The sequence below is a fragment of the Chryseobacterium sp. 27AL genome, from assembly GCF_057815395.1.
Genome location: NZ_JBYRIW010000015.1, coordinates 1 through 57,671 on the forward strand (window position 1 = coordinate 1; position 57,671 = coordinate 57,671).

50 protein-coding genes, 3 tRNA genes and 3 pseudogenes (1 of these 56 running past the window's edge) are annotated in these 57,671 nt (G+C 35.5%); 12 read left to right on the forward strand and 44 right to left on the reverse strand.

Annotated elements, in window-relative coordinates; genetic code table 11:
* Positions 1-79 precede the first annotated feature (79 nt).
* Positions 80-153, reverse strand: a tRNA-Asp gene (locus AC3WV0_RS15860).
* 293 nt (positions 154-446) lie between these two features.
* Positions 447-572, reverse strand: a pseudogene (locus tag AC3WV0_RS15865) (helix-turn-helix domain-containing protein); the annotation flags it as partial.
* 304 nt (positions 573-876) lie between these two features.
* Here AC3WV0_RS15865 and AC3WV0_RS15870 point away from each other — a divergent pair.
* A complete protein-coding gene (locus AC3WV0_RS15870; RefSeq protein WP_488847064.1) occupies positions 877-1,518 on the forward strand; it encodes an alanyl-tRNA editing protein in 642 nt (213 codons plus the stop codon).
* Between the two features lie 263 nt (positions 1,519-1,781).
* On the opposite strand, the gene AC3WV0_RS15875 is transcribed toward AC3WV0_RS15870, so the two are convergent.
* Entirely contained in the window at positions 1,782-3,518 is a 1,737-nt protein-coding gene (locus tag AC3WV0_RS15875; RefSeq protein ID WP_488847065.1) for an APC family permease, read from the reverse strand.
* Between the two features lie 230 nt (positions 3,519-3,748).
* On the opposite strand from AC3WV0_RS15875, the gene nhaA reads away from it, so the two are divergent.
* Positions 3,749-5,074, forward strand: a complete 1,326-nt coding sequence (gene nhaA / locus AC3WV0_RS15880) for a Na+/H+ antiporter NhaA (RefSeq protein WP_488847066.1) — start codon at positions 3,749-3,751, stop codon at positions 5,072-5,074.
* 6 nt (positions 5,075-5,080) lie between these two features.
* Positions 5,081-6,370, forward strand: a complete 1,290-nt coding sequence (locus AC3WV0_RS15885) for a DUF389 domain-containing protein (protein ID WP_488847067.1) — start codon at positions 5,081-5,083, stop codon at positions 6,368-6,370.
* Between the two features lie 72 nt (positions 6,371-6,442).
* On the opposite strand, the gene AC3WV0_RS15890 is transcribed toward AC3WV0_RS15885, so the two are convergent.
* Positions 6,443-8,464 (reverse strand): BCCT family transporter, encoded by a 2,022-nt coding sequence (locus AC3WV0_RS15890; RefSeq protein ID WP_488847068.1) that lies wholly within the window; start codon positions 8,462-8,464, stop codon positions 6,443-6,445.
* A 374-nt stretch (positions 8,465-8,838) separates the two neighbouring features.
* A complete protein-coding gene (locus tag AC3WV0_RS15895) occupies positions 8,839-9,225 on the reverse strand; it encodes a Fur family transcriptional regulator (protein ID WP_488847069.1) in 387 nt (128 codons plus the stop codon).
* A 70-nt stretch (positions 9,226-9,295) separates the two neighbouring features.
* Here AC3WV0_RS15895 and AC3WV0_RS15900 point away from each other — a divergent pair, with 70 nt between their 5' ends.
* The 7 genes and pseudogenes from AC3WV0_RS15900 to AC3WV0_RS15930 all read left to right on the forward strand — a co-directional run bounded on the left by AC3WV0_RS15900 (position 9,296) and on the right by AC3WV0_RS15930 (position 18,915).
* Positions 9,296-9,634: a MerC domain-containing protein gene (locus tag AC3WV0_RS15900; protein ID WP_488847070.1), complete on the forward strand. Its 339-nt coding sequence runs from the start codon at positions 9,296-9,298 to the stop codon at positions 9,632-9,634.
* A gap of 100 nt (positions 9,635-9,734) precedes the next feature.
* A complete protein-coding gene (locus AC3WV0_RS15905; RefSeq protein WP_488847071.1) occupies positions 9,735-10,937 on the forward strand; it encodes a GTP-binding protein in 1,203 nt (400 codons plus the stop codon).
* 83 nt (positions 10,938-11,020) lie between these two features.
* Positions 11,021-12,431 (forward strand): annotated as a pseudogene (locus tag AC3WV0_RS15910) (alkaline phosphatase).
* A gap of 681 nt (positions 12,432-13,112) precedes the next feature.
* On the forward strand, positions 13,113-15,431 hold the full coding sequence (locus tag AC3WV0_RS15915; protein WP_488847072.1) for a TonB-dependent siderophore receptor: 2,319 nt from the start codon (positions 13,113-13,115) through the stop codon (positions 15,429-15,431).
* Between the two features lie 3 nt (positions 15,432-15,434).
* Complete coding sequence (locus tag AC3WV0_RS15920) at positions 15,435-16,883, forward strand: ABC transporter permease (protein ID WP_488847073.1); 1,449 nt, start codon at positions 15,435-15,437, stop codon at positions 16,881-16,883.
* Entirely contained in the window at positions 16,880-18,226 is a 1,347-nt protein-coding gene (locus AC3WV0_RS15925; RefSeq protein ID WP_488847074.1) for a DUF3526 domain-containing protein, read from the forward strand. Before AC3WV0_RS15920 ends, AC3WV0_RS15925 begins: the two co-directional genes overlap by 4 nt.
* Entirely contained in the window at positions 18,220-18,915 is a 696-nt protein-coding gene (locus AC3WV0_RS15930; protein ID WP_488847075.1) for an ABC transporter ATP-binding protein, read from the forward strand. Before AC3WV0_RS15925 ends, AC3WV0_RS15930 begins: the two co-directional genes overlap by 7 nt.
* A gap of 350 nt (positions 18,916-19,265) precedes the next feature.
* On the opposite strand, the gene AC3WV0_RS15935 is transcribed toward AC3WV0_RS15930, so the two are convergent.
* The 10 genes and pseudogenes from AC3WV0_RS15935 to AC3WV0_RS15980 form a co-directional block, all read right to left on the reverse strand.
* Positions 19,266-19,339 (reverse strand) — tRNA-Asp (locus tag AC3WV0_RS15935).
* A gap of 293 nt (positions 19,340-19,632) precedes the next feature.
* Positions 19,633-20,820: a glycosyltransferase family 4 protein gene (locus AC3WV0_RS15940; protein WP_488847076.1), complete on the reverse strand. Its 1,188-nt coding sequence runs from the start codon at positions 20,818-20,820 to the stop codon at positions 19,633-19,635.
* Positions 20,821-20,825: 5 nt separating this feature from the next.
* Positions 20,826-21,362, reverse strand: a complete 537-nt coding sequence (locus AC3WV0_RS15945) for a CatB-related O-acetyltransferase (RefSeq protein WP_052198471.1) — start codon at positions 21,360-21,362, stop codon at positions 20,826-20,828.
* Entirely contained in the window at positions 21,359-22,468 is a 1,110-nt protein-coding gene (locus AC3WV0_RS15950; RefSeq protein ID WP_488847077.1) for a glycosyltransferase family 4 protein, read from the reverse strand. Before AC3WV0_RS15950 ends, AC3WV0_RS15945 begins: the two co-directional genes overlap by 4 nt.
* Positions 22,469-22,609: 141 nt before the next feature.
* A complete protein-coding gene (locus AC3WV0_RS15955; RefSeq protein ID WP_488847078.1) occupies positions 22,610-23,485 on the reverse strand; it encodes a hypothetical protein in 876 nt (291 codons plus the stop codon).
* Positions 23,439-24,686 (reverse strand): O-antigen ligase family protein, encoded by a 1,248-nt coding sequence (locus AC3WV0_RS15960; protein ID WP_488847079.1) that lies wholly within the window; start codon positions 24,684-24,686, stop codon positions 23,439-23,441. Before AC3WV0_RS15960 ends, AC3WV0_RS15955 begins: the two co-directional genes overlap by 47 nt.
* The gene (locus AC3WV0_RS15965; RefSeq protein WP_488847080.1) at positions 24,664-25,809 is read right to left on the reverse strand and encodes a glycosyltransferase family 4 protein; all 1,146 of its coding nucleotides are present in this window, start codon (positions 25,807-25,809) and stop codon (positions 24,664-24,666) included. The genes AC3WV0_RS15960 and AC3WV0_RS15965 overlap by 23 nt, the downstream gene beginning before the upstream one ends.
* On the reverse strand, positions 25,806-27,251 hold the full coding sequence (locus tag AC3WV0_RS15970; protein WP_488847081.1) for a lipopolysaccharide biosynthesis protein: 1,446 nt from the start codon (positions 27,249-27,251) through the stop codon (positions 25,806-25,808). The genes AC3WV0_RS15965 and AC3WV0_RS15970 overlap by 4 nt, the downstream gene beginning before the upstream one ends.
* Before the next feature lie 91 nt (positions 27,252-27,342).
* Complete coding sequence (locus AC3WV0_RS15975) at positions 27,343-28,509, reverse strand: nucleotide sugar dehydrogenase (protein ID WP_488847082.1); 1,167 nt, start codon at positions 28,507-28,509, stop codon at positions 27,343-27,345.
* Between the two features lie 238 nt (positions 28,510-28,747).
* Positions 28,748-29,100: pseudogene (locus AC3WV0_RS15980) on the reverse strand (polysaccharide biosynthesis protein); the annotation flags it as partial.
* Between the two features lie 451 nt (positions 29,101-29,551).
* On the opposite strand from AC3WV0_RS15980, the gene AC3WV0_RS15985 reads away from it, so the two are divergent.
* Positions 29,552-29,719 carry a hypothetical protein gene (locus tag AC3WV0_RS15985; RefSeq protein WP_488847083.1) on the forward strand — a complete coding sequence of 56 codons (168 nt, stop codon included), beginning with the start codon at positions 29,552-29,554 and terminating at the stop codon, positions 29,717-29,719.
* Between the two features lie 441 nt (positions 29,720-30,160).
* Here the strand turns inward: AC3WV0_RS15985 and AC3WV0_RS15990 are convergent.
* From AC3WV0_RS15990 to AC3WV0_RS16130, 29 genes are all read right to left on the reverse strand, one after another.
* Positions 30,161-30,234, reverse strand: a tRNA-Asp gene (locus tag AC3WV0_RS15990).
* A gap of 128 nt (positions 30,235-30,362) precedes the next feature.
* Positions 30,363-30,680, reverse strand: a complete 318-nt coding sequence (gene trxA, locus AC3WV0_RS15995; protein ID WP_089999586.1) for a thioredoxin — start codon at positions 30,678-30,680, stop codon at positions 30,363-30,365.
* Positions 30,681-30,765: 85 nt separating this feature from the next.
* Entirely contained in the window at positions 30,766-31,941 is a 1,176-nt protein-coding gene (locus AC3WV0_RS16000) for a cysteine desulfurase family protein (protein WP_488847084.1), read from the reverse strand.
* A 109-nt stretch (positions 31,942-32,050) separates the two neighbouring features.
* Positions 32,051-32,638, reverse strand: a complete 588-nt coding sequence (locus AC3WV0_RS16005; RefSeq protein ID WP_488847085.1) for an HAD family hydrolase — start codon at positions 32,636-32,638, stop codon at positions 32,051-32,053.
* Between the two features lie 81 nt (positions 32,639-32,719).
* Positions 32,720-33,445, reverse strand: a complete 726-nt coding sequence (locus AC3WV0_RS16010; RefSeq protein ID WP_488847086.1) for an SDR family NAD(P)-dependent oxidoreductase — start codon at positions 33,443-33,445, stop codon at positions 32,720-32,722.
* A 3-nt stretch (positions 33,446-33,448) separates the two neighbouring features.
* The gene (locus AC3WV0_RS16015) at positions 33,449-34,765 is read right to left on the reverse strand and encodes an FAD-binding oxidoreductase (RefSeq protein WP_488847087.1); all 1,317 of its coding nucleotides are present in this window, start codon (positions 34,763-34,765) and stop codon (positions 33,449-33,451) included.
* Positions 34,762-35,649, reverse strand: a complete 888-nt coding sequence (locus tag AC3WV0_RS16020; protein WP_488847088.1) for a decaprenyl-phosphate phosphoribosyltransferase — start codon at positions 35,647-35,649, stop codon at positions 34,762-34,764. Before AC3WV0_RS16020 ends, AC3WV0_RS16015 begins: the two co-directional genes overlap by 4 nt.
* Before the next feature lie 104 nt (positions 35,650-35,753).
* Entirely contained in the window at positions 35,754-36,443 is a 690-nt protein-coding gene (locus AC3WV0_RS16025; RefSeq protein ID WP_089999592.1) for a YiaD family glycine zipper/OmpA-like lipoprotein, read from the reverse strand.
* A 20-nt stretch (positions 36,444-36,463) separates the two neighbouring features.
* Positions 36,464-36,958, reverse strand: coding sequence for a hypothetical protein (locus AC3WV0_RS16030; protein ID WP_488847089.1), 495 nt, complete (start codon positions 36,956-36,958; stop codon positions 36,464-36,466).
* Positions 36,959-37,070: 112 nt separating this feature from the next.
* Positions 37,071-37,277 carry a hypothetical protein gene (locus AC3WV0_RS16035; protein ID WP_488847090.1) on the reverse strand — a complete coding sequence of 69 codons (207 nt, stop codon included), beginning with the start codon at positions 37,275-37,277 and terminating at the stop codon, positions 37,071-37,073.
* 69 nt (positions 37,278-37,346) lie between these two features.
* A complete protein-coding gene (locus AC3WV0_RS16040; protein WP_488847091.1) occupies positions 37,347-39,020 on the reverse strand; it encodes a S8 family serine peptidase in 1,674 nt (557 codons plus the stop codon).
* A 1-nt stretch (position 39,021) separates the two neighbouring features.
* Positions 39,022-39,639 (reverse strand): WbqC family protein, encoded by a 618-nt coding sequence (locus tag AC3WV0_RS16045; protein ID WP_488847092.1) that lies wholly within the window; start codon positions 39,637-39,639, stop codon positions 39,022-39,024.
* Between the two features lie 108 nt (positions 39,640-39,747).
* Positions 39,748-41,430, reverse strand: a complete 1,683-nt coding sequence (gene lepB / locus AC3WV0_RS16050; protein WP_488847093.1) for a signal peptidase I — start codon at positions 41,428-41,430, stop codon at positions 39,748-39,750.
* A gap of 109 nt (positions 41,431-41,539) precedes the next feature.
* Positions 41,540-42,241, reverse strand: a complete 702-nt coding sequence (gene dapB, locus AC3WV0_RS16055; protein WP_488847094.1) for a 4-hydroxy-tetrahydrodipicolinate reductase — start codon at positions 42,239-42,241, stop codon at positions 41,540-41,542.
* A gap of 129 nt (positions 42,242-42,370) precedes the next feature.
* The gene (locus AC3WV0_RS16060; protein ID WP_488847095.1) at positions 42,371-43,012 is read right to left on the reverse strand and encodes a DUF5683 domain-containing protein; all 642 of its coding nucleotides are present in this window, start codon (positions 43,010-43,012) and stop codon (positions 42,371-42,373) included.
* The gene (locus tag AC3WV0_RS16065) at positions 43,013-43,903 is read right to left on the reverse strand and encodes a ParB/RepB/Spo0J family partition protein (RefSeq protein WP_488847096.1); all 891 of its coding nucleotides are present in this window, start codon (positions 43,901-43,903) and stop codon (positions 43,013-43,015) included.
* A 33-nt stretch (positions 43,904-43,936) separates the two neighbouring features.
* Positions 43,937-44,710: a ParA family protein gene (locus tag AC3WV0_RS16070; protein ID WP_089999600.1), complete on the reverse strand. Its 774-nt coding sequence runs from the start codon at positions 44,708-44,710 to the stop codon at positions 43,937-43,939.
* Between the two features lie 163 nt (positions 44,711-44,873).
* Positions 44,874-45,722 carry an energy transducer TonB gene (locus AC3WV0_RS16075; RefSeq protein ID WP_488847097.1) on the reverse strand — a complete coding sequence of 283 codons (849 nt, stop codon included), beginning with the start codon at positions 45,720-45,722 and terminating at the stop codon, positions 44,874-44,876.
* 265 nt (positions 45,723-45,987) lie between these two features.
* Positions 45,988-47,274 (reverse strand): adenylosuccinate synthase, encoded by a 1,287-nt coding sequence (locus AC3WV0_RS16080; protein WP_089999603.1) that lies wholly within the window; start codon positions 47,272-47,274, stop codon positions 45,988-45,990.
* 118 nt (positions 47,275-47,392) lie between these two features.
* Positions 47,393-47,629: a hypothetical protein gene (locus AC3WV0_RS16085; protein WP_488847098.1), complete on the reverse strand. Its 237-nt coding sequence runs from the start codon at positions 47,627-47,629 to the stop codon at positions 47,393-47,395.
* Between the two features lie 248 nt (positions 47,630-47,877).
* Entirely contained in the window at positions 47,878-48,168 is a 291-nt protein-coding gene (locus AC3WV0_RS16090; protein WP_449386733.1) for a hypothetical protein, read from the reverse strand.
* Positions 48,169-48,753: a zincin-like metallopeptidase toxin domain-containing protein gene (locus AC3WV0_RS16095; RefSeq protein ID WP_488847099.1), complete on the reverse strand. Its 585-nt coding sequence runs from the start codon at positions 48,751-48,753 to the stop codon at positions 48,169-48,171.
* A 93-nt stretch (positions 48,754-48,846) separates the two neighbouring features.
* On the reverse strand, positions 48,847-49,200 hold the full coding sequence (locus tag AC3WV0_RS16100) for a hypothetical protein (RefSeq protein ID WP_488847100.1): 354 nt from the start codon (positions 49,198-49,200) through the stop codon (positions 48,847-48,849).
* An 8-nt stretch (positions 49,201-49,208) separates the two neighbouring features.
* The gene (locus AC3WV0_RS16105; protein ID WP_488847101.1) at positions 49,209-50,882 is read right to left on the reverse strand and encodes a hypothetical protein; all 1,674 of its coding nucleotides are present in this window, start codon (positions 50,880-50,882) and stop codon (positions 49,209-49,211) included.
* Positions 50,883-50,885: 3 nt separating this feature from the next.
* Positions 50,886-51,143: a hypothetical protein gene (locus AC3WV0_RS16110; protein WP_488847102.1), complete on the reverse strand. Its 258-nt coding sequence runs from the start codon at positions 51,141-51,143 to the stop codon at positions 50,886-50,888.
* A 105-nt stretch (positions 51,144-51,248) separates the two neighbouring features.
* Positions 51,249-52,820: a hypothetical protein gene (locus AC3WV0_RS16115; RefSeq protein ID WP_488847103.1), complete on the reverse strand. Its 1,572-nt coding sequence runs from the start codon at positions 52,818-52,820 to the stop codon at positions 51,249-51,251.
* Positions 52,821-52,847: 27 nt separating this feature from the next.
* Positions 52,848-54,287, reverse strand: coding sequence for a hypothetical protein (locus AC3WV0_RS16120; protein WP_488847104.1), 1,440 nt, complete (start codon positions 54,285-54,287; stop codon positions 52,848-52,850).
* A gap of 56 nt (positions 54,288-54,343) precedes the next feature.
* Positions 54,344-56,203: a hypothetical protein gene (locus AC3WV0_RS16125; protein WP_488847105.1), complete on the reverse strand. Its 1,860-nt coding sequence runs from the start codon at positions 56,201-56,203 to the stop codon at positions 54,344-54,346.
* Positions 56,204-56,235: 32 nt separating this feature from the next.
* Positions 56,236-56,493 (reverse strand): hypothetical protein, encoded by a 258-nt coding sequence (locus AC3WV0_RS16130; protein WP_488847106.1) that lies wholly within the window; start codon positions 56,491-56,493, stop codon positions 56,236-56,238.
* 1,070 nt (positions 56,494-57,563) lie between these two features.
* Here AC3WV0_RS16130 and AC3WV0_RS16135 point away from each other — a divergent pair.
* Positions 57,564-57,671, forward strand: partial view of a phosphoribosyltransferase gene (locus tag AC3WV0_RS16135; protein WP_089999623.1) — the 5' portion only. The gene runs 447 nt beyond the window's last position; 108 of the gene's 555 nt are visible here — the first part of the coding sequence; the start codon lies at positions 57,564-57,566; the stop codon falls past the right edge of the window.

The window sequence follows — 57,671 nt, forward strand, 5'->3', positions numbered from 1 at the left end:
TTTTGTTTAAATCTAGTGGAGCGAAATTTTATTACAAAATAAAAAAACCTGCATTATTACAATACAGGTTTGATATTTGCGATCCGGACGGGACTCGAACCCGCGACCTCCGCCGTGACAGGGCGGCATTCTAACCAGCTGAACTACCGGATCAATTTTTTTTAAAGAATTGAGAAACTTCAGCGATCCGGACGGGATATATCTTTATGAAAAAACTTCCTATCCATAAGCTTTACACTATTCTCTTGTTATTGCGTAACTGAATGGGTTACTTTATAGAACAAGATTTAAATAGTGTTTGTTTTTACCTGTGCAAATATAGGGCTTTTTTTAGTTTTTGCAAAAAAAATACGTTTTATTAAATAAAAACTCCTGTAATAGTCACATTATCAAGAAAAAAAATTAGAGTGCTTTGCAGGCATAAATATTCACATAAGTGATAACCTTTAATTTTTTTTTAATACCCTGTTCAGGCTTCTAACGGTAACACCAAGATAAGAAGCCATATCTTCTTTTGAAATAACAATTTCCTGTTTAGATTGCAGTTCCAAGAGCTTACCCAAACTATGCTCATAGTAAATACCTGACATAAGAAATAAATCAGGCCATACAGAATGTTGTATTAATGCGAAAGATTTTCAGTTCAGTCCAACATCATCCATAGATATTGATCAATCGCTTTCCCGTCTAATTCGACAGTATCAAATTCATTCAGGGAAAACCTTTAACTGTACTCCTTTAAATTAACAAAAATTGTATCTGTACTTATATGTCTATTTTACATTACTTTGTGTTATAATTTGTTCTTGCTACGGCAAATTAAATTCCACTATCAGTATACGATAATTATTAAGAATAGAATAATAAATGATCACTATGGCAGTAAGAAAAATTTTTTGGGAGGATCCTTACCGAACTGAGTTGACAACGAGTGTTACCGGCATATCCGGCAACGTGATAACATTAAAGGAAACAATTGCATATGCATTTTCTGGCGGCCAACAGTCGGACGAAGGCACCATCAACGGATTTAAAATCGTTAAGGCACAAAAACTGGGTAAAGAAATATTCTACACGATTGACGAAGGACACAACCTAAAACCTAATGACATCGTACACTTAAAAATTGATTGGGATAAGCGCTATAAAATTATGAAGCTTCACTTTGCAGCAGAAATAGTCTTAGAACTTGTCAATCAGCACTTCGGCAGACCACAAAAAATCGGCGCAAACATAACATCTGAAAAATCAAGAATCGACTTTATATGGCCAAATGATATTTCGGAAATATTTCCTGTTCTGGAGCAAAAGCTTAATGATCTCATCCAGTCTGATAAAGTTATTATAAGTGCATTCAGTGACGAAGCGGAAGAAATACGATATTGGAGAATTGACGGTTTTGGACAAGTCGCCTGTGGTGGAACGCATATATTAAAGACGGGTGAAATAGGTTCTTTACGACTCCAAAGGCGCGGACAGGGAAAAAACAAGGAACGAATAGAAATTTATTTGGCTTAAATAAATAAGGTGCAAATAGTTTTCATAACCTCACAATTTCAAAAATATAGCTAATTCACTACTTCGCATTACATAAAATAATCAAAATAGATCATCCCAAATCTTCAATGTTATAAAGAATAAGAGCAGGTCTATCGAGAACCTTATCGAAAAAAATGGAAGAATTGTCGGCATGAGAGCGGCAATGGCATATGGTATCATAATCCGGTTTGTTGTTGATTACAATATAAAAAGAATTAAGCATTGATGTGCCCGGGATTAACTTACAGTATAAGCCTTACGCCTCCTAACTCGTCAACCCTGTAACTGAACCTCTCCCCGGGACTGCTGATAAACATAAAGTTTTTGGGAACTTGCCATTTCTCACTCAGTTCATCTACAAGTTCAGGCGTAAATTTACCAACCAAAGTAATATATTCCATGTCAACGTCCGGATATGCCCTGTCTAAAACTTCAAAATCGGCAAGAAACTTAGGATCAGGAGTTTGCTCCTTTTCGAGAACGGTAACGATTTTCATTCTATTTGTTACTTCATTTTCGTGAAGATACATCATTACCTTATTTAAAGTTGCTATATCATCTCCTTTAGAAAAGAATACGAAATTCTGCTCATAAAGTTTTTTAAGTTTCCGGTTCAGGAACCGCTGTCTGGTGACGGTATATTTTTTATATCCCCGGGATACAGACTCCAGCATATTGACTACAAAATGCATGATATCTTTCCTCATCAACATCGCTAGAATAATAAGGACCGAAGGAATAAAATACTGGAGAAAGGTGACCAGATACTGAGGCTTGGTCTTGATATTGCCATAGAGTGCAATAATGATGGCAAATAATGCGATCACCACAGCACCGGGCCGTGCGTTTTCAGGCCGTGGAAGACGTGAGCGCCTGAGTTTCAAAAGAATATTACCCAAAGCAAATGAGGCCATCACAGTTAAGAAAGACAACGCATATACGGCTGCCAAAGGCCCCAACTGCCCACGCGTTACTAACAGCACTGAGCAGCAGAGAAGAAAAAATAAAATCAGAATCCTGTATGTGCTTCCCCTTTTATTTTCTTTCAGAAAGTAATTGGGAAGTATCCTGTCCAGAGTCATTCTTTTGATCAATCCGTTTACTCCGACAAAAGAGGTAAGAACAGCACCGCTCAAAACAGACACGGCATTGATTGAAATAATAGTAGCCAGCCATTTACCACCTGTCAGTGTTCCCACATAGCTCAGAAAAGAATTCTGATGAGATTCCACTTCAGCAACCGGAATGATGCATATTGCAAGAAAGGCGAGCAGGGGATTCAGGATAGAAACAGCTATCCACATATTTCTCAAAGTCTTGGAAAACACTCCTCTTTTTTGTTCTTCGACGAAATTTGAAGAGCTTTCAAAACCTGAAATACCTAGCATTGCTGCTGAAAAACCAAAAAAGATAGCCGTCATAATGCTTCCATTTCTTACCGGCAGATGAAAGTTATCTGCCAAGATTGCAAAGCCGTTTTCAAAAACAAAATACACACACGAGCCAATGAGAAGAGCCATGGTCGCAAGGTGAAATATAAAGATGACTAATGCCACAACCGCACTTTCGGAGATCCCCAGAATAGTAAGTCCTAAAAATACAAGCAGCAGAACGAACGTAGCAATATTAACATTAAAAAACGGTAAGATATGATGGAGATAATGCATCGCTTCACTAGAAGAAATAACTGCAGTTGCCATATATGATAATATGGTTAGACAGGCTGCGACGGACGCATTGCTTTTGGAAGTGGTGTTCAGCAATACGTTGTAAGCACCACCATTTAGAGGAAGTGCCCCTACAACCTCTCCATAGATTTTTCTGAACAGATATAATACTGCCGCAACGAGCAAAAGAGCGATCCAGGCATATTGGCCTGCTGCAACGATTGCCAAAGCAGAAACATATAAACAGGAAGAAGTGATATCGTTTCCGCAAATTGCGGTGGCATACCATTCGCCAAGTTTTTTTGTAGACATGATCCTTAATTTGTTGTTTTGGAATTGTAATATTATAAATTAATTTATTGCTGTTGTTATTTTTTATTACAAAATTTTTTTTTAAATTTTAATTTTGCAACAATTTCAAAATCATGACTTTCCCGGCATTCCCGAGATCCGATAACCTTTGATATACCAATATGACATTGCAATAACCATGAAATCATCTGCGAATATTGTAAATTTACATCTTACAAAATAAATAAACAATGAGTAATGGCTATAATCAAAAACCGATAGACAGGATCGTGCAGCCTATGCAGAGATTCATCCAGCAGGAGCGATCCGGAGGTCTATTGCTGGGGATCAGTGTTATTTTGGCCCTTTTACTGGCCAATACACCTCTGTCTTCTGGTTATCATGAAGTTCTCCAACAGTCTTTGGGATTCCGGTGGAACGACGAAACCTATTTTGACTACACCATTCACCACTGGATTAATGACGGTCTCATGTCTATTTTTTTCTTCGTGGTGGGATTAGAACTGAAAAGGGAAATCATCGGGGGAGAGCTTTCGAATGTCAGAAAAGCTCTTTTGCCCATTGTGGCCGCAGTAGGCGGTATGGTCATGCCTGCCATCATCTATCTTCTTTTTAATCCTTCAGGTGAACCCCACAAAGGCTGGGGAATACCAATGGCCACCGATATTGCTTTTGCATTAGGAGTTCTTTATCTTCTGGGAAAAAAGATCCCGCTGGCTCTTAAAGTTTTTTTAACGGCCCTGGCCATTGTCGATGATCTGGGAGCTGTCCTTGTCATTGCATTTTTCTATACCGCAGAAATCAATATCACTTTTTTATTGGCAGGACTTTTCGTTTTAGCTTTAATGTATTTAGGAAATAAGCTTGGCGTAAGATCAATCATTTTCTATGCAGTGCTGGGAATTGGCGGAGTCTGGACGTGCTTTCTGGTTTCGGGTGTACATGCAACGATAGCCGCTGTACTCGCTGCATTTACGATACCTGCCGATGTAAAGATCAGAGAAAACATTTTTATTGCGAAAATTAATTCCTACCTGGAACGATTTAAAAATATTGATCCTGACGAAAACACACCTACCCTCACCAATGAACAGTTGCATGTGCTGGAAAAAATGAACGAAGCGACTTTGGCCGCCACTCCTCCACTGCAGAGGCTGGAACATGCTATGCATCCTGCTGTGTCATTCCTTATCATTCCCGTCTTTGCCATTGCAAATGCCGGTGTTTCCTTGAGTATTGATATGGAAAGTCTTTTTAACAACAATATTGCGTTAGGTACTGCTTTAGGTCTTCTGATTGGTAAAGTAGTAGGAATTGTAGGATTCAGTGTGGTCTTTATCAAACTGAAAATCGCAAAAGTACCCGATGGTATGACGATTAAAAACCTGTTCGGGTTAGGTTTTTTAGCTTCCATAGGATTTACCATGTCGCTTTTTGTCACCTCACTGGCTTTTAGTCTTGAAGAGTACCAGACACAGGCAAAAATCGGTATATTTGCTGCGTCACTCATCGGTGGAATTATAGGGTATATAATCCTCAACCGTTCTGCAAAATAAGTACGGATGATCAGAAATATTTTCAATTTTATCAACCTTCACAATGGTGAAGAAAGAAAAGACAAGGTTCTTGAGAATGTGATATCCAATATCTCTTTTCGCGGTTCAAATCTGTGGATACTGGCATGTGCTATCATTATAGCTTCTATCGGGCTCAATGTTAATTCAACGGCAGTAATTATAGGGGCGATGCTTATTTCTCCGCTGATGGGACCGATTGTGGGTGCAGGATTTGCTCTTGGAACCTACAATTTCTCGCTGCTTAAAAAGTCCTTCAAAAATCTTCTCATCGCTACCTTTGTAAGTCTTACAGTATCTGCGATCTATTTTTATGTAAGTCCGTTCAAGGATGTGCAGTCCGAACTGTTGGCAAGGACAGCGCCTAACATATATGATGTTCTTATCGCATTTTTTGGAGGATTGGTCGGTGTAATCGCTATCACAAGAGTTGAAAAGGGCAATCCCATTCCGGGAGTAGCCATTGCCACCGCATTGATGCCCCCATTATGTACCGCAGGTTTTGGATTGGCAACTTTGAATTTTTCGTATTTTTTTGGGGCATTTTACCTCTATACCATTAATTGTTTTTTTATCTGTATTGCTACATTTTTTGTCGTAAAGTTTCTTCAGTACCCTTCTTCGCTGATAGACAGCAAATATGAAAAGAGAATCCGATACGGCATTTCGGTCTTAATCATTGTCATGATTGTACCAAGCTTCTATCTGGCATATAATCTGTTCAATGAGAAGAAATTTACCAAGACAGCTGAGCAGTTTGTCCAGAAAGAATTTGAAAATAACGGCTATACAGTAATCTACAAAAAGATTAACTATAATTCAAGCCCCAAAACCATCGATCTGGCTTTTCTCAACAAAAAGTTTACCGACAAGGAAATTGCTTCTTTTAATAAAATGCTGGCAGATAATGGTCTTACAGACACCCGGCTTACCATACGGCAGAACGATACCGATATCAAGTCTGAAATTTTAAATGAGATCAATAAGTTTGACAGTAATATTTCCGAAAAAGATATTGCCATTTCGAAACTCAGACAGGAACTTGATAACTATAAAGTAGCGGACTCAACCCTTCTACAGGAAATAAAGATCCTCTATCCTGACATTGGTAATATTGAGTACGGAAAAATCGAGCAATATCCTGGTACAGACAGTGCAAGGCTTCAATTTACAATGCTGTATTCCGGCAAGGATATCAACAAGGATCAGCTTGTGCGTTGGCTGCAGAAAAGGATTCATGAAAAAAACATACGGATTATTAATACGGAAGCGGATTAAATGAATAATTTTTTTTCCGTTATATCATGGTAAGCTTAATAGTTTCATGTTTTCATAATTTCTGCTCTACTTTTATTTAAAGCGGTGATTGGCATCACTGCTTATAAACATGGTATTCTTTTCTTCAGAAACGATATCTATAAAACGTTCATAATGTTTTAATACATCTGAGATAAGCTCATTCTTCGTAAACAGTTTGATGTCGTACCCCTCCCTGTTGTCGCCAAAATAGGATTTCGGATAATACACCAGCCCTTCGTCTGAATCCGGTAAGTTCTCTTCATTTAACAGATATTCTGACAACATTTTTGATTCTTTTTTCACACCATATTTAAAGTTATTGATGACCCCATACTTTATCTCAATTTCAATACTTTGCGGACTATTCTGCGAATTGATTTTAGCCTCAATACCATTCTTTGAAAACTCCTCCATCAGTTCTTCAAATGCATGCTGAACCGTAGTTTTGATGTACAGTTCTGTGGATTTTTCATCATTGAATGATACGATTTGCCTCAGCCGCTCTTTCCAGTGCTCTCCTGACCAGGGAACGGTAGTTGAAGAAAAATCTTTTTCGTAATAACCTTTGTCAATGATCAGTGCTTTCGTGAGACTTACAATAAATAAAAGCATAATAATTGAAAACGGCAGCGCGGTAATGAGTGTCATGCTTTGCAGAGCCGCCAAACCTCCGGCGTTCAGAAGCATTAATGCCAGTACTGCGAGAAGTATACCCCAACCAACAGTTTGCCATTTCGGTGATATTCTGGCATTTTTAGTAGCAATGCTGTTCATTACGAAAATGCCACTATCTGCTGAAGTTACAAAGAAAATAATGATGATGCTGATCACAAGGAAACTGATGGCTTTTGTAAGAGGAAGATAATCAAGAAACTGAAACATCAGCCCATCAGGATCATTGGCCATTTTGCTCAAATAGCCATTGGCCATATTCATATCAAACCAGATGGCGCTGTTTCCAAAAACTGACATCCATATAAAATTGAAAAGCGTAGGCAGAATCAATACGGCAGCTACAAACTCTCTTATAGTTCTTCCTTTTGATATTCTTGCAATGAAGAGTCCCACGTATGGAGACCATGAGATCCACCAGGCCCAGTATAAGATCGTCCAGTCATAAAACCAGCTCTGGGTATTCTCCTCATACACATGGGTATTGAAAGTAAGGCTGAAAAAACTATTGATGTAGGTTCCTATTCCTTCAGTAAAACTCCCGATCAGATAAACCGTAGGCCCAAGCATGAGCACAAACAGCAGCAGGATTACCACCGCAATAATATTGATATTACTCAAAATCCTGACGCCTTTATCCAATCCTGATACCGCAGAAAAGATTGCTAACGAAACCAAAACGGCTACAATAAGAACCTGGTAAGGAAAACTGGTTTCCGGTAAAATGTGTAACGTCACAAGACCCGAGTTGATCTGTACAACGCCAAATCCCAGAGTTGTCGTAATTCCGAAAAATGTGCTGCATAAAGCAAAAACATCAATAAGGTTCCCCCATTTTCCTTTAATCCTATCTTTAAGCAAAGGATAAAAGCAGCTTCTTAAAGACAAGGGCAACCTGTAGCGGTACGAGAAATAGGCAAGCGCAAGACCTACCACGCCATAGATAGCCCATGCATGGATGCCCCAGTGAAAAAAAGTATACAGCTGCGCATTCTGAGCCCTTTGAACCGGTGATTTAGAAGAAAATATTTCATTAGAATAATGCTGCATCGGCTCCGCAACACTGAAATACATTAAGCCAATACCCATTCCCGCTGCAAAAAGCATTGACATCCAGGAAAAGAAGCTATAATTTGGTTTACTGTCATTCCTGCCAAGCCGTATATTTCCGTACTTGCTGGCCATAATATACACCAGGAATATGACAAACAAGGTCACCGACCAGACATACACCCAATTAAGATTAACAAAGATAAAGTTCTTGACGATATTGAGCATATTCTCCGTAACGTCTGGGTAAACAGCCGATAAAAGGCAAACTCCGATGATAAAAAAAAGACTGGGAATGGTTATGCCTTTTTTGAGAGTAGTTCTGATTTTCAAATTCTGTAAAACGTCCATTTCATAAAGTTAAAGGAAAAACTGTTAAAATCCCACATTTTTTACAATAAGTCTGTTTTAAACTTTATATAACCACAAACCAAACGTTCGACGTAGTCAAAAGTCACAAAAGATGAGCTTAGCTTTTATTTAAAGTTGATGAATACACATAAAAAAAAGGTTACAGTAGTTAAAAAATCTTCGATTTTTATTCTTTTGAGAACTTTGAATATACTAATCATTGCGGTGTGATTATCTTTTGAGACTTTTGCGGTTAATTCTGAAATTAGTTTAAACAGTTTTAATAAGGATATTTAGAAATAAAAAACATAATACCCAAATATGATATCAGTTTGGGTAAAAAAATTTCAGTATAATCATTAAAATGTATGTAACTAATCAAGGCTGCATTTATCACAGCGGCCACTTAGCACAAAATTATATTGCCTGATGAGAAAGTTTGCCGGCATTTTAATCTCCGGAACGACATTTTCAATGCACGTTACAGATTTGCAGTTTTCGCAGTAAAAATGTACGTGATTGTGATAATGCTTTGTATGTGAGCAACTGTTGCATTTAGCAAAATTGACCACCCCATCCACATTTACAATCTTATGAACTTTTCCTTCTTCTTCCAGCCTTTCAAGAACCCTGTAAATAGTTACCCGGTTACACAGGTCACCAAGTTTGCCCTGAATATCCGAATGCGACAATGCCGTTTGAGATTCGCTGATAATTCGTAAAATCTCTGTTTTGGCCTGTGTGCTTCTTGTCTGTTTCATAAATTAATGCAACAAAGTTGCGTTATTAAAATTTATTGTCTACTTTTGCAACAAAGTTACAATAAGAATTATGAAAACAAAAATATTAGATTACATAGGTCTTTCCGCAGCAGTTTTATGCCTAATCCACTGTATTCTATTTCCTTTAATAATGGTTATCCCATTGGGAATCTCTCACAATCCGCTTATTGATACATTATTTCTCATCATAGGATCAACAGTCGTTTTCAGAATTACAAAAAATATTGAACTTGTCTGGCTGAAAGTTCTTTTCTGGACTTCCATTGCGCTGATCGCTATCTCTATCTTGCTGGATTTTATTTTCCATATTCATTCAGAACTGATTTTTATTGGCGCTGCCGGATTAATCACCGCCCATATTATCAATTTTAAAAAACATAAACATTAATTGTAAGCAATACAGATCAGTTATAATCGATCCTCCCTATTAATAAACAACAGAGTATAAATAATTAATTGTTTTATATATTTAAAATAAATTCTTATCAATGCAAAATAGAATTCCTGTCACCGTTCTGAGCGGTTTTTTAGGCGCCGGTAAAACTACCTTGCTGAACCATATTCTTCACAATAAAGACAATCTGAAGGTTGCAGTCATTGTAAATGATATGAGTGAGGTTAATATTGATGCAAATCTGATCAGAAACCAGAATTCGCTTTCCCGTACCGAAGAGAGACTGGTGGAAATGAGCAACGGCTGCATATGCTGTACACTTAGAGACGACCTTTTAGTTGAAGTGGAACGTCTTGCCAAAGAAAACCGTTTCGATTATCTTCTGATCGAAGGCACCGGAATTGCAGAGCCTTTGCCTATAGCCCAGACCTTTTCCTATATCGATGAAGAAAGCGGTATAAACCTTTCAAATTTCAGCTATATTGATACAATGGTTACCGTTGTAGACTGTCACAATTTTTTCAGGGATTTCGGGACCAGTGAACTACTGACAGACCGTGAACTTACCGACATCGAAGGTGACTACAGAACAATCGTCAATCTGCTGACCGATCAGGTGGAATTTGCCAATGTCATTATCCTTAATAAAACCGATCTGGTAACGGTAGAAAGCGTGGATTTTCTGGAAGCTGCGATAAAAAAACTCAATCCGGACGCAAAATTCATTAAAGCCGAATTCGGAAAAGTAAATCCAAAAGAGATCCTGAATACCGGTCTTTTTGATTTTGAAACCGCACAGGTATCTGCAGGATGGCAAAAGGAACTTCAAAAAGACCACCATACGCCTGAAACCGAGGAATATGGCCTCAGCTCTTTTGTTTTCCGACACAAGAAGCCCTTCCATCCTATGCGTTTCTGGAATTATCTCAATCATCAGTATCCCACGGGTGTTATCCGTGCCAAAGGATTGTTTTGGCTGGCCTCCAGACCCGATGATGCACTCAATTTTTCGCAGGCAGGCGGTTCTTTCCGTCTGGAAAAAGCGGGGGTATGGTGGTGCAGTATGCCCATGAGCCAGCGAGCCATGTACCCTTCATTTGCAGAAAATCAAGATTTTATAGAAAGTAATTGGGACAAAACCTGGGGCGACAGAACCAACGAAATGGTATTTATTGGTCAGGATCTGAATAAAGAACAAATGATCATCGACCTGGAAAAATGTCTTCTGAAATACAATGAAAAATATATGTTTGATCAGAAATTATCGTTTGAAGATCCTTTCCCTAAAAATCTTTAAATAAAACAACAGCAGGGCAATTTTAATGTTAGATTAATTTACTGCAAAAAAAATATTTCTAAATTCACATCAAAATATCAGCAATGAACAGACGAAAATTCTTGAGTGGCTCTATACTTCTTACCGGAGCATTAACATTTAATCCATTCGATCTATTTGGCAGAGATCAGGAAGAAAAGTTAAGCTTTAAAGGGAAAAAGGCCAAAAACATCATCTTTATGATCAGCGACGGGATGAGTAACGGAACACTGTCCATGGCCAATCTTTATTCGAAAAATATATTGGGAAGAGAAAGCAACTGGATGAATCTCTATCTGGAAAATAAAGCTTCACGCGCTTTGATGGATACGGCTTCCAAGTTCCATCGTTACAGATTCTGCGGCAGCAAGTTCGTCTTTTGGGGGCGGGTTCCGGGTCAATAACGGCTCATTGAATGTTGGTCCGAATGGTGAACAACATCTTCCGATCTGGCAGAAATTCAAGAAAAAGGGTAAAAAGGCTGGCTGCGTTACTACGGTCACGATTACACACGCTACACCGGCAGGCTTTTGTATCAATTCGGCAAAAAGGAGCGCCGAACCGGATATTGCGGAGATGTACGCCGAATTTGGCTTTGATGTGATGATGGGTGGCGGAGACGAATTCTTCAATCCTGAAAAAAGAAAAGACAAAAAAGACATCTATTCCACCTACCGGTCAAAAGGTTATCAGATCCTGAAAGAGCGTTCCGACCTCAAGAGTGCAGACAAAACCAAACCTCTTCTGGGCATCTTCAATACAGGTGCACTTCCTTATTCCATCGACCGGAAAAATACTCCTGAATTGCAAAATACACCTACGCTTGCCGAAATGACAAAAACCGCTATTGATCACATGAAAGACCATAAGGAAGGTTTTGTGCTTCAGGTAGAAGCCGGAAAAGTAGACTGGTCTGCACACGCCAATGATATTGCAGCACTCATCCACGATCAGCTGGCCTTTGATGAAGCGATAAAAACGGTAATGGATTTTGCCGAAAAAGATGGAAATACATTGGTCATCATTACCACAGACCACGGAAATGCCAATCCGGGAACGATCTACGGCGCCGACACCACGAAAAAATTCAACAGCATCGCCAATTATAAGTTCACGAATGAATTCCTGCTGAATACCATCCACACTGATTTCAACACGCAACAGGTAAAGGACTGGATTTTTGCAAACAATCAGTTTTCACTGTCCGATGAGGAAGCCAACCACCTTCTCAACTTCTATAAAGGTCTGGAAAAAGATGAGGAAGGTCTTTACAATTATAAAAAACTGCCATACAAAGCCTTTTCCGAAATACAAAAAAAGCATGACCATGTGGGGTGGATCAGTATGGACCACAGTGGCGATTATGTGGAACTCGCCATGTACGGACCAGGCAGCGACCAGCTGAAACCGTTTATGAAGAACACCGATTTACATTATCTGATGCTGAAAGCAGCAGAGGTTGAAAATAGATTCTAGAAAGCGGCAGCTGCCACATATATTCTCCTAACCAGAACAACCTTGTGTTGAGAATACGAATTGTGATTTTTCATTTCTGTTCTTTAACGCTCAGTTACAGTTAATAGTAAATGAATTTGCTAAATAAATTTAAATATTGAAGGCCTGAGCCACTCTTTGATAGCTTTAACCAATAATATTATTTATCTTTGCCACTCTTTTATGCAAAAAACAGTAAAACTTTTTTTTGTCTTTTCGTTGTTACTGGTATTTCTTTCAAGTGTCAGTGGGATCTCTGTATCTCTTGAGCATGCAAAGCATTCAACTTCAAAGAAGGCCGGGAAGAAAAATAATAAAGAGAGAGGCGCTGTTTTATCACAGGATGATCAATGCCAGTGTGCTCTGCACCTGCAAATGAATACGGGCCTTACTCCTGAAATTCAGAATCTGGATTTTGCTTTTCAAAACACAAATTCCAGCGAAATTCCTCATATAAAATTAGTCGCATACCGCTGCCTTATCGACTTTTTCTCGTCTAGAGCCCCACCAGCCCGCTTTTCTTGATGTATAGCCGGATCATTTCCAGCTAAGACTATTATCATTCGCAGATGGTAAGATCAGCTACCAGTTTGTGGATATCTGCTTAAACGCAGAAAATATTCTTTGATCCATAGGGTGTTTTATGCCTTTTTATCTTTTTTTATGTCATTTAACTATTTTATTTCGTGGAATATTATTCATTTAATTTCCATCAGGCCTTATCGGTGGTCAGGCTTAAGCTTTCTCTTATTTTCCACAGCCGTCACCGCACAGAAGGTGAAAAAAGATTCGGTTCCGGCAACTATTCAGACGGTAGAAATTGTTGGAAGAAGATCTCAGGATTATGTTTCTGACTATTCATTTGCAGCTACAAAAATTGCGATGAAAAATAAAGATCTGCCCCTCACGCTGAATACCGTAACCAAAGAGCTTATCACCGACAGACAGGCCTTTAGGCTCGGTGACGCCCTGAAAAATGTGGCAGGAGTTTCCAATGTCAGTTTCTATAATCAGTACAGCATCAGAGGAATCAGTCAGAATGAGGAAGGCCAGATCATCAACGGTATGCGTACCAGGCAGTACTATTTTTTGCAGCCAATGACACCGCACATCGAGCGCGTAGAAGTTTTTAAAGGGCCAGCAAGTATTACCATGTCGAGTACTGATCCCGGAGGAACCATCAATATGGTAACTAAAAAGCCTTTGTCCAATCCTCGATATGAAATCAGCTTATCCGGCGGAAGTTTCGATACCTACCGCATTACTACAGATATTACCGGACCTTTGAATAAAAGCCGAACATTGCTGTACCGTTTCAACGGAGTACATCAGGATGCTAAATCTTTCCGGGATAATGTTAAAAACAATGGGATTTTGATTGCGCCATCCATTTCATTTATTCCCAATGAAAAAACCTCCGTAAACGTTGAAATGATCTTTAACAACATGAACGGTAACCTTGACCGCGGACAGCCCATATTCGGAGCTGTTGCCGGGAAAACCGATCTCAACAGTACGCCCATAAGTTTAAACCTCGGTGCACCCGGAGATTACTTTAAAACAAAGGATATGACCTTAATGGGAAGCTTGTCTCATCATTTTAATAGCAACATCAGCTTTAATGCTTCATATATGAAACAATTCTGGGATGAAGACACCCGCAAAACAAGGACGACCAACGCATTTGTGCCGGATATCAACAACCAACCGATTTCCAGCCTTGCCATGATGCAGTATCTGGAGAGAGTTCAGCATTGGAAAGTAGATAATATTAACGCCTACTTTAATTTCAATTATAAAACAGGTGCATTTATACATCAAACATTAACAGGATACGACAGCCATATCTGGGAGAAGAAAAGCGGAGGAAAACAGGACGCAGCAAGAGGCTTTCTTTTAAAAGACGGAAGCATATCCCCATCATACAATCCTGCAAATGCAGCTCTATACCAAACCATGGTTTACAATGGAATTACCCTTCCGAAACCTAACGTCAATCCTTTTGACCTTACGCCGGGAGCCGTAAATCATCAGGGAAGTGATTATGCCGTTTTAAACATCATTAATCCTTTACCTACCGCTTTAACGACTACCCATGCAGCGTACATACAACATTTGCTGACGTGGAAAAAATTCAAGCTTTTAGCCGGATTAAGACAGGAATGGTTCCAGGATATTACCAATTACAAAAAAACAGAAGAAAGCTCATTCAGGAATCAGAAAATGCTTTACAGGGTTGGTCTCACGTACAGCGTTACAGAAAACACCAATATCTACGGAACATACCTTACCGGTTATCAGCCGCAATCCAACACGATTTCTCTGATGCCTCAAACAGCAGGTTTCACAGGGGCAGTTTCTGCATCATTGTACAGGCCTTTGATTTCCGAATTAAAAGAACTTGGGATTAAAACGAAGCTGTTCAGAAAGATTGATGCAAGCCTTTCCCTGTATGAAATCAATCAGAAAAACATTCTGGTAAGTGCCAATAATCCTGCGGAGCCCGATCAGCTGATTCAGCGTGGTGCCGACAGAAGCCGTGGTGTTGAGGCTGAAATCACAGGATATATTCTTTCTCAATGGCATCTGTATGCCGGCTACAGTTATATTGATGCTAAAGTTTTGGATGATTCCAATCCTGCATTAATTGGTCTCGCGAAAGAAAATACATCAAAAAATTCAGTTAATATCTGGACCAGGTATAACTTCACCCACATTCAGGCTTTAAAAAACTTCGGAATCGGAGCAGGAATGCTGTACCAGAGCAAAAAAATTCCCTGGTTTACAAGAAGTTTTGAGCTTCCTGCTTATACCACTTTAGATGCAGCGATCTATTATTCTATTCCGCAAACCGGGCTTCGGCTGGCTTTGAATGTGAATAATATTGCGAACACAAAATATTGGGTTGGCGCCCAGAATTACCTGCGTCTCTTCCCCGGAACACCAAGAAATTATTTATTCACCGCAACTTATAAATTTTAAAATATGGATTTTTCAAACTTTAAACTCATTGTAAGAAAAACCCGGCAGGACTTACTGAAAAGCAGGCAAAACCTGCTCATTGCCGTCACCGTTCTCCTGTTTTGCTTTTTAAGCATCATAATCGGATTTACCAAATACAGTGAAAACTATTCAAAAGTAAAAGAATACCGCCAGGAAACCCGTGAAAACTGGGAACACAGGCCCGACAAGCATCCGCACAGGATGGCACATTACGGCTATCTTGTTTTCAGGATCGGGCATCCGCTGAGTATTTTTGATAACGGCCTGGATGATTATCTTGGAAATGTTATTTTCCTGGAGGCTCACAAACAGAATACTGCCAATCTCTCTGAGGCGGGAAGTTCCGGAGTTCTCGTTCGTTTCGGAGCATTCAGCACCGCATTTATCCTGCAGGCAATTGTTCCGCTGATCATTTTATTTCTGGGATTCGGACTTGTTGTTAAGGAACGAGAAGATGCCACGCTGAAGATCCTTACTGTTCAGGGGGCATCGACGAGAGCTATATTATGGGGGAAGATTCTTGGGCTCTGGCAGTTTTCATTACTGTTTTTACTTCCTCTGATTCCTGTCGTCTTATTGATGGGACTCATGCCTGAAGCAAGTGATTTCACTGATATTTTATCAAGAATGCTGGTGATATTTCCCGCCTATATGGTGTACTATTTTTTCTTCAGCACTTTAACAGTTTTACTATCTGCAGCAAGCCAAACTTCGTCTTCAGCTTTAATCAGTTTAATCGGTTCATGGCTGATTCTCGTGATCTTTTTACCGAAAGGAGTTCAGTTTGCTGCTCAGAACCTTTATCCTACTCCATCCAGAATTGCTTTTGAAACCAGCGTCGAAGAAGATGTCCTGAAAGTAGGTGACAGTCACAATCCCGATGATCCGCATTTTAAGCATATTAAAGACTCTTTACTGGCAAAATATAAGGTAAAGACAACCGACGAGCTACCTGTAAATTATGGCGGAATTGTGATGAAAGAAGGAGAAAGAATCAGCTCCAAACTGTATGTGGAACATTTGAAAAAACTTCAGGAACAGTATAACCGCCAACAAAAACTGAATGAGACTTTCGGGTTTATCAATCCGGTGATGGCGATTAAAAACCTTTCAATGACGGCTTCGGGAACGGATTATTTTGCATATCAGCAATTTCAGAACCAGGCGGAAGAATACCGTTATACACTCGCGCAGCGAATGAACGACCTGCAGATTAAGCAGATCAGCAACATTAAACCGAAACCAGGAGAAAAGCAGGCAATGGTGAGCAAGGAAAACTGGCAGAAATTCCCGGATTTTCAATATGAGTTCACTTCCCTAAAAGCAAGTCTGAGCAATCAGCTTCTTCCTTTGCTGGCAATTGTTTTCTGGCTTTTTGTCTGTATACTGATGGTTGAATTAAGTGCTAAAAATTTAAAATTAATCTCATGAATCATTATTTATATAAACAGTTTTACCGAAATAAAGCCTACATCATTTCTTTAATAATACTGCTTCTGGCTGGCTTAAGCTCTTTGTACACCGGTAAAAAATTTCTTGACAGAAACGAAGATATTATTGCTAAAAGCGCAATGTATCAAAAAAACAGCCTTGAGAAAAATGTGGCTTTACACAGTGACGACATTGGCCTTTTGCTTTATTATGTTAAATTTAACCTCGTTAATGAAATGCCCAAACTCGCCGCTTTGAATATCGGGTTGAGAGATCTGAACCCTTCCATAAAAGGCGTCACCATACGAAACCTGGAAGAACAGAAAAACAATTCCGATTTTTTCAATCCGGCCAATGCCGCAGTAGGAAATTTCGACTTTGCTTTTGTGCTGGTTTTTCTTTTTCCGCTGGTGATTATTGCATTTTGCTATAACATCATTTCCGAAGACCAGGAAAAAGGTACCTGGAAACTGCTTTCTGTACAGAGTCAAAATGTAAGAAAACTGATTGATGCTAAACTGCTGATTCGTTTACTGGCAGTAAGTTCTATTTACCTTTTATTGCTACTCATTGCTGTTCTTTACATTAAAATCCCGATTGATCCGGCTTTTATTATCTTTACTTTGTCAGGCCTGCTCTATCTGATCTTCTGGCTTGCCTTATGCCGGTGGATCATCGGTTTCCAGAAATCGTCCTCATGGAATGCTTTGACCCTGGTAATTTTCTGGATGAGTATGAATTTCATTATTCCGATGACGGGAAACATGATCATTCAGAAAGTAATTCCCGTGAAAGAAGGCTTGCAGGCACAGATTGAGCAGCGCGAGGGCTATCATAACAAATGGGATGAGGCTAAGGTTCCCACGATGAATAAATTCCATAAAATTTATCCGCAGTTCAGTAAATATTCCGTTTCAGAAGACAGTGGCTACTCTTACACGTGGTATTACGCCATGCAGCACATGGCGAATGTTGAATCGGCGGAATCTTCAAAACAATATCGTGAAAAAATGCAGAACAGAAACAATGCAGCTGTTTATTTGGGATATCTTTTACCAAATATCCAGACACAGCTGGTTCAGAGTAAGGTTGCCAAAACCGGCATGGAAAACCAACTGAATTACGCCGAAGCTTTAAAGAATTTCCATGAGAAACAAAGGCTTTATTTTTATCCGTATATTTTTGAAAACGTAAACGGAAAAGTCATCGACTGGACCAGACAAACCGTAAAAACCTTTACTGATCAGGAGAAACCCAATATATTAGCGGCGTTTCTTCCTTATCTGATTTTCATTTTTTTATTGCTAATCCTTTCACAAAATACATTCAGAAAGCTATGTTAAAAACCATCAATCTTCACAAAAAATACAACGATTTTACTGCATTACAATCTCTTAATCTGGAAATCCGGGAAGGTGAAATCTTTGCGCTTCTGGGGCAAAACGGAGCCGGAAAAAGTACAACAATCAATATTCTGTTGGGTTTAATTAAAGCCACTTCCGGAGATGCATACATCAACAATATTTCGGTAAAAGACCATCCGGAAAAAATTAAAAAACATTTGGCTTACATTCCTGAAACCGTTTTGCTCTATTCCAATCTTACCGGAATTGAAAATCTTGATTTCTTTTCAAAAATTGCAGGCTTCCATTACTCTAAAACAGAACTTTCCGCGCTTCTGAAGCGTACGGGATTGCAGGAAACTGCTCATGAAAAACCTTTAGGCGGCTATTCCAAAGGTATGCGGCAAAAAGTAGGGATTGCTATTGCGCTGGCCAAAGATGCCAAAGTTCTCCTTCTTGATGAACCAACCAGCGGACTCGACCCGATTGCCACTGCAGAATTCACTGAAATAGTGCGTCAATTGGGAAAAGAAGGAAGAACAGTTCTAATGGCAACCCACGATATTTTCAACGCCGTAAGTGTGGCTACCAATATTGGAATTATGAAGCAAGGTGAACTTGTACAAAATCTCCCCTCAAAAACCTTTTCGGCTGACGAGCTGCAGGAATTGTATTTGAAGACAATTTAAAAATTCTTAAAATCAAATTTCTGTTTCTATGCTGCAAAATTTGGCTTTTATTTAATAGATGAAAATATTTACGTATGAAAAAAGCAGATAATCGGAAGATTTTCTGCTTTTCTATTATACTCTATTAAAGCAGAAGCAAAATTCTCGTACAATCTATATAAGAAAAACTCAGATACCATTCATTGCAATTTCCATTGACTTATAACGGTATATATAGTTTTCTATATTTTATCATTCGTTTTGTAACCGATAACATTTATGATTTCAGTTTATCCTTTTGAACAGATAAAACAAAAAACGCTTTAAAACATCTGTTTTTAAAGCGTTTCTCACTATTCTGATAATAGTTGCGATCCGGACGGGACTCGAACCCGCGACCTCCGCCGTGACAGGGCGGCATTCTAACCAGCTGAACTACCGGATCAATTTTTTAAGGTAGCATTTGATTTTTAACTGGTGCAAATATATAGATTTTTTTAACTTTTCCAAAGAAACGTATTTCTTTTCTTTCAAAGTTATTGTTAAGATACAGATTGTCAAAGATAAAAAAATTAATATAGAGCTGTACTTAATACTCTTCTGCCCTATTTTACTTAGAAAATTTAAGAAAGTCGATTATAAAAAACACAAAAAAAATCAACATTCTTGTTACTTTAAATTCTAAGATAACCCTTTATCTATAATTTGTACATACAATAGATTCTTTCTCTTGATCATTTATTCTGTTTGTTCGATGACTTCAACAAATTTTTTACACAAAATGGATTTATCATAAACTGTTTCAGCCAATTTCCTTGCATTCTGTCCCATTTCCTTTACCAATTCAGGATTGTCTTTCAGATAGAGTACTTTTTGTGCAAGTTCTTCCGGACGGTTTGGGTTTACATAAAATCCGCAATGATATTTTTCGGCTATATCTTTCGTCCAGCCGGCAGAGTTTACAATAATTGGTTTTCCTGCAGACAACGAATCGAAAAGCTTGTTTGGAGAATTGGTATACAAAATAGGAATATCCAAAAAGGAAATCATCGAAACATCCGAAAAATTGACAATTTCAGATACGTCAGTCATAGGGAACTTTCCGAGAAATTTCACATTTTTAAGATTGCTTTTTTCTACTTCTTCTATCAAATCTTTTTCGGTAGAACCTCCTCCTACAAACAAAAATTCTATATCTTCTCTATTGTTTAATAATTTGGCGGATTCAACAATTGTCTGAGCCCCATTTGCCAACCCCAAAGAACCAAAGTGAACTATTTTGAAGGAATCTTTTTTTAAGCCGAGCTTTTCCATCAGTTGATCATTTTTTCCCCTAGGCCAGAATTCGTCCATTTTAGCCATATTAGGAATCATGGATGTTTTTTCTTTAGGAATATACTTTACAACTCCAGCCTGCATACCAGGAGAAAGAGCAATAACATGGGAAGCATTTTTATAAATCACTTTTTCCAGCAGACGAGTCGTTTTTATTGCCCAACTATTTTTTATGGCCCCCATCTGTATTGGCACCTCCGGCCAGAGGTCTCTTACTTCAAAAACAAAAGGCTTCTTTTTAAACCACTTTAATATCAGTGCCGGAATACCTATTGTAAGAGGAGTAGATGTAGCAATTACCAAATCGATATCTTTCTGTTTCATTCCTACTACAGATGATTTGTACATAAATTTCAAGAAGGCCTTTAACCTTCTGGAAACACTCATATTCTGGTCGTAGTCTTCTTTTATATAAACGACTTCAATACCATCAATGTTTACCACTTTAATATCCTCTGAAAATTTCGACGATGAGGTGAGCATAGTAACTTTATGCCCGTTTTTAATAAGTTCTTGTGCCAGCCAGTACGATCTTGTTCCTCCTGGCTCCTGAGGAGTTACGAAATATTGGTGGATGTATAGGATATTCATTATTGTTATATATTTTCTAGTAGTTTTTTTGCTTCATTTGGATCTTCGAGCCAAAACTTAGATTCTTGCAGCTTTTTGAATAATTCAGGATTCATTCTTTCTTTAAATACCTTTGCTGGATTTCCGAAAACTATGGTATTTGGAGGGACATCTTTATTTACAAAAGACATTGCTCCTATTACAGAGCCATCTCCAATTGTAACTCCTTGTTTTATTATTGATCCTGCAGCAATCCAAACATCATTACCTATATTGGTTTTTTTGTTGGATATTGCTTTGTTGCTCAAAAAAGTTGAAGTAGAGTGCCACCAAAAAGCATGCTCCATTCCTCCAATTTGAACACCGGCAGCAATTGAGCAATAATTTCCTATATCGGCATTATTCATTACTGTATTACATGCTATATAGCAACATTTACCAATTTTAGAATTTGAAATTTTACTATTATTAGAAATTCTAGTTGTCGAATGAATATTATTATTTTTAATATAATTAAGAGGTAATCTCAAAATATATAATAAGAAGAAATAACACTTTCTCATTGCAATTCTTTATATAGTTGTTTATATTTTTCAGCAATGGTAGGCCAAAAAAATCTATCAAAATCGATAGTATTAATAGCATCATATCGACTATTGATAAGTTTTTCTATTTGTTTTACTACGTTTGTGATGCTATTTGAATCTACCTTCTCTCCTATTTCAAAAGGGAACATTTCATCTACTCCCTGCCCTTTTGTGTATAAAAGTGGTTTCCCCTGACTTAGTGCCTCAATAAAGACTAAGCCGAATGTTTCAGTATGTGAAATCATTGAAAAATAGTCAACTGAATTAAAAATATTTTCAAGATTCTTATTATCAAAAATCTCCCCATGATAAATAATCCAGTCTGATAATTTTACTTTATCCATTACATTTTGATGCCTGGCTCCCGTGCCACCAACCAGATGCAGGTGTATAGGAATTTTTTTATTTTCTCTTACTTCTGATAAAGCTTCAATTAAAGTTTCAGTATTCTTATTTTTATCAAATCTGCCAATGAATAAAAAATCATACTTATTTTCAATAGGATTATAGTTTTTCTTCCTATTGAGCCAAAACTCATTAATCCCATTATTGATGACAATAATTTTTTGTAATATATCATCCTTAATTTTCTGTATTGGTCTTAAGGCTAAAAAAGCATTTTTATTGGACTCACTTATAAACACTATTTTTTTAGCATTTTTTAAAATGTCTAAACCTATTGGAATTAATTCTTTTCTTTTATGGAAATAAAAATTGATATCAGTATTTCTTACAGCGACGATATATGGTACTTTATGGGCTTTATATAGCTTCAAAGCTATGGCTCCATCGCTAAACAATGTCGTTGCATGCGTTAATTCAATTTCTTTTACGTTTATTTTCTTTAATAAGCTTTTATATAGATATAAAATCTTATAGGGAAACAATACTCTATGAAGCAGGTTTATTTTTTTAGAATAAACAAATTCAGAAGATTGATTATCAAAATGATTATTTCCTATCTGTTTATTGTTTCTTAATGGTATAAAGATCTTTTGTTTAATATTTAATTTATCTAAATTTGAGTACAATTCTTTATGTACTTTAGTTAAATTAAAATCGTTCGTAATATGAAGTATCATTATGGATAAATTGAATTAAACTGCAGCTCTAACGAAGAGTTGCTAATTTTATTACTGTAATTTGTAAGGTTTTTCTCGAACATTGAACATAAATATTTAGGAATAGATTAATTTCAATAATGTTGATTATTTAATTACTAATTAATCTAATAGCTCAACATATTCTTTTGTTATTATATTTCTATTCGAATTTGCATTATTACGATTATTCTTCTCTGATTTTGATTCGATATTGTACGCTTTTGGCACATTACCCGGAGCCCACCATATAAGTCCACTAATTCTTCGGTCTTTATACTGAAACTTCTTAATATAATTTATCTTTTCTTCAAATTCTTGTTTAGGAATTAATCCCCCTCCATATTTTTTATTATTAGGATGTACAACCTCCCATATAAATGGAATCACTGGTTTATTTAGACGTAGTCCATAATCCAAAGAAACATTCAGTTGGTTTTTCAAATACTGATAGTTATTTGACCTTCCCTTTTCTATATCTAAAAAATCAAAATACATCGAAGGACATATAACATCAACCTTACTTAATATTCTATCAAATTTATTTTTCTCATTATATGCTGCATTTATATTGATAAAAACTTTGAATGGTAACCCATAAATACCTAACTTTTGAGAAGGATATAAACGTTTTATAAAATCTATTAACTTTATAAATTCAGCTTCAGCATTTATAAACTCATTGGTTTCTACTTTCTTTTTTAAATTCCAAAAATCTTCTTTTTCCCAGTCTATGATAAGTAAGTCTGGCTTACTTTTTAGAATTTTAGCAAGATTATTTTTAACAACAGCCTCATTTACTTTACCCTTATTGTCCACAATACTCGAATTAGTAATCAATTCGACACTTTTATACTTCCTACTTTCTAAAAAATTCTGTACTTCAGCATTATATCTATTTTTAAAAAAATAAATAGTATTCGATTGTGCATTTAGTATGCTAGCACAAAAATTAAGTAAGCTGAGTAATACTATTTTTTTTACTTTTATTGTTTTCATACACCCAATAATAATTTAATAACAAAAACGAATAATACCACAAATTTTGATTTGTATAAAAAGACTTAGAAAATAAACCAAAAGCAAAAAACTGAAGGAAGAGTAAAAAGATCCATCCATGTTTCTGATTGTCTTTTAATACTATAAAACCTTTCTTGAAAATATTATATATCCATATAAATAGAAATATTGTACCAAAAACTCCAGTAACCATTAAGCTCTCTAAAATGATATTATGCGGATAAAATCCTTTCATTTTTCCTTCCGTAACTAGAAATGCATCTCCAAAGAAAGGGGAGTTATTAATTTGCTTAATGACTTGTTCATACAAAATATCTCTACCAGAATATTTTTTATTTTTAATAGCATCAACTAATCTATATATTAATTTATTATCAACTGTAGAAAAAAAATTAATAATATTATCCCAAAAAGCGACAAGAGGTAAAACTACTAAACCGGTTATAAAGGCTATCTTAAAAAATCCTTTTCTAACAGCAATAAGAATATAAACAGAAATGAATAGTGATATTAATGGACTTCTACTCCCTGACATAAATATTACTATAATTCCAAGTGCAATACCAGAAAGAAAAAGTTTACTTTTTTTTTGATACATATATCTGTAAAACGATAAAATAGAAAAGGAAACTCCCAAATGTCCAAATGCAAGAGCACCTATTGTTTTATTTGCCCCAGCACGTAAACTAGTTTCACCAACATCTTCATCCGCTATTATATTCCCAAATATTAAATTATTTGCTAATGAAAGTAAAATAATTATAGCTAAGAGAGTATAAGACCATTTTAAAACCCAATCATAGTTTACTTGTTTCATATAAAAAATTGCAAGTGCAGGTAACAGACATAAGCCATATAGATAAATTAAGTAACTTGTGGGATTTGGAAAAGTATTAGTATAAATTCTATTTATAAACAAGTCATACATCATCCTTAAACTGTAAAGAATAAGAAATATCAGTAATGGAATACTTACTTTTTTAGACTTGGGAATTCTATCTAATGATGTAAGAATTATAATTAACGATAAAGCAAAACTAATAATGTTTGCAAGCCAGAGAAATATTTGAGCGCTAGCATTCAAATATGTGGGAACAAAGCTAATAAGCTGTATTCCAAATAAAAGATATACAATATAAAAGCTATTAATAGACTTTTTATTTATGCTTGCTATATTCATTCTGTATTATCTTTATAAACCTTTGGACATTATTTTCAACAGTAAATTCCCTAGACTTTTCTTTACTTTTCTCACCCATTTTTTGTAATTCTAATATGGGTTTATTACTTTGTCTAAAAGTATCTATATAGTCTTCAATTGTCGGATTTTTTACAATCCAGCCATTTACTCCATGATCTATCATTTCAAGAGGACCACCTAAACCATAAGCCATTACAGGTTTTGAGGAACCAATGCCTTCTGCTACACTAATCCCAAATGCTTCTGCTTCTTGTCCACCATTGATTAAAACATCGATTGATGCATAGAAATCTTTAACATTATCTATTTCTCCTATATATATTATATTTTTATTAAACGATTGTTCATATTTAGAAGTTATAGAATCCCAATAATTTTTATCAACAATCTTTCCTGCTATTATAAGATAATTGTTTTCATTTATATTACTATTTAAAAATGAATCAATTACAAGATGTTGCGCTTTTCCAGGATATATTCTTGCCGCAACACCAAAAACACAAGCCTCATTTGGTATTCCATATTTATTTCTAAATGTTCTTTCATCTTTTAATGAAGATGTGCGCTGTTCATCGAAGCCTGGATATACCACATATTTACAAATTGAGCCTAAAGTGGATTGTGTATATTTACTATTAGCTACAGGTATTATTTTTAAATATTTCAGCAATATTGTATATATGGCCTTTAAAAATTTACTTTTAATTACTCCAGGAATATGCCAATAAACTGGTACTTTAAAATATTTACCAATTTCATTTGCCATAAAATTGTAATACTGTCTCCTGAAAATAACAGCCTCATAACTATTGTTTTTAAAATAATCGATTACACTTATTTTCCGTTGTTTACCTTCTTTTCTAGAAGAAAAAACATCTATAACTCTATTATAAATACTTCCACTTTTATAACTATCTATTTCAGAAATACAAATAGTATTTTCCTTTCCTACAAAACTTATGTATTTGTGTTTATTATCTCCCTCTCCTAATATTACAAGGTCAACATGGACTCCCTGCTTTTGGAATTCCTTAATAAATTGTCTTTCACAATTAAAAACACCTCCACTATCTTTGCTATTTACTATTTTTAGAATTCTCATCTTTTAATAAATTTTAGTACTAATTTTTTTGTTTCAAAGAATATGTGATTCTTAAAGATATAGGAGGACAATATATAAGTCATAAAAAGAAGTATTAGAAATATCCCAACATATAAAATATTAGAATTTTCGTTTAGAGTATATAAATAAATGCAGAAAGCTATTATTGACCAACAAGAAATAAGAATCATTGTTGGCATAATATCTTTTATAAATGCCAATAATGAATAATTAATTTCCTTACCTACATAGTATTCGATAATTAAAAAAGAAATAACATATGATATGGATTGAGCCCACACCATAACATCCAAACCAAATCTAAAAGTAAGTACAATAGCTAAAGCAAAAATAATACGTTTAACAAAGTTTAATCTTAAAATCATACCCGGCTTATTTTTAATACGAAGTATATTTAAATTGAACCGCTGCATAGGGTTGAAGATACCTGCAATTAATAAGATTTGAAAAAAAGGAATCATAAGATCCCATTTATCAGTTAGTAAGAATCTAAAAATAGGTTTTGCTGCAATACTTATAAGAATCATAATAGGTGAAAGCCAATAAAAAATCATCACCAAAAGAGTTCTATAAGAATACAATAACTCTTTTTCTTTATCTTGAAGTTCGGCAAACATTGGATAGGTCACTTTTTCTAAGGTAGAAGATAAAATCCGACCTGGTAATAACTGAAATTGTTCTGCTCTATTATAAAAACTTAATTGAGAAATTGAATAGAATTTCCCTATTATAATGTTATAAATATTATCAAATAACGCATTAAAAACATTAGTTATAGAGATTTTAAATCCAAAATCAAAGTGATATCTAAATAAATCCTTTTTAAAAACAAAATCAGGTCTCCAACTAGAAGTAATCCAATACATGAACGTATACACTAAAGATTGAATAATGTTCATATATACTAAACTCCATATTCCATAACCATTTATTGCAAAAAATATTCCACTCACACCACTTACCAATAATGATGGTAATTCTATAAATGTAAGCTTCTTGAATTTCATGGATCTAATTAAAAATGCAGCTTGGACAGAGGCAAATGATCTTATTACAAATGAAATGGCAAAAATCTTGATTAATAAATCCAACTCTGCAATTCCATAAAATTCCGCTATAAAGGGTGAAATACAAAAAACAACTAAATAAATAGCTAAACTAAAAACAAGATTAGTAAAAAAAACAGTTGAAAAATCATCATTCTTAGGTTCCTTCATTCTAATCAATGATGAATTCATCCCTCCTTCCATTAAATAAATTCCAACAATAAAAAATATTTGTAATAAAGCCATTATACCAAAAATCTTAGGATCTAAAATTCTGGCTAAAGCTATTTGAATAATGAGATTAATAACCTGAACTCCTAATGAATTTATAGAAGCCCAAATGATCCCGCTTACAGATTTTACAAATAATTTCATTTTATATTATTGGAGGATTTAGAAAATAGATGATTAAATTATCACTAAGTAATAATTGGATTTATTAAAAATATATTCCTTATAAAATTTACTAATCATTACCAAATAGATCCCTCGTATATACTTTTTCCTGTACATCAGCAAGTTCCGATGCATTACGATTAGAAATAATGACATCGCATTCTTTCTTGAAAAGTTCTAAATCTTTTACTACTCTGGAACCGAAAAAAGACTCTTCATTAAGGGCCGGCTCAAACACTTCCACTTCTACTCCCTTAGCTTTAATCCTTTTCATTACTCCCTGTATGGCAGATGCTCTGAAATTGTCGGAGCCTGCTTTCATGATCAGGCGGTAAACACCTACCTTTTTTGGTTTTCTGGCAAGTACAGAATCTGCTATAAAGTCCTTACGGGTCCTGTTGGCATCTACAATTGCCTGGATAATATTATTGGGAACAGCGTTATAATTTGCCAAAAGCTGTTTGGTATCTTTAGGCAGGCAGTATCCTCCGTATCCAAAAGACGGATTATTATAATGTGAACCAATTCTTGGGTCCAGTCCAACACCTTCTATAATCTGGCGGGTTTCCAGTTCATGAATCTGAGCATAGCTGTCTAATTCGTTGAAATAAGCCACACGCAATGCTAAGTAGGTATTTGAAAACAATTTAATTGCCTCTGCTTCTGTAGGATTTGTAAATAAAACCGGAATATCTTTTTTTATGGCACCTTCTTTCAGTAATTCTGCAAAAATCCTCGCTCGCTCGCTCTGCTCCCCGACAATAATTCTCGAAGGATATAAATTATCATACAGGGCTTTGCCTTCTCTTAAAAATTCAGGAGAAAACACCACATTATTTATATTTATTCTGCTTTTTAACTCTACAGTATAACCCACCGGAACCGTAGATTTAATAATAATTACAGCTTCAGAATTATATTCTGCAATTTCATTTATTACATTTTCAACACTGCTTGTATCGAAATAATTTGTTGTAGGATTATAATCTGTTGGTGTGGCAACAATAATATATTCAGCTTTATCATAAGCTTCCTTTCTATCTAAAGTAGCTTTAAAATTAAGATGTTTCGTACTTAAAAATGTACTGATCTCTTCATCCTCTATAGGAGATTTTTTAGAATTAAGCAATTCTACTCTCTCCTGAACAATATCTAAAGCTACAACTTCATTATGTTGGGCCAATAAGATGGCATTAGACAAACCTACATATCCTGTTCCTACGACTGCTATTTTCATTTTCTATTTTTTTATAAACGATTATCGTAAATCTATCTGAACTAAATTTAATTTAAGATACCTAATAGGAAGAAAACTAACCACATAAGTATTCTATATTTATAAAAAGTTTACGAATGTGAGTGGTATTTAATCTTTATATTTAAATCAATTCTCTCTAGCAATTTTCATTCCGTTTGGAATTAATAGCAAAATTATTATTTTATATCAGTTTTTCATGTATTTTATTCTTTAATTTTCATTCATATGCTTCATGTTTAGATATCTTGTCAAGAATTTCAAATTCAGAGTTATTGCTTTTAAATTCCGGCACAATTATTTTTAATATTCTCACAATCTGTAACTATCTTTATTCATTGCTGAAAGAATAATTTGCGAGCACAAAATATCTATATCTTCAAACGTCATCAATGGATCTCTGGATATCATAATTTTCTCATGATGGGTAGGAATAGTTGTAGAATTATCCGGTAAAAGTTCTTCATATAGTTTCTCATCAGGTCTTAACCCAATAAAATCAATTTTAATATCGATACCTGGAGTATATCCTGATAATTTGATCATTCTTTCCGCTAAATCCAAAATTTTAATTGTCGGACGATTCAGTAAATCTTCAATCTGAAGAGGACGGATACTTCTCACCTTATCATCCTCTTTTATGATATTGGTTACGGGTACTTTTAATACTTTCAATCCTTTATCCAATGCAAAGCTAGTCCATTCTTCTATCTCTTGCTTTGTCATCACATCTTTGATTAAAACCGCATCAAATTGTTCTTTCAGAGAATCACTCTTAAGAAATTGCTTTTTATTATAAATTTTATGGCCAAGCAACCTTGCTTTTTTAGAATCTGATCTTGCAGTGAGAAATCCTGCCAGCTGATAGGGATGATCGGGATTGTGAATAATAGCCTTTGCTAATGACACGGAAGTATCCTCTACTCCTACAATAGCAATTCTAGCTTTGGATAGAGTATCCTTAGAATCTATTAAGACACCGAAAAGCTTTTTGATTGCCATTCTGAAAAAAAACATCAGAAAAATGGAGACAAAGAAAAATAAAAAAAGAACAGAATATAAAAATACGGGTTTGCCCAATATCAGTTCTGACATAAAATTCAGTCCAAGCAAGACAATAAGAGCACTGCCTGAAGACCATACAATTTTAAAAAAGTCAAAAAAAGTAGAGTGCCTGATAATTCCTGCATAAGTTTTGAACAGAACAATACATAGAATATTAATAAGCACCACTGAAAATATCTTTTCCTTTTGATACTTAGTAAAGTTGAGTTTTACCTCCAGACTATTCAGAAGAAAATATGAAACTAAAATTGAAAAAAAAATGACTGAAACATCAATAAGAAAAACCGACCACTTGGGTATACATCTTAACTCCCTGATTTTAAAAAGATTCCCCATACACAAATAAACCTAAAGTATCTTTTTCATTATTTCAACAATTGGTGGTTTTATTATCAGGCGAAGATAATAATTATTATTAATATTTTTAATAGCATACGTTAATTTTTATTCAAAATATAAATTACTAGTGCCACAAAATATTTTAACCTAAAATTAATACGCATATTCCAAAAAAAAATACTGTAAAATAAGTATTTTACAGTATTTTGACTACTTTGATTAGTAGTTGCGATCCGGACGGGACTCGAACCCGCGACCTCCGCCGTGACAGGGCGGCATTCTAACCAACTGAACTACCGGATCAAATTTATTTAAAGAACTTTGTTTCTTTTTTGTGATTGCAAAACTACAACTTTTTTCCTTCCCTGCAAATTATTTCTCAAAAAAAAGCCTCCCAAAAGTGGAAGGCGTTCATTATCAAACTTATTATTTTATAAGTGTGCGCTTAATTTTTCAGCAATTACGTGCTTTGGAGCTACTCCTACTAATTTGTCAACAACCTCACCATTCTTAAAAATAAGAACCGTAGGAATATTTCTGATCCCATATTGCATAGAAATATCCTGATTGTTGTCTACATCTACTTTTCCAACTACTGCTTTTCCTTCAAAATCTGTTGCAACTTCTTCGATGATTGGTCCCAACGTTCTGCAAGGCCCACACCATACTGCCCAAAAGTCTACCAATACCGGCTTATCTGATTTTAAAACCGTTTCCTGAAATGAGCTGTCTGTAATTTCTAAAGCCATTTTGTTTCTTTTATTTTAATTAATATTATTTCTAAACCTATTATCCTTAATAAGACACCAAAATTACGCCATTTTGATGATAGAGTTATCTATGCTCAACATTTGTATTTTCTATAACAAAATCTTTAGAAATTTCCTGTAAAGCCTCCGCTAATGCGTCAATATCTTTCTTAGTAGTCAAATGGCTGAACGAAATACGCAAAGGGGTACAATGTTCCATTTCATCTTCTGATAAAACCATCATCATTACCATTGAAGGTTTTGATGCTCCCGAAGAACACGCACTTCCCTGTGAAATTGCAATTCCTTTCATATCCAGCTGAAGACCAATTAAAGGATTTTTATAAGGTAATAAAGCACTTAGAACGGTATAAAGACTACCTTCTCTTTCTGAGCTTCTTCCGTTAAATTTAATTCCCGGAACTGCTTCAGCAAGCTTTTCCACAGTATAGGCTTTAATATTCTGCATATGAGCTGCATATTCTTCCAGATGGTTCAGCGAAAGTTCCAGTGCTTTACCTAAACCAACGATTCCGGCTACATTTTCCGTTCCTGCACGTAAGCTTCTTTCCTGTGGACCTCCGGTAATAATTCCTTTTAATCCGCTTGATTTTCTGATAAATGCAAAACCAATCCCTTTAGGACCGTGGAATTTATGGGCACTACAAGATGCAAAATCTACCTGAATATCAGAGAAATCCAGCTCCATATGAGCCATAGTCTGTACCGTGTCCGAATGAAAGATTGCGCCATTCGCCTTACAAAGTTCTGCAACTTTTTTAATATCTGTGATATTACCAATTTCATTGTTGGCATGCATTAAACTTACCAATATTTTTTTATCTGATGCTTTCAGCAGTTGTTCCAGCTTTGCAAGATCGATATCTCCTTTTTCGTTAGGGCGTATATAATTTACTTCTACTCCCTTTCTGTTTTTCATGTCAAGAATACTTTCGGAAACACATTTATGTTCAAGAGGCGAACTGATAATCCTCTGTACTCCAAGATGTTCAACAGCAGATTTAATGATCATATTATTAGATTCCGTACCGCAAGATGTGAAAATGATTTCAGCGGGAGTAACGTGCAGATAATCTGCGACCTGTCTTCTTACATTTTCGATAAGAATTTTTGCTTCCTGTCCAAAACTGTGTGTTGAAGACGGATTTCCAAAATTCATTTTCATGGTTTCTACCATTGCATCGATAACTTCTTCTGAAAGAGGGGTTGTAGCAGCGTTATCTAAGTATATTTTATTCATTTTACTTTGAAGATTTATTTCTACGGAAACAGTTTATACTGAAAAATAGTAACACAGCAGATTTTAACCTTAAATATCAATTAGGTTACTTGATTTTCAGTACCCAAAATTAGTGAAAAAATTGATAATGTCCTTCATTTGCCCATTTAAGCATTGGCTTATCTCCTGAAGTATCACCAAAAGCAATGATTTTATCGTATTTCTGATTGATAATTTCTGTTTTTATTCTTTCTAATTTTTCCTGGCCGTTGCAGTTTCTCCCTATAAAATTACCTGTAAAAAGACCATTTCTAAATTCTGCTTTTGTTGCCACAAGCTGCATTTGGAATGCTTCAGCAAATGGTTTTGCCCATATATCAAGAGAAGCGGTTACTAAAAGACTCTGTGTATTTTCACGATCGATATTCTGAATAAAATCCAATGCATTTTCCCTTATAATTTTAGGATAATGCTGCTCAAAAAACAGCCTGGACTTTTTCTCTATTTTTTCTTGAGTCTGACCTTTAAGAATGGAGCCAATAAAACTTTTCTTTACTTTTTCGGTTTCAGCAAGTTTTAATTTTAATAAAACGAAAAGCGGAATATGCTTTAAAAACTGTAATCTGAATTTCACGGGATCATAAAATTTAAGATACATAAACATCGTATCTTTATAGGTCAAAGTCCCGTCAAAATCAAAACAATACAATTTCTTCATTGGAATTTCGTTTAATTTATCTTAACGTAAATGTCGTAAAGATATTTTTATAATCACTAAATATTCATTCAATATAAACATTTACAGCTTTAAATTTTTAAATATAAACTCCGGAATATTTCTGATAATTAACATTATTAATCTCCAAAGCGGCAGTACGTATACTATATTTTTCTTTTTTTGATAAGCCTTAAAAATACATTCAGCCGCCTGCGCAGGTGTTGCCGTAAGTTTCGGATTCAAAGGCAGGCCTTCTGTCATTTTGGTGGCCATAAATCCCGGTTTAACCGTAATGACATGAACTTTTTTATCGGAGAGATAATTTCTCAAACCGCTCAGATAGGCCGTAAAAGCCGCCTTTGCACTGCCATAAATAAAATTACTTTGCCTACCGCGATCTCCCGCTACAGACGAAAGGCCAATAATAGTTCCTGATCTTCTGTTTTCAAATTTCTGTGCAAAATAAGTCATTACCGGAATAAGCTTGGCATAATTGATGTCAATTATTTTTTCCGTATTCTTATGATCATACAGACCTTGTTCTGTGTCTTCTCCTAAATATCCTACGGCACAAAATAAAAGATTGGAATTGATATTTTCAAATTTACTGTAATCCGGATCTTTCAAAAGATCCATTTCAATCACTTCAGCCTGCTGAAGAAATTTCACGTCAATATGCCTTGCAAATCTCTCGGTTGTCTCTGTATTTGAAGTGATAAGATAAATTTTTTCAAATCTTTCTCCCTCTTTCAAAGCTTCTTCCACAAAAGCCTGTGCTACTTCCGATGTGCTTCCTAAAACAATCATTCGTTAGATATTATTTATGATTCTTTTGTGCTGCAAAGACACAAATTTTGAACTCTGAACATTTTTGAGATAATTGGTAAGTGATGACCTGCTCATACTGTCTTTGGTAAGATAAATTTTCCCATTATATTCCTCCACAATATCGTCTAATCGTTCAATAAGCTTTTTTAATTTAGAATTAACTTTAAAATCCAGGGCCAGCGAATATCCTTCAAAAGGAAAGGAATTATATGCCTGCGGATTTTCTTTTCCGTAAAGTTTTAAAACGGCAAGAAAAGATCCGTTTCCACTATTGGCAATGGTTTCCAATATCTTTTTCATTCCTTCTTTTCCTGATTCTTTCGGGATCATCATCTGATACTGGATAAACCCGGATTTGCCGTAGATTTTATTCCAGTCTTTTACAAAATCCAGAGGATAAAAGAAGGTTTCATAGTCAATAAAGTTTTTCACTTCTTTTTTGGACTGCTTTTTAAAGTAAAAATAATTGAAAATCCTTACGGTGAAAGCATTTAATACAAATCCCGGAAAATAGAATGGTACTGTAGGCTCAAACTTTTTCTTCAGTCGTAAAGGTTTATCTTTCAAATTTTGTGGCAGTTCATGTTGAAAAGCATGTTCCCCTCTCATTAAAATACTTCTTCCTATATTTTTACCTTTCTGCAGACAATCGATCCATGCAACAGTATAAGTCCACTTTTCACTTTCTTCAAATAATCTGAAAATTTCATCAAGGTTTTCTGCCTTTATACTTTCCTGGCGGATGTATGCAGACTGAATATTTTTCAGCTTAAATTTAGCGCTAAGGATAATGCCTGTAAGGCCCATTCCTCCTATCGTTGTCCAGAATTTATCTGAATTTTCATCTCTTGAACAGGTAATGATATCTCCATTTTCGATCATTAGTTTAAAATCAATCACATATTCGGAAAAACATCCTTCCGAATGATGATTTTTACCATGAACGTCCGAAGCAATCGCACCACCTACGGAAACAAACTTGGTTCCTGGTGTTACATAAAGAAAATATCCCTGCGGGACAGCTATTTCCAGAACATCGGAAAGCAGAACACCGGATTCGCATTCAATGATACCATTCAGGCGGTCAAAGCTGATGAATTTATTTAATTTTTTTGTTGAAAATATATGCTCACCCAAGGAAGCATCGCCGTAACATCTTCCGTTGCCTCTTGCTATAACTTCATTATTATTAAGTACGAATTCCTTTATCTTTTGGAAGCTGTCTTCAGATTTCATTTCCTTCTCAACCACCGGATAATTTCCCCAATTGGTTACTTTCTGTATAAAATTCGGCTTCATTTCTTAAAATAAATTTGAATTAAAAATGCAGCCAACCACAGTACTAAAGTAACCTGAATATATCTGTCACGATATACAATCTTGGTAGGAGATTCTGTCCTGTTGTATACCAGCGTTTGTTGTAAATACCGCAAAAAGGCGAACACGACAAAGATAACTGTGTAAAAAACCCGCTGATGGAATTTTGCCTGAACTTCCGGAGACAGCGTAAACATTAAATAACAGATAATGGCAAGCGTAACAGAAATGGAAAGCGTAATATCGGCAAACTGAACATTATAGCCATCCAAAGCCTTCCTTGTTTTTCCGGAAACCTGGGCATTAATGAGCTCTCCTCTCCTTTTTCCGACAGCAAGCACTAAAGCAAGAACGAAAGTCAGTAATATTGCCCATTGCGAAATACTGATTCCTGTGATATAACCTCCTGCCAACACCCTTAGGACAAATCCCAAGGCGATAATAAAGATATCAATGATAGGAACGTGTTTTAATCTGAAGGTATAGGCAAGATTCATTAAAAAATAAGATCCTACAATGATCGCAAATTTCCATAAATTCTCGTGAAAATAAGCCTGTGCAAAAAAGACCAATGCAATATCTGCAGCAATTAATCCTATAAAAATACTTATTGCCTGAGATTTTGAGATTGCCCCGCTCGCCAGAGGCCGTCTTCTTTTTTCGGGATGTTGTCTGTCTGCCTCGATATCGTTATAATCATTCAGAATATAAACGATGCTGGCTGCCAGAGAGAAAATGACAAAAGCGAAAATACTTTTAGTAAGTAAATCGACATTTTTGATATTGCCGGAGAAAAATAATGGAACAAAAACAAACAGGTTTTTTACCCATTGCTCTACACGGAGCAGTTTTAAATATTTCTTCATTTATGTATTTCTAATGCAAAAATAATGATTTTAAAGAATATCACCATAAAAATACAAAAATAACCGCAAATGCGGTTATTAAGAAAATATTTATATGTTAATAATTATTGCCCGTTCTGAGCGTCATTAATCATTTTCTCGTTAGCAGTGATGGCAAATTCCACTCTTCTGTTTTTTGCTCTGCCTGCGTCAGTATCATTAGTAGCGACCGGCATGCTTTCTCCTTCACCTTTTGCAAACAGTCTGCTGGAAGCAATTCCCTTTCCTACGAGATACGATTTTACAGAATTTGCTCTTCTCTCAGACAATGACATATTGTATGAATCTGATCCTTTACTATCGGTGTGTCCGTAAATATTAATATTTGTATCAGGGTTATTTACAAGAACCTGCGATAATTTATCAAGATTGGCTTTAGCAGTGCTGGTAAGGGCAGAAGAATCAAAATCGAAATTAACGATACTTTCATTTAAAGTAATTTTAATACCGTCACCTACTCTTTCTACTTCGGCACCAGGTAGGGTTTCTTTAATTTCTCTCGCTTGTTTATCCATTTTAGAACCGATTACATTACCGGCAACACCGCCAATAACACCACCTAAAACAGCGCCTATTGCTCCGTTTCCTCCTTTTCCAACATTATTCCCAAGGATTCCCCCGATTACAGCTCCTGATGCGACCCCAACTGCTGTACCTCTCTGTTGGTGATTTGAATTCTGTACTGCTTCACAGCTTGTCAGCAACAAAGCTGATGATAAGAATAAGCCTCCTATATATGTTTTTGTAAACTTCATTGTATTTATTTTTATGTTAATTATTTCATTCCGGTTCTTTCAAAGTTGTAAACAACTCTTACATTTTCTCCGTCGAAAGGAATGTTTTGCTCTAATGAAAACTGGTCGGTTGTTTGATTGGTGAGGGTAAGGGTGTAGCCAGCCGTATTCTGTTTTGCTTTTGTACCGTCAGCAATTTTTTTGAAATTAAAAGTATTTCCACTTACTACATCTACTTTGATAGGCTGCGTAAATCCAGCTCCGCAAGTTCCGCCGCCGTTTACAGTATATGCCCCTGTCCAGTTGTTAGGAATCAGTCTCCAGTGACTTCCTACGAAACACTGTGCATCGACACCGTCATCAAATGGTTTTACTTTGAACTGTTTATCATAATTGATACTGACAATCTGCCAGTCACCTTTCATTTTAAGGAATTCTGATCTTTGATTTTGGGCTGCTTTTGCGTTTTTCACTCCGGAACAAGACACTGCAAAAAGTGATGCTCCTAACATCCCTGCAAATAGTAACTTTTTCATTTTGTAGTTTATTATTTTTTGTTAGAATAAAATTATAAAAAACTGTGCCAAAAATGAAAGATATAAACAAAAAAAAGTCCGAAAATTTCGGACTTCTAATTCTTTGTAATTTTTAACAAACTCGTGGATGGTACGTTAAAACCCATTTTCCATCGTCTTCACCTCCTGTATCAAGACTACTTCCTGGAGATGTATCATCACCGTAATTTACATACTCCATAGTGTAGTAACCTCCAGTGCAACCTCCTTGTCCACCTGATAATTTTTTTAGTTCATCTCTTGTTAAAGTTTTGAGCTTTGATAATTTGTTTTTTTTCATATTATTTTTTTAAATACAGTTCTAAAATATATAAAATTTACTAAGAAAACAAAAAAAATAATCTATTAACTATTTTTTAACGTTTTTCACTTTCTTTTTAGAATTAATTACATTAACATTTTTACCATTGTAAAAATTAACATAAGCATATTCTGCAGCTTTTTTAGCATCAATGACACCTCCAGATTGAGACAGTTCATTAAACTGATTTACTTTACTAGTATTACTCGATTTTACTAAAGATTCAATAATTTGAGATGGTGTTAAGTTAGGCATATATGCAAGTAAAATAGCCGATACTCCTGTTGCAATAGGAGATGCCATGGAAGTTCCATCCATATAATCATATTGATTTTTAGGAATTGTAGAATAAATTTCCTCACCTGGAGCAAAAACATTTACCATTTTTTTATTGAAATTAGAGAAACTTGCTCTTAATGCATCATTTTTATTTGTACTGGCACCTACTACCAAAACATTATTTACAAACGGAGTCTCATCTGTTATATTTTTAAAATTTGTAGGATAAGCTAAATGTTCAGCAACGTCTTCATTTTCATTACCCGCAGCTTTTACCAAAAGAACACCCTTATCTTGAGCATATCTGAATGCATCCCAAACTACATTTTTCCCAGGTGAAACAGGCTTTCCAAAGCTCATGTTTAAAATTTTAGCTCCATTATCTACCGCATATCTGATTGCATTGGCAACATCTTTATCTCTTTCGTCCCCATTAGGAACTGTCCTTACAGACATTATTTTAGCCACTCTTGAAGCTACACCATACTGACTTCCTTTTTCTTGAAGAACTCCTGCTATAAGACCAGAAACATGAGTTCCGTGCTTTGCGTCAGGTCCCTCATAGTGATTATTTCCATAATTCCTGTCTGAATAATCATCGTAATTGTCTCCTACAATTTCTTTTCTTGGATCATAATCAAGATTATATTGCTTTTCCTGAGGGCCATAATAATCTAGAGCTTCTTTCATCTCTTTTGTTATTGCCTTTTCAAAATCCGCAGAAGATTTATCTTTAAATTCTGGACTTTGGCTAGCTTGTTTTAAAGCTTGAAGTGCTATAGCTTCTTTCTGATCCGCAGGTTTTAATGAAGCAATATTCTCAGGAGTAAGAGATTTCCCATTTAACAACCTTACCATTGTCGGAATCGCATCATTAATCATGCTATAAGTCTGGAAGCCCTGTCTTGCCTCAACACTTTTCTTATTAAAAATCTCTTTAGATTTCATGTACATTGCAAACTCCTCCGGCATCTTAGCCTGATTGGCTTTGTTTTTTGTAGAATCATCGCCTTCAAAAACAGGTTTATATTTAGCAACAACGCGTGTCACTTCCATATTGTCGATATCAATATCTCCGTTTTTCCCACCAATGAAATTCCATCCGTGAACATCGTCGATATATCCGTTTCCGTCGTCATCCTTACCATTTCCCGGAACTTCATTAGGATTTGTCCAAATATTTTTAGCCAATCCCGGGTGATCTACCTGAACGCCACTGTCTAAAACACCCACAACAACCGTTTTAGGTTTTAAACCTTTAGACTCTAAAAATTTATAAGCGTTTTCAGTATTAACTCCGTATACTTTCGTTGCTGCGAAATCCTTATGATACCAGGTCATAAGATCTTTATCTTTCATCGGATCGGTGCCCGCTTTAGCTTCCTGTGCATGCGAGAAGCCGAATCCCACTAAAAAAACAGCGGCTAATAATACCTTTTTCATGTCAGTATGATTGTTTAATATTTTTAATATAAGTCAGAGATTCAGGCCCTTTGTTACAAATAAGATCTAAAATAGACAGATCTTCTAAAAAACCAAGCTTATCAGAAAATGTCTGATAATATTCTTCCATTTCAAATTCGGAAGGATTTTTTGCTGAAAATTTTTCTCTGAAACTGATCTCCTGTGGATTTTTGATGTATTCTGTATTCAAAGACCATGCCTTTTCAGTTTTGAGAATCTGCTGAATAATTTCAAGTGCTTTAAGATTAAAGTTCAGTAAATTCTGTTCTTTTATTTCAAAGATTTTTCTGAGCTTATCTTCGTAAAATTCAAAATACGGAGAACTTTGATAGGCGGTTTTGATTGATTTCCAATGGAGGCTTCTCCAGTCTTCACAATAAGAGATTTCAATATTTTTAAGTTCTCTCTTTCCGTTGTGCGAAATAGGAATGATTAAAGATAATTTTCCGTTTGCCCCATATATATTCGCCCTGTTTCTATACGTCTGCTTCGGAAAGTTTTCAAACTGTTCAAATAAAATTTCGTTCTCAGAATTCAGAAACACTGAAAACCATGAAATCGGCGGTAAATAAAATACCGGCAGTAGTATGTTCTTCATATTTATATTGCAAAAATGAAGTATTCTCTCAAATACTCCATTCTATTTATTAATTTTTTAGTTGACTTTTAAACTTTGTCAAAGATTTCAACTTTGACAAAATAGCTATTAATCGTCGTCTGTCTTTTTCTTCTTAAATAATTTCACAAAATATTCCCAGCCGAAGAATAAAATAAGAATCATGGCAGCGATCCACCAATAAGAAGTTTTGTTGGCTTCACCGGTATTTGTTGCTTTAAACATTCTGTCCCAGCGAATTCTCCATCCGTCTGCTTGAAAAGACGCGCCTGAATCATTAAAGGCTCCTTCAATACTCATCCATGTAAACATCGGTTTTCCTACAATATTTTCCTCAGGGACAACACCAAAGAATCTTGCATCTAAGGATGCATCTCTGTTATCACCAACCATCATATAATAATCCTGTTTGATGGTATATTGATTGGTTTCTTTACCGTTAATAAAAATTTTACCATTTTTATTTTCTAAACTATTATGCTCATATTCAGAGATAATCCACTGATATTCTGGGAGCGTTTCTTGATTTAAGGTAACTACATCACCTTTTTTAGGAATTCTTAAAGGACCGTACCAATCCTGATTCCACGGTTTGTTGATAGGATAAATAGATTGTGTAGTATCTATTTTTGTTCTCATTGCATCCCTATATCTCACAGCTGCATATCCTCTTTCCATCACATCTTCATGAACAGATATAACTTGAGGAAGATTCTTAATAGCTTTTAACCTCTTGTCCGTAAGCTGCATCACATACACTGTATTTGCAGGATTAATACCATATTTTTTTGCAGTTTCTTCAAAACCAGGTACAGAATTATCTAATTGAGCAATTGAAATGTATTCTAATTTTTTAAAGAGGTCTTTAATATCAAGCTCGCTTCCTGTCTCCACGTAATAAGAATGCTGAATCTCCTGATCACCCAAAATAGTTTCAGGCTTTCCGTTCACATACAGTCTCCCGGCTCTCATTTCGAAAACATCACCAGCTACCGCTACACATCTTTTTACGTAAGGATCTTTTCTGTCGATCGCCGTATGTACAGAATCCTGAGGATAATTGAAAACGACTATGTCATGTCTTTGAGGTTTATTGAATTGAAAAATCCTTTCATAAGGCAATTTTACCCCATCTACATAAGATTTCGGATCATCTTTAGGGTTACCTTTTTCACCGGTATCCATAATTGTTCCCTGAAGGAAAGGTATTGCAAGAGGCCGCATCGGAAGTCTGTATCCGTAGCTCCATTTATTTACGAAAAGAAAATCTCCAACGAGTAAAGTTCTTTCCATAGATCCTGTCGGAATTCCGAAAGGTTGTGTTACAAATACGTGGATAATGGTTGCAAAAACTACGGCAAAAGTAACCGAACCAACGAAAGAGTCTTTCTTTTTTGCATTTTTTTCTTCATCTGTGAGAAATAAATCATTTTCATCTTCCAGCTCAACATCTTTACTGTAATTCACCGTTGCCATGTAAATAAAAGGAAGAAGTATCGTAAGAAGCTTATCCTTAAATAAAGTCTTACCGAATTTCTTCATTAAATATAAATGAAAAACAGACATCATGATTGGCCCTACGATTGGTAAATAAGACAAAATCGCCCACCATTTCGGATGTTTGGTTTCCTTTAAAACAATAAAATAATTGTAAAAAGGGATAAAAGCAAATAAAGGATTATACCCCAGCTTTTTAAACAGTTTCCAGGTTGAAACTCCCATCAGTACAGACAGAATGAGAACATAAACTGTATACGTTAAAAAATAATTCATAAATTTTTGTGCCTAATCTATAATATAAGTAATGAGTAATGGGCAATGAGTAATTTTTATTGCTGGTCATTACTACTAATTAGTCCGCAATGTAGGAATTTTGTTACAATTAAAGTCCCAAAACATCCTTCATTGTGAAATTTCCTTTTTTATCTTTAATCCATTCTGCTGCAACTACTGCTCCCAAAGCAAAACCGTTTCTGTTGAAAGCCGTATGCTTGATCTCAATTTCATCAACTTCACTTCTGTAGAAAACACTGTGTGTGCCCGGAACCTCATCTTCACGAATAGCAAAAATACCCAATTGGTTGCCCTGAGTTTCTTCCAGTTTCCACGAATCAAATTTCGGATTGTTTTTAAAAATACCTTCTGCAATGGAAATTGCAGTACCGCTTGGCGCATCTTTTTTATGGATATGATGAATTTCCTCCAACTGACAAGAGTATTCATCGACGTTTTTCATTAAATCAGCAAGCTTTTCATTTAAAGCAAAGAATAAATTAACGCCTAAACTGAAGTTGGAACCATATAAAAAAGCCGTCTCATTTGCAACCGCAAGATGTTCAATTTCAGGCTTTTTTTCGAGCCAGCCTGTTGTTCCGCAGATGACCGGAATTCTATTTACAAGACAAGCTTTGATGTTTTCATAAGCCACTTCCGGCAAAGAAAATTCAATCACTACATCCGGATTGTTTAGATTTTCAGCAGTTGGAGTTTCTTTCAGTCTGGCAACTACTTCGTGACCTCTTTTAGTGGCAATTTCATCAATTATTTTGCCCATTTTGCCGTATCCAACAAGTGCTATTTTCATATTTTATTGTTTGTCTGCTATATTTTAACGCAAAGATCGCAAAGTTTTTGTTCAAAATCGTTATTCATATTTTCGTTTGCAAAGGCGTTTCACTCAGCAAAGGCGTACTAAAGCAGTTTTATATTTTTATTAAAATTTATAACTTAAACTGATTCCTGTTTTCGGAGGAGTTATTCCATAATGATCCTGAATAACCGCGGGACTGAATGAGAGATCCGGATCGTGCCGACTTTCGTAAAGATGGGCGTCTACAACCGCATCTACAATATTCAGAATATAGATCAATCCGGTAATAGCGATGGCATAATCCCTTTGTCTTTTGGCTCTGTCCTGCGCATTTCCTAAAGCGACTTTATCCAGCCACGGATGTTCGTCGACAAACTGGTTGGGAGTTCCATTAAGTTTGGCAATATAATATTCCCTGTATTTTCTGTATTGATTATCATTCCAGACGGCGATACCTACACCTGCACCGACAGCTCCCCATACGATGGGAACTTTCCAGTATTTTTTATTGTAAAACTGTCCTAATCCCGGAAAAACAGCAGAATAAAGTCCTGCTTTTGTAGGATTAAGCTTGAATGTCTGATTGGTCGGGCCGTTTGCTTTTTCAAGATCTGACACAACATTATCTGCCGTTTTCGTATTGTTGTTTTCTACCGACACCCTGTCCTTCGGATGATATTCTACCCGGATCGTGTCATTGGGATTTACCTGAGAAAAGGCAATTACGGAAAGACACAGAAAAAATGTGAAAAGGAATTTTTTCATTTATTTAATATGAGATAAAATATATTCCAGCTCATCTTCATTTTTGAAGTCGAGAACAATTTTACCTTTTTTACCGTTTCCGGAGGTTTTGATTTCTACTTTTACGTCCAGTATATCTGCGATCGTTTTCTGGGCTCTCTTATAATTGTTGGAAAGCTCTGCCTTTGCTCTTTTTGCAGCAGGAGATTTCGGATTTTTTAAAGCGGTTGCCGCCTGCTCTGCCTGGCGAACATTAAGTTTTTCCTTAATAATAAGATCAAACAGAATCTGCTGATGCTCTTCATTTTCAAGACTGATGATTGCTCTCCCGTGTCCTGCAGAAATTTCTCCGCTTCTGATCGCATTTTGAATATCGGGATTCAATCTCAACAATCTGATTGAATTGGTAATCGTACTTCTGTCTTTTCCTACCCGCTGACTTAGATTTTCCTGAGTAAGGCCGATCTCATCCATCAATCGCTGATAGGTGAGGGCAATTTCAATCGCGTCAAGATCTTCTCGCTGAATATTTTCAACAAGAGCCATTTCAAGCAGCTCCTGATCATTTACCAGACGGATATAGGCAGGAATTGTCTCAAGGCCGGCTATTTTACTGGCTCTGTAACGTCTTTCCCCTGATATAATTTCAAACTTTTCACCATCTTTTCTCAGCGTAATCGGTTGTATTACCCCTAAGTTTTTAATGGATTGTGCAAGCTCATTTAATGCTTTTTCGTCAAAATAAGTTCGTGGCTGGGTGGCGTTTGGATAAATATCTTCGATCGAAATTTCTACGATATTCCCTACAAACTTGTCTGCTCCTTCATCGGTAGCAGAATTAATTGTTGCTTTGGATTCGGCACTTAGAATAGCGCCCAAACCACGTCCCATCGCTCTTTTTTTATCCTTCATATTTTTCTAGCGTTTAGCTTATGGCTATTGCTTTTAATTCTTTACTAATTTTTCATTTTTAAGCAAAACTTCTTCTGCCAGCTGAATGTACTGAACCGCTCCTTTACTTTCGGCATCGTAGTTCAGAATGCTTTCTCCGAAACTTGGCGCTTCGCTCAACCGTACATTTCTGCTGATAATCGTTTCAAAGACCATTTCAGGGAAATGTGCATTGACTTCCTCCACTACCTGATTAGAAAGTCTAAGCCTGCTGTCGTACATCGTAAGCAGCAAACCTTCAATATCAAGATCTTTATTGTGGATTTTCTGTACATTTTTAATGGTATTTAAAAGCTTTCCAAGTCCTTCCAGGGCGAAGTACTCGCATTGGATCGGAATGATGACAGAATCTGCAGCGGTAAGGGCATTAACGGTAATTAAACCTAAGCTCGGCGCACAGTCGATGATGATATAATCATATTCATCCCTCACGCTTTGCAATGCTTTTTTGAGCATGTACTCTCTGTCTTCCTTGTCAACCAGCTCGATTTCTGCTGCTACAAGATCGATATGAGAAGGTACGATATCAAGATTGGGAGTCGCCGTCTGCTTGATACATTTTTTTGTTTCAACACTGTGCTCCAAGAGATTGTATGTAGAATACTGAACATCATCTACTCCTAAACCGGAAGTTGCATTAGCCTGAGGATCAGCATCAATAATTAATATTTTCTTTTCCAATACCCCTAATGCCGCAGCTAAATTAACAGCTGTTGTTGTTTTTCCAACGCCTCCTTTCTGATTAGCGATACCTATGATTTTTGCCATTATTAGAACTTTAAGTTTCAAAAATACACATTTTTCCTTGCTATTGATGAACCGATAAAACGAAAAATGAGTTAAAATATTGTTAATAAGCCTTTTAACACTAAAAAAAATTATCCACAAAAAAAATTATTTGTGGATAACTGTTCAAGATCTGTTTTTATTTTTAATTATCGAACTTCATGGAAATCGGGAATTTAAAGTAACTTCTTACAGATTCTCCTTTTTTATTTTTCCCAGGAATCCATTTTCCTTTCGCTGAAATAGTTTTTATCGTTCTAATTGCTTCATTATTAAAATCCACATCTGCTCCATTAGCTTTTATGTTTGATATTGTTCCATCAATTTCCACAATGAAAGTAACTGTAGTTCTCATAACGCCATCAGATTCAAATCCTGATCCATCAAAATTGTTCATCACTTTATTTCTGAATGATTCAATCCCACCATTGAAATTGGCCTCAACGCCTAGATCTTTCCCATCAACGATTTTAGTAGGGTCTGTTTTTTCTACCAGAATTGTTGGCGGAGGAGTTGAAATAACCGGTCCACTTCCTGTATTTGCTGTCGGAGGAATATAGGTATTTGGAGGAGCTACTTGTCCTTCTGAGTTATTTCTTAAACCAGCAACTGCACCTTCAATTTTTTCAATTTTCTTTTCGGCTTTTACTATAGCTCTAGGCTCAGGAACAGTAGTATCTTCAGTTTTTACCTTAGGTGGCAAAGTAGATTTTGGAGGAACTACAGTTACTGGAGGTGTCGGCTCATAATCATTAATAATAATTGGTGGTGGTAATTCATATCCTCCTGCATCTATTATTTCAGGAGTCTTGAAAGCATTGATGACTACAGGAGTAATAGATATTGCAGCAAGTAAACTCACTCCAATAAAAAGTGCTTTTGTTAAAATTCTGTCTGATTCATTTCTTAAGACATAGGCACCGTATTCTTTGTTTCGGTGCTCAAATAGGACTTCGTTGAAACGAAATTCCTGATTCTGATGCATGTGTTTCATCCTTAATGATATTTAAATTGTTAAATTGAGATTATCAGGTTATCACCTTTAATCCATGGTTATTAATTTAACATCAAAATTTCTGCCATTTACTTATTAAATAACCATCATTATTAAAATTTATATATCAATAATAAAATTTAACTATGCTGTAAATAATAACTGTCCAAGGAATATATTATTACTCAGTTGATTTTCAACGGATTGTATTTAATAAAAAAAGACCGTCCGGAGACAGTCTTTATATGGTGAGAAGAAACTTATTTTAGAATAATTCTTTTCTGATGATGTTCTGACTTCTTTCAGGACCTACAGAAACCAGATAAACATTGATACCTAAATAGTTTTCAATGAACTCGATGTATTTCTGTGCATTGGCAGGAAGTTCGTCATAAGTTCTTGCTTTTGTGATATCTTCTGTCCAACCTGGAAGCTCTTCGTAGATTGCTTCGTAGTCGTATAATTTTGTTGTAGAAGAAGTGAAATAATCGATGATTTTTCCGTCTTCCGTTTTATAATGTGTAGCGATTTTAATGGTATCAATTCCCGTAAGAACGTCTAATTTAGTAATAACCAAATTATTGATTCCATTGATCATACAGGCATGTTTTAAAGAAACTAAATCCAACCAGCCTGTTCTTCTCGGTCTGCCTGTCGTCGCACCAAACTCATGACCAATCTGTCTGATTTTTTCCCCTAACTCGTTATCCAATTCTGATGGAAAAGGACCATTTCCTACTCTCGTACAGTATGCTTTAGCCACACCGATCAGATTTTGAAGGGAAGTCGGCGGAACTCCTGCTCCCGTACAAACTCCTCCGGTTGAAGGAGAAGATGAAGTTACGTAAGGATATGTTCCGAAGTCGATATCAAGCATCAAGGCCTGCGCTCCTTCAAACAATACGTTTTTACCTTCGTGGATGGCTTCGTTTAACTCCAGCTCCGTATCAACGATTCTGTCCTGAAGTTGTTTTCCGATCTCTAAATATTCGTTGTAGATTTCTTCAACGTCCAAAGTTGGTTTTCCGTAATATTTTTCAAAAAGAGAATTCTTAATTTTTAAGTTTTTCTCAATTTTTTCTCTTAAAATTTCAGGGTTCAGAAGGTCTACCATTCTGATTCCCACTCTTGCAATCTTATCTTCGTAGCACGGCCCGATTCCTTTTTTGGTGGTCCCGATCTGCGTTCCTCCGTGCTCTTCTTCACGGTAAGTATCCAAAAGAATGTGATAAGGCATGATCACATGCGCTCTTCTGCTGATGAAAATATGATCAGTTCTAAGGCCTTTGCTTTCGATCTGATTCACCTCCTTAATGAAAGATTTGGGATTTACCACTACTCCGTTGGCAATGATACATTTCCCTTTGCACTGAAGAACTCCCGATGGAAGAAGGTGTAATACAAATTTTTCATCGCCTACATACACGGTATGACCGGCGTTGTCTCCACCCTGGAAACGTACAACGTAATCCGATTTCGCCGATAAAACATCTGTGATTTTTCCTTTACCTTCATCTCCATACTGAAGACCTACAACTACGTAAGTTGACATATTTTACTTTTATTTTAGATTCATGCAAAATTACTTTTAAAAAATTGGGTGCGCAAATTTGTAGTGGATTTTATTTTTGGGATGGGTGGAAATCATGTGGTTGGAAAGAAAAATCGAATTAAATTGATTTATTCATTGAAACAATTCCAGTATCATCAAATGGAAGTCTTTCCCAATCCGGCGTTGTAAACACTGAGGAAAATTTTACCTTATTTTTTTCATTTGTGATTCTAAATCCTCCTAAATAGTCTGATTCATTAAAGCGAGGATGTGTACTATCTATCATTTTTATTTCAAGATTAATACCTCTTTCTTTACAAATTTTAATAGCATCATCAATGTATTTTCTGAGCAAATTAGGATTAAGTATTTCATATTCAACTATTCCAATTCCTACTTTGTAAAATTGGATACAAGTTGGCTAAACAAAATCTCTGAAATGAAAGGCTTCAAAGACTTATAAATTTTATTACTTTTCCTTGTAATCGTATAATTTCCCTGCAACTTCATAATTGCTTTTTTCATTGAGTTTAATACAAATATGGCCCGTATAAAAAACTCCGAAATTAAAAAGTCCGAAGTGATATATTAAAAATGAATGATTTACTCTTCCCAGTCTTCGACATAACCGTGTTCTGTCATAGTAAATAAGACTTCTCCCGTTTCTGCATCAACTATTACAAAAAGAGATTCATCTTCGTAATAACCTTCACAATAATATGCTATAGTATAAATATCCCTTTTTTGTTCGTAGTATTTACTGTATGGATATGGTATTTCTCTAGCAATATCAAAGAAAATTTCATCTAAGTTTTCATTGATATTTTTAAAGTTTCTTTTTCTTTCTTTAAGATATTCTTTTACATTTTCTAATGCTTTTTCTTTTGTTATCATTTACTTTAAATTTAAAATTACATTAATATCAACTCCCTGTCTTTTCTTTGAAATATCTTTTAAATCAAATGGTAAATTTTCTTTAATAGGATTTCCCGCATTATCTGTTACTCCAAATTGTCTATACTTTTCATTAATATACCATTCAGCGTGCTTTAATTCTTCTCTATTCAAATACTTATAGTGTTCTATCATTTTATCATACACAAATTTTTCCCGCTTTACCGGAGATGTATCCATAAATTCTTTCATCCCTATCTTCTGGCAATCTCGCATATGCATTAATTCATGTAATGTTTCGTAAATTGTAGCATTTTCACGCAAAATCAATTTCATTTTCACCCCATCTGTAACGAACATTGCCGCATTATGAGTATCTAATATTAATGGATATCCAGATTTAAGAAAAAAACCTTCTACTTCAAAAGCTCCGGCTCCTTTTCCAATTTGCAATTCTACTTTTAACTGTTTCAGATCACTTTCTATCTTTATAAAATCTGCTTCATTAAGAATCTGCCCCAAATATTTTCCTCTTCTTAGTAGTGCAATTTCAACTCTCCTTGCACCCTTTCCTCCTCTCGCCAAAACATCATTAATCCACTTCGTAAAATTAGATAAAAGTTGGGCAAAAGTTTTCTAAACAAAAACTCCGAAGTCTTTTAACTTCGGAGTTTGGAACTATTTACCAAGTTTACTGTAATCATACAATTTTCCTACAACTTCATAATTTCCTTTTTCGTTAAGCTTTATTCGAATATGTCCTGTGTAATAATGATACGCAAAGGCTTCACCTTTTTCATCATCTATAGAAATTATATACTCTGGAAATTCTCCATAGTTAATCTCATCTCCAACTGCTTCCGGGTCTCGGTAGTCATAGCCCGTCGACCAATAGTCAATCCCAAATCTGTTATGCTCATCATTCTTATAAATGTAGATAAATTCAATTGGATACTTATTGCTGTGTGTTAAATTTAAATCTTTATGAACTTTTGCTGTTATTTCTTTTACTTGATCTTCTGTTAATTTCATTTTTAAAATTATTTTATTAAACCTAATTTCTTTCCTAAATCTTCCATTTCTTTAATTTCAATTTTTATTTTGTTTAAAGTTTTTCTTCTTACATAGTCTTGATAATACAAATACGCATCTACCAATTCAGGTTCACTCCATTTGTTTCTGTTTTTAAGAATATAATTCCAAACCGATTCTTCGTGTTTCCAAGGAGTTGTTTTAGAAATGTTACTGTATCTTTTCCAGCCTAGTTCTAAAAAATCTTCCAAATGTTTTCTCTCATGATGCCAGGTTATCTTTGGACATTCTGGTCTTAAACTTAAAATTACCTTATTTTTTTCATTTGTGATTCTAAATCCTCCTAAATAGTCTGGTTCATTAAAGCGAGGATGTGTACTATCTATCATTTTTATTTCAAGATTAATTCCTCTTTCTTTACAAATTTTAATAGCATCATCAATGTATTTTCTGAGCAAATTAGGATTAAGTATTTCATATTCAACTATTCCAATTAGTTTCTTTGTCCTTTTTGCTTCTTGCAAAACTTCTTCAACTTTTAGAGCCCCTTTTCCTCCTCTCGCCAAAACATCATCAATCCACTTCGTAAAATTAGATAAAAGTTGGGCAAGCTTTGCAATACCCTTTATAATTGTAACAATAGTAACAATAATATCTATTGTCAAAATAAGGTCCTCTCCTTCATTATGTTGTATTTGGTATTCATTTAATTTAGGATCGTCGTAACGGGAATTTTTATAATTTTTAATGCCTTCTATTGCATCTTTAAAAACTTTGGTAGGGTCTTTAAGAACAGCTCCTAAAGCTTCTTCCACACCTTCTCTTATTTCTAAAAATTCCAGATTAGTTTCTCCTCCCGTCAGATCGCTAACAGTAATATTAATCGCTAGTAAAGCAATATCTAAAAATCCGGCAACAAATTCTACCAAACCATTCCATACTCCACAAAGGAAAGGGATTGTCAGCTTAATATCATTCCTTTTTTCAATTAGCAATTTTTTAAATTCTTCAACGCTTTTTATTTGCTCATCAATTCCTTTTATGATATCGTCCAGAGTTTGTATTTTAACATCCTTACCCAAGATTGTAAAAGACTTCAAAATTTCTAATTGATCTTTGACTTTTTTGAGCGTTTTCTTTAAAGAATCACATTTTTGTATAAAGTAATTAATCGCTTTTTCTGGTTCTGCAAATAGATAGTCATCAGATTTCAGAGTAGGATCCCACTGCTCCCTGGAAAACCGCTCATCCTTACGGAAAGAATCCGAAATACCTTCTGTTATTTTCTTGATAAAGATTTCGACATCTAAAGCCGAAACATTTGAAATTAATTTTGTATGCCGTTTTACAGAATCTAAAAAAGCACTCGCAATTTCATCTTCTGTAAACCAGAATGTTTTGTTGTTTTTGCATTGCTCATAAATATATTTCGCCCAATATTCCGACAGATCCTCCGTGCCTTTATACTCATGATGGTACTTCACCATTGCATCGCTCATCTTTATGAGCAACACTTTCCCCAGACTAATGCTGTGATCGTCTTTTTCTGCATACATGATAAAGTCGATCTCATCATCTTCGGTTCCTATTGAATTTTTGAGTTTCAAATTTTCTTCCCTGAATTCTTTGATGAGTTTCGTAGCATTGTAATCATGTACGATTTCATATTTCCAATACCCCATAGCTTACAGTTTCGGTATTTGACCTGTTATTATTTCTCTTAATTCTCTATAGAACGCACTTTCTTTCCCAAAAGGTGTACTTAATGCAATCTCATTAGAAATTTCAGCAAATGTTTTATTGGTTCTTATTCCTTCAAAAGGGTCTTTAGCATTTCCAGAAATTCCTTTTTCGAGTTCTGCAAATTGGATGATACGACTTCCACGAAGCATTCGTTTGCTTTCTTCGTCAAAATCATCAATGCCATCTAAAATATTTCCCATAAAATCTTTTTTTAGTTAGCTGTCTGTTACATCTAAAATAAAAAGGCAGCGTTTTTTAGGCTCTGCCTTTTTAAATATTGACTTTATCTCAAAGTTTGGTATATATTATAGTTTATATATTTCAACGATATTGGCGATTACGCCGGTATTTCCCAGTGTATTCATATTATACATTCCAAAAGCAACCGGGCCTGTATAGCCTGTTTTAGTATGCATAACCGTTTTATTATTGAAATTTACTATAATAGTCCAGTTTCCACCACGTCTTATAAACACTGCATTAAGGGCATAAGTCGGATCATTGGTAGGTACGACTTCTGCCGAATTATCAGCAAATATTTTAACCATAGGATACCAGTATGATTGTACCAGCCTTACGTTAACAACGGTCTGGTTTACAAGTGCTACAGTATTCGCCGGATTCACTAACCCGACAAAATGAGTCATACCTCCGTTGCCTCCATTAATAGTCGCTGTTTTACCTGTAATTTCAACGTTCATGTAAAAATCTTCATCTGCACCAATCAACTCGCCGGTCATCCTGGCCGCAATAAAAGAAGAGTCATCGGCCGGAGTTTTTACCGTGCTGTCGGAATTATAACTTACCGATGACCCGGACTGTATGATGGCAGGTGATGCGGCATCATTGTATATTTTCTTTTGCCAGATAATGTTATTTAACGCTATTCGCTGAATCTGATTTACTACATTGATAGTAAAACTTGTTAAATACCATGCAACACCGTTCCATAACCTTATTTTGTACTGCCCCACCGGAATATTTTTAAAGTTATAATAAAATGTCAGATCAATACCATTGGTATAGAGCTGAACCTGCCCACCCGGTATTTCTTTAACGACAGTAGCAGTATCGGCAGAAACACTATCATGGGTACATAACTCAATTTTGAAACTGGTAGAAGGGAGATTTAAATTTGCTCCTTTCAGATTGATCCAGAAAGACTGATCTGTTTTATCCACAACTGGTGGTGATATTATAGCTACACTCATGGTTCCGGTACTCCAGCCGCCATTCATTTTAGTTTTCCATACTGCTCTTTCGGCTTCTGTCAATTGGTTTGGCATTTCCAAGAGTAGATTTTTGCTGTCTATCACAGCATTTAGCCCACTTGTATTTTGAACTACAACTTTTTGAAAATTAGCAGTATCAGAATTTTTATTCGGCAACCCGGATAATACATAAGGATTTCCTAAAGTATTGATCGAAAATGAAGCATTAAGGGTATGGCTTCTTGCTGAACTATTTGACAGGTTTGCATTCATCATATTTTTTCCCAAATCACCTGCAGGAAGTTTTGCCACTTCTCCGTTATTATTCATCCCTATAATTTTAGGATAATCCTGAGCATTTCCATCCGTCAGCGGAATCGTTACTTTTTCGGCTAATCTTTCCCTAGTGTTGAGATTGTACTCAGCCTGACTTGCTATTCCTTCTGCTAAAAGATCTGCATTTGTAATACTAACATGATTATCGGCTAATTCCAGGGGAATAGTTCCGTTCACAACAGCATGGGTCTTTAAATCACCACTTTCGTCAACAGCATAATCTGTGTAAGATGGAGAGCCGGGAGCCGCTACCTGGTAAATAACATTGGTCTCTCTTTCTCCTATTGGTGGCAAAGCATTTACTCTTATAATTTTTCCTATATTGGGCATAATTTTGTTTTTTAATTAATAGTTTTCTTAAAGCCAGTCTCCCGTAATGATTTTTTCTTCTTCACCAGGCTGAATACCTAAAAGGTTATCATTCTTTATAAAATTGAATTTCTCCGAAGTAATTACTTCAGACGGTACTTCAAAGTCATCAGGATTTTCTGTGGTAAACGGTAAAGCGTGCGCCACTTTTAGCCCAACGCTTTCTGCCTGAAGGATATTTAATGTCGTAGGAAGTCTCGTTAGCCAGGCTTTTCCTTGTTTTTCTCCTTTTGGCTGTTTCATTTCATCCACGATCGATAAATAAAGTTCATCTCCAATAACAGGAACCTCACCGCCATTCCAGATTTTACCGGTTGCCAGATAAAATTGGACTGCATCTTCGAAGCCAGGACGCACCGTCACAATCACCCGTGCCATACCGCTTTGCAGGAAGCTTCTGAATAGTGGGTCTGTATTTTCCGATTGATATAAATCTATCCAGTTTTGCTTATTTCCCCAGTAATAAGGATACAGGTAGTAAGAAAGATTATCCCATTCAAAGGCCTGCTCCATAAACTTGACAAAAGCGGTATATTGATCCAGCTTTGATGAAAGAACGGTTTCATAATCACTAAATGAATTGCCTTGTGTTAATCCGGACAAGCCATATCCACGGGTAGAATCTGCTGTTCTGTCTGACATGTAGGAGATACAGTTTTTACGTAAAATTGTATTTTCAATCTGTCTGTAAAAATCAGGATTTGAATCTTTTATGACTACAGCTTTATTATCTGCTTCTGCTTTAGCATTGTTATAGGCAATAAGCGCATCTTCATAGGCATTAATAATAGCATTGAACGTCTTTTGCAGCCATGCATTTCTGGCTTCCACAGTAAGTTCACAGGTGATATTTAAAGCCCCTTGTATAATCGGGCTTTCTCCGGTTGCAAAGGAAAATTCCAGCTTATCCTTTACATTCAATCCATCAATGGTACCGTCTATCTGGGTATTTCCGGTACCCATAATCCATGATGAGCTTTTACCTGCTATAGACATAAAAGCAGCATGATTCCCATTAAAACCATGAGGCCAGGTATTAAATACGTACTCAACACTAGTAGCCACATATCCTTCCGGAATAATAACTTCACCGTTGCCATTTACTACTTGAATTTTTCCGTCATCTTTACCGGTAAACGCAGAGTCCCTACCTGTAAAAGCTTTGGTAACAGAAAAAAGTTCTCTTGGCTTTTCATCAATCTCAGCATTGTACTTACCCAGCCAGTATTTTAATTTTATCTCATTGCTCAAAGCACTGTAATCACTGATTTGCATACCACCTTCAGCTCTTGGATCTACAGGCTTTATTAAATCCATCTGATCAGGATCTTTCACTTCTTTCATTCCCAGCAAATGAAGCTTTGCAGGCTCAGGAATCATAAATTCAAACATCATTCTTTTGCCATAGTTATAGATCTGGTTCTTCATTAATTTATCAACCCATCTATAGACACCTACGACATGTTTATCTCCTTTCCTGTTATCTAAACCATGAGAATTGTTTTCTTCAATTCATCAATAATTTTTTCAATTCTTTCCTCATGAACTTTGGAAACAATTCTATCCATTGCTCTGGAGGTAATATCCTGTGCCTGGGTTGTTGCCTGCCTAGTACTTTCTTCTTTTGAGGAATGATGAGCATTACTTAAACCTAAACTTGCATTAGCATAAAAGCCTCCCTTACTATAGCCAGCATTTACACCAAATTGTGTACTATTATCGGAAGCCTCCTGCATCATCTTCGAAATCTCATTCTGCATTTCAAAACGATTGGCCGTAGTGGTATCCGTAAGCTGCTCTCTTTCCGTATCAGAAGATGTGGTCGTAGTATTTTCGCTTCTTCTCAATCTTCTGGTAGATTTTTCGCGGTATTCTCTTGCCATTACATTTTCTATGTGGGCTACCTCTCCTTCAACGTATGCATGGGTACTTTGCTCAACCTTTAGATAATCTGCAATACCGATGTTTTTAAAGCCAAATCCGGAAGGAATAAAGTTATTCTCATCTTCAATGATTACAGGAGATTCTCCTTCTTCCACCTTAAGGACAAAGTCTCCCGAGCTGCATGCCCTTGCTGTAATCCCAGGAACGGTAAACTCGGCAACCCTGCCATTGGTAAATAACACTTTAACCCTTAATGTGGAATTCTGAATAGTGTAAAAATCCAAACCAGGTTTGTACAAATCATTTAAGAAAACAGTATTCCCTGTTCTGGTTTTTACAAAATAAACCCCGTCAATTGAGGATGATATTCCATTGGGAGTAAGGGCATAAGATAATAAATTTACATCCCACGAGGAATCCGGTACATTCAGAGCCAAATTAAGAGTGTATGCTTTGTATATGAAATTCGGACAAATCTGGAAAGTAAAAGGAACCGAAACAGTCTTTGATGCAGGAATAAGAATACCTCCTATACTTTTATAAACTTCTTCATTTCCCTGAAAGTTCTGAACGATCAGATTATTCAACTCTTCTACATTTTTATCAACTGCAGTGCTGATTTCTTCAAATGTATTCCTCCCTTCTAAAACAGATTCAAGATCACTAATACTTTCTTCTACCGACCGTGAAGACAGCTCTCTTTCAGGGTCAAACTTATATCCTAATACATCGAGTAAAGCTTCTAAATTTTCCGGTTTTAGTTCTGTTACCAACGATTCTGCGCTTATCTCATCCCTAAAGTTGAACTCAAACTGCGGCAGTCTTGGAAAAGGAACTATTGGAAGCTGCTGACATGGATCTTCAGGGTTATATTCTGTTCCTGGTGGACGGGTGCTGCAATATTTTTGTTTAGCTTCGGCAACAGCTTCCTCATATTCTTCAAGAAGCGGAATTACCCTCTCCTGATGTGCTTGATTCTGGATCTTAAATTCTGTTTCATAATCCTTTTTGTATTGCTTCATAATCACAGAAAGATTCCTGTTCAACAGTTCAATTCTGCTGAGTTTTGCTTTTGCAGCAGAAATTTCCTGTTGTTTTTTCATATCATCAGTAGGAAGGGTTTGCATAATCTCACTAGACAGCGCTTTAGAACTGGAAGTTATAGCTGTTATGTTATTATCATTCAATATCAGTTCTTTTGGAAGAACAACTTTCGCTGCAAGAGCCAGCAAAACATCGTTCTCATCTGTAACAGCAAGAGTATGTAGTGCCAAAAGCATTTGTAAAAGTATCTCCTTCAGATAGAAATTTTCTTGTGTAACGACCTGATAAATTAAGTTATTCCATAAAACATTAAGTTCAGGAGTCGGATAGACCGGAGGCAGTATCTCCGTTTTTTTGGCTTGAAATTCTTCATAAGTACAAGTCGTCTTATTTACGGCAAGCCAGGAAGCAAACATATAGAACTCATTAAATTCGGTTTTAAAATCATTTAAATTCTTAATTCGGTCTGCATTTGTTTTAAAAGCCTCGCGCTCTCACGTAGGAGTTTTTGCTTAGATCCAGTACCTTCAGTTACCGGCTTATAAAAAACAGTATCCGCTTTCATCGCTTCAGGGAAAAGAATAAATCTCTTATCCTGATCTTTTTCATCAGAAAGCTGAGGACTTCGTAAGCTCACAAATCTAAAAAGTGTTTGGGTCGGGGTGTTCTCTGCAATCGAATCTGCAGTGATTTCATTTTCTGCCATTTGTAATTTTGTTTGGGTTATGTTATTTTGAGTGTACTTTTCAGTTAGATAGACGTGTATGACGAATTGTTATCAATGTCAATATATTATTCATGGTTTTAAAACATAGTGTAATTTTCCAGATATTTTGGATTTAGCTGTAATTATGCTTGGTATTATAGATGACTAATTTTTATAAGGAAAAACCTGTCGAAGTCTTGATACTATTTCTGTTAGATTATTTTGTAAGAAGATAGGTACCAATTATAGTAGACACATTTTATAGTAGATACATTAAAAATGCCCGGAAAGATTGTTTTCATCTGTTAATTAGTTTTTAATTTTTTACAAAAATAATCTCAAAAAACATCAAAATTTGTAGTATTAGTTTGAAATTCTTATTATTCTTCATCTCTCATCAGCATGTCCAAGTTCTTAAAATTGTGCGACTTTTGACAAATCCTTCCTTTTTCATCCATTGATCAGACATAAATCTTCCCTTCTTCAACAACCTCAATTTTATTTTCTGAACTTCGATCCTGACTATCCACAGATTAAGTACTTTTAGTAGATTAAAAGAAATTAATCGAATAAAAGAATACCGCAAAGCCAATCAAATAAAATCAGACCTAAAAATGTATGAAATTTTCGAAAAGATGATCAGATTTCTTCGACAATCCTTCGGGAGTTCTTCGGAAGCTCTTCGGAAAAAGCACCGTTTTTCCGAAGCTGACCCGAAGGTGATCCGAAGAAGACCCGAAGAAAGTACCTTTAAAATACGTCAAATCCCGTCAAAACGCGTCAAATACCATCATAGTTTTCACGAGTGATTGAAAATGGGAAATTTCATTCTATCTTCGTTCAATAATCTTAAAATGCAATAAGAATGAAAAAGAACAATAAAAGGAATTCGGGAGGATTTATAAATTCAAACAATTTTCAATAGAATTTACGACAAGTTACTTTTTGGATTATATTCTTTACTTCATTTCATAATACAGAAAATTCATTTTATCCCAAAAGATATCCTCTTTAAACTCATAAAATACTTTCATCAAAAATCCTTAACTTTGCACACTACTAAAATTTTTATGGAAAGTATTAAAGTTCACGACAAAACTTTCGTTCCTTATCTGAAGGACGCCGAAATTCAGGAAATTGTAAAAGCGACGGCTTTAAAAATTTATGAAGATTACAAG

Excerpts from the sequence above, each read along its gene's own strand:
- lepB (WP_488847093.1), bottom strand. The coding sequence starts at position 41,430 with ATGAATTATTTTTTAACGTATACAGTTTATGTTCTCATTCTGTCTGTA.
- AC3WV0_RS15905 (WP_488847071.1), top strand. The coding sequence starts at position 9,735 with ATGCAAAATAGAATTCCTGTCACCGTTCTGAGCGGTTTTTTAGGCGCC.
- AC3WV0_RS16120 (WP_488847104.1), bottom strand. The coding sequence starts at position 54,287 with ATGAAGAACCAGATCTATAACTATGGCAAAAGAATGATGTTTGAATTT.
- AC3WV0_RS15900 (WP_488847070.1), top strand. The coding sequence starts at position 9,296 with ATGAAAACAAAAATATTAGATTACATAGGTCTTTCCGCAGCAGTTTTA.
- AC3WV0_RS15950 (WP_488847077.1), bottom strand. The coding sequence starts at position 22,468 with ATGATACTTCATATTACGAACGATTTTAATTTAACTAAAGTACATAAA.
- AC3WV0_RS16090 (WP_449386733.1), bottom strand. The coding sequence starts at position 48,168 with ATGATAACAAAAGAAAAAGCATTAGAAAATGTAAAAGAATATCTTAAA.
- AC3WV0_RS15885 (WP_488847067.1), top strand. The coding sequence starts at position 5,081 with ATGATCAGAAATATTTTCAATTTTATCAACCTTCACAATGGTGAAGAA.
- AC3WV0_RS16025 (WP_089999592.1), bottom strand. The coding sequence starts at position 36,443 with ATGAAGTTTACAAAAACATATATAGGAGGCTTATTCTTATCATCAGCT.
- AC3WV0_RS16080 (WP_089999603.1), bottom strand. The coding sequence starts at position 47,274 with ATGTCAACTTACGTAGTTGTAGGTCTTCAGTATGGAGATGAAGGTAAA.
- AC3WV0_RS15930 (WP_488847075.1), top strand. The coding sequence starts at position 18,220 with ATGTTAAAAACCATCAATCTTCACAAAAAATACAACGATTTTACTGCA.
- dapB (WP_488847094.1), bottom strand. The coding sequence starts at position 42,241 with ATGAAAATAGCACTTGTTGGATACGGCAAAATGGGCAAAATAATTGAT.
- AC3WV0_RS16040 (WP_488847091.1), bottom strand. The coding sequence starts at position 39,020 with ATGAAAAAGGTATTATTAGCCGCTGTTTTTTTAGTGGGATTCGGCTTC.
- AC3WV0_RS16010 (WP_488847086.1), bottom strand. The coding sequence starts at position 33,445 with ATGATTGTTTTAGGAAGCACATCGGAAGTAGCACAGGCTTTTGTGGAA.
- AC3WV0_RS15925 (WP_488847074.1), top strand. The coding sequence starts at position 16,880 with ATGAATCATTATTTATATAAACAGTTTTACCGAAATAAAGCCTACATC.
- AC3WV0_RS16065 (WP_488847096.1), bottom strand. The coding sequence starts at position 43,903 with ATGAAGGATAAAAAAAGAGCGATGGGACGTGGTTTGGGCGCTATTCTA.
- AC3WV0_RS16110 (WP_488847102.1), bottom strand. The coding sequence starts at position 51,143 with ATGGGAAATATTTTAGATGGCATTGATGATTTTGACGAAGAAAGCAAA.
- nhaA (WP_488847066.1), top strand. The coding sequence starts at position 3,749 with ATGAGTAATGGCTATAATCAAAAACCGATAGACAGGATCGTGCAGCCT.
- AC3WV0_RS15920 (WP_488847073.1), top strand. The coding sequence starts at position 15,435 with ATGGATTTTTCAAACTTTAAACTCATTGTAAGAAAAACCCGGCAGGAC.
- AC3WV0_RS16045 (WP_488847092.1), bottom strand. The coding sequence starts at position 39,639 with ATGAAGAACATACTACTGCCGGTATTTTATTTACCGCCGATTTCATGG.
- AC3WV0_RS16020 (WP_488847088.1), bottom strand. The coding sequence starts at position 35,649 with ATGAAGAAATATTTAAAACTGCTCCGTGTAGAGCAATGGGTAAAAAAC.
- AC3WV0_RS16035 (WP_488847090.1), bottom strand. The coding sequence starts at position 37,277 with ATGAAAAAAAACAAATTATCAAAGCTCAAAACTTTAACAAGAGATGAA.
- trxA (WP_089999586.1), bottom strand. The coding sequence starts at position 30,680 with ATGGCTTTAGAAATTACAGACAGCTCATTTCAGGAAACGGTTTTAAAA.
- AC3WV0_RS15870 (WP_488847064.1), top strand. The coding sequence starts at position 877 with ATGGCAGTAAGAAAAATTTTTTGGGAGGATCCTTACCGAACTGAGTTG.
- AC3WV0_RS15965 (WP_488847080.1), bottom strand. The coding sequence starts at position 25,809 with ATGAGAATTCTAAAAATAGTAAATAGCAAAGATAGTGGAGGTGTTTTT.
- AC3WV0_RS16125 (WP_488847105.1), bottom strand. The coding sequence starts at position 56,203 with ATGTTTGCTTCCTGGCTTGCCGTAAATAAGACGACTTGTACTTATGAA.
- AC3WV0_RS15960 (WP_488847079.1), bottom strand. The coding sequence starts at position 24,686 with ATGAATATAGCAAGCATAAATAAAAAGTCTATTAATAGCTTTTATATT.
- AC3WV0_RS15985 (WP_488847083.1), top strand. The coding sequence starts at position 29,552 with ATGGAGACAAAGAAAAATAAAAAAAGAACAGAATATAAAAATACGGGT.
- AC3WV0_RS16100 (WP_488847100.1), bottom strand. The coding sequence starts at position 49,200 with ATGAAATTAACAGAAGATCAAGTAAAAGAAATAACAGCAAAAGTTCAT.
- AC3WV0_RS16070 (WP_089999600.1), bottom strand. The coding sequence starts at position 44,710 with ATGGCAAAAATCATAGGTATCGCTAATCAGAAAGGAGGCGTTGGAAAA.
- AC3WV0_RS16115 (WP_488847103.1), bottom strand. The coding sequence starts at position 52,820 with ATGCCCAATATAGGAAAAATTATAAGAGTAAATGCTTTGCCACCAATA.
- AC3WV0_RS15895 (WP_488847069.1), bottom strand. The coding sequence starts at position 9,225 with ATGAAACAGACAAGAAGCACACAGGCCAAAACAGAGATTTTACGAATT.
- AC3WV0_RS15940 (WP_488847076.1), bottom strand. The coding sequence starts at position 20,820 with ATGAATATCCTATACATCCACCAATATTTCGTAACTCCTCAGGAGCCA.
- AC3WV0_RS15875 (WP_488847065.1), bottom strand. The coding sequence starts at position 3,518 with ATGTCTACAAAAAAACTTGGCGAATGGTATGCCACCGCAATTTGCGGA.
- AC3WV0_RS16000 (WP_488847084.1), bottom strand. The coding sequence starts at position 31,941 with ATGAATAAAATATACTTAGATAACGCTGCTACAACCCCTCTTTCAGAA.
- AC3WV0_RS16130 (WP_488847106.1), bottom strand. The coding sequence starts at position 56,493 with ATGGCAGAAAATGAAATCACTGCAGATTCGATTGCAGAGAACACCCCG.
- AC3WV0_RS16060 (WP_488847095.1), bottom strand. The coding sequence starts at position 43,012 with ATGAAAAAATTCCTTTTCACATTTTTTCTGTGTCTTTCCGTAATTGCC.
- AC3WV0_RS15945 (WP_052198471.1), bottom strand. The coding sequence starts at position 21,362 with ATGAGAAAGTGTTATTTCTTCTTATTATATATTTTGAGATTACCTCTT.
- AC3WV0_RS15970 (WP_488847081.1), bottom strand. The coding sequence starts at position 27,251 with ATGAAATTATTTGTAAAATCTGTAAGCGGGATCATTTGGGCTTCTATA.
- AC3WV0_RS15915 (WP_488847072.1), top strand. The coding sequence starts at position 13,113 with ATGTCATTTAACTATTTTATTTCGTGGAATATTATTCATTTAATTTCC.
- AC3WV0_RS16015 (WP_488847087.1), bottom strand. The coding sequence starts at position 34,765 with ATGAAGCCGAATTTTATACAGAAAGTAACCAATTGGGGAAATTATCCG.
- AC3WV0_RS15955 (WP_488847078.1), bottom strand. The coding sequence starts at position 23,485 with ATGAAAACAATAAAAGTAAAAAAAATAGTATTACTCAGCTTACTTAAT.
- AC3WV0_RS15890 (WP_488847068.1), bottom strand. The coding sequence starts at position 8,464 with ATGGACGTTTTACAGAATTTGAAAATCAGAACTACTCTCAAAAAAGGC.
- AC3WV0_RS16030 (WP_488847089.1), bottom strand. The coding sequence starts at position 36,958 with ATGAAAAAGTTACTATTTGCAGGGATGTTAGGAGCATCACTTTTTGCA.
- AC3WV0_RS16105 (WP_488847101.1), bottom strand. The coding sequence starts at position 50,882 with ATGGGGTATTGGAAATATGAAATCGTACATGATTACAATGCTACGAAA.
- AC3WV0_RS16005 (WP_488847085.1), bottom strand. The coding sequence starts at position 32,638 with ATGAAGAAATTGTATTGTTTTGATTTTGACGGGACTTTGACCTATAAA.
- AC3WV0_RS16075 (WP_488847097.1), bottom strand. The coding sequence starts at position 45,722 with ATGAAACACATGCATCAGAATCAGGAATTTCGTTTCAACGAAGTCCTA.
- AC3WV0_RS15975 (WP_488847082.1), bottom strand. The coding sequence starts at position 28,509 with ATGAAAATAGCAGTCGTAGGAACAGGATATGTAGGTTTGTCTAATGCC.